This is a genomic window from Kitasatospora sp. NPDC127121, from assembly GCF_042677305.1.
GTDB lineage: Bacteria > Actinomycetota > Actinomycetes > Streptomycetales > Streptomycetaceae > Kitasatospora.
In genome coordinates this window covers 1-48,267 of record NZ_JBHXTQ010000069.1, presented here as the reverse complement: position 1 = coordinate 48,267, position 48,267 = coordinate 1, and the positions used below count along the sequence as shown (strand labels likewise).

The 48,267-nt window shown below is 73.8% G+C and carries 48 protein-coding genes and 2 pseudogenes; 27 read left to right on the top strand and 23 right to left on the bottom strand.

The window, feature by feature from the left end:
* Window positions 1-113: 113 nt before the first annotated feature.
* A pseudogene (locus ACFVHI_RS28160) lies at window positions 114-665 on the bottom strand (methyltransferase domain-containing protein); the annotation flags it as partial.
* Between the two features lie 114 nt (window positions 666-779).
* Window positions 780-980 (bottom strand): annotated as a pseudogene (locus tag ACFVHI_RS28155) (SAM-dependent methyltransferase); the annotation flags it as partial.
* A gap of 307 nt (window positions 981-1,287) precedes the next feature.
* Here ACFVHI_RS28155 and ACFVHI_RS28150 point away from each other — a divergent pair.
* Together ACFVHI_RS28150 and ACFVHI_RS28145 are read left to right on the top strand one after the other, a co-directional pair.
* On the top strand, window positions 1,288-2,070 hold the full coding sequence (locus ACFVHI_RS28150; RefSeq protein ID WP_380343969.1) for a methyltransferase domain-containing protein: 783 nt from the start codon (window positions 1,288-1,290) through the stop codon (window positions 2,068-2,070).
* Between the two features lie 53 nt (window positions 2,071-2,123).
* Entirely contained in the window at window positions 2,124-2,576 is a 453-nt protein-coding gene (locus ACFVHI_RS28145; RefSeq protein ID WP_380343966.1) for a hypothetical protein, read from the top strand.
* Window positions 2,577-2,662: 86 nt separating this feature from the next.
* Here ACFVHI_RS28145 and ACFVHI_RS28140 read toward each other — a convergent pair whose 3' ends face one another.
* Both ACFVHI_RS28140 and ACFVHI_RS28135 read right to left on the bottom strand, forming a co-directional pair.
* Window positions 2,663-3,781: a DUF6745 domain-containing protein gene (locus ACFVHI_RS28140; protein ID WP_244293559.1), complete on the bottom strand. Its 1,119-nt coding sequence runs from the start codon at window positions 3,779-3,781 to the stop codon at window positions 2,663-2,665.
* A gap of 199 nt (window positions 3,782-3,980) precedes the next feature.
* A complete protein-coding gene (locus ACFVHI_RS28135; RefSeq protein WP_063350717.1) occupies window positions 3,981-4,307 on the bottom strand; it encodes a hypothetical protein in 327 nt (108 codons plus the stop codon).
* 201 nt (window positions 4,308-4,508) lie between these two features.
* Here ACFVHI_RS28135 and ACFVHI_RS28130 point away from each other — a divergent pair, with 201 nt between their 5' ends.
* The 7 genes from ACFVHI_RS28130 (at window position 4,509) to ACFVHI_RS28100 (ending at window position 11,517) form a co-directional block, all read left to right on the top strand.
* Window positions 4,509-5,465: an STM4015 family protein gene (locus tag ACFVHI_RS28130; RefSeq protein ID WP_380343963.1), complete on the top strand. Its 957-nt coding sequence runs from the start codon at window positions 4,509-4,511 to the stop codon at window positions 5,463-5,465.
* Window positions 5,466-5,542: 77 nt separating this feature from the next.
* Window positions 5,543-6,484, top strand: coding sequence for an STM4015 family protein (locus ACFVHI_RS28125; protein WP_380343960.1), 942 nt, complete (start codon window positions 5,543-5,545; stop codon window positions 6,482-6,484).
* Between the two features lie 15 nt (window positions 6,485-6,499).
* On the top strand, window positions 6,500-7,639 hold the full coding sequence (locus ACFVHI_RS28120; protein ID WP_380343957.1) for an STM4014 family protein: 1,140 nt from the start codon (window positions 6,500-6,502) through the stop codon (window positions 7,637-7,639).
* Between the two features lie 47 nt (window positions 7,640-7,686).
* On the top strand, window positions 7,687-8,592 hold the full coding sequence (locus ACFVHI_RS28115; RefSeq protein WP_380343978.1) for an STM4013/SEN3800 family hydrolase: 906 nt from the start codon (window positions 7,687-7,689) through the stop codon (window positions 8,590-8,592).
* On the top strand, window positions 8,589-9,920 hold the full coding sequence (locus ACFVHI_RS28110; RefSeq protein ID WP_380343954.1) for an STM4012 family radical SAM protein: 1,332 nt from the start codon (window positions 8,589-8,591) through the stop codon (window positions 9,918-9,920). Before ACFVHI_RS28115 ends, ACFVHI_RS28110 begins: the two co-directional genes overlap by 4 nt.
* Window positions 9,917-10,906, top strand: coding sequence for an STM4011 family radical SAM protein (locus ACFVHI_RS28105; protein ID WP_380343951.1), 990 nt, complete (start codon window positions 9,917-9,919; stop codon window positions 10,904-10,906). Before ACFVHI_RS28110 ends, ACFVHI_RS28105 begins: the two co-directional genes overlap by 4 nt.
* 230 nt (window positions 10,907-11,136) lie before the next feature.
* Entirely contained in the window at window positions 11,137-11,517 is a 381-nt protein-coding gene (locus ACFVHI_RS28100; protein WP_063350712.1) for a VOC family protein, read from the top strand.
* A gap of 95 nt (window positions 11,518-11,612) precedes the next feature.
* Here ACFVHI_RS28100 and ACFVHI_RS28095 read toward each other — a convergent pair whose 3' ends face one another.
* Entirely contained in the window at window positions 11,613-13,232 is a 1,620-nt protein-coding gene (locus ACFVHI_RS28095) for a YDG/SRA domain-containing protein (RefSeq protein WP_380343947.1), read from the bottom strand.
* A 261-nt stretch (window positions 13,233-13,493) separates the two neighbouring features.
* On the opposite strand from ACFVHI_RS28095, the gene ACFVHI_RS28090 reads away from it, so the two are divergent.
* Entirely contained in the window at window positions 13,494-13,823 is a 330-nt protein-coding gene (locus ACFVHI_RS28090; protein ID WP_380343944.1) for a hypothetical protein, read from the top strand.
* A gap of 175 nt (window positions 13,824-13,998) precedes the next feature.
* Window positions 13,999-14,889, top strand: coding sequence for a YhjD/YihY/BrkB family envelope integrity protein (locus ACFVHI_RS28085; RefSeq protein WP_079136152.1), 891 nt, complete (start codon window positions 13,999-14,001; stop codon window positions 14,887-14,889).
* 60 nt (window positions 14,890-14,949) lie between these two features.
* Here the strand turns inward: ACFVHI_RS28085 and ACFVHI_RS28080 are convergent, their stop codons facing one another.
* On the bottom strand, window positions 14,950-15,657 hold the full coding sequence (locus ACFVHI_RS28080; protein WP_380343940.1) for a rhomboid-like protein: 708 nt from the start codon (window positions 15,655-15,657) through the stop codon (window positions 14,950-14,952).
* A 298-nt stretch (window positions 15,658-15,955) separates the two neighbouring features.
* Here ACFVHI_RS28080 and ACFVHI_RS28075 point away from each other — a divergent pair, with 298 nt between their 5' ends.
* From ACFVHI_RS28075 to ACFVHI_RS28055, 5 genes are all read left to right on the top strand, one after another.
* Window positions 15,956-16,126: a hypothetical protein gene (locus ACFVHI_RS28075; RefSeq protein ID WP_380343937.1), complete on the top strand. Its 171-nt coding sequence runs from the start codon at window positions 15,956-15,958 to the stop codon at window positions 16,124-16,126.
* Window positions 16,127-16,197: 71 nt separating this feature from the next.
* Entirely contained in the window at window positions 16,198-16,887 is a 690-nt protein-coding gene (locus ACFVHI_RS28070) for a rhomboid-like protein (protein ID WP_380343934.1), read from the top strand.
* A gap of 86 nt (window positions 16,888-16,973) precedes the next feature.
* Complete coding sequence (locus tag ACFVHI_RS28065) at window positions 16,974-17,504, top strand: hypothetical protein (RefSeq protein WP_380343931.1); 531 nt, start codon at window positions 16,974-16,976, stop codon at window positions 17,502-17,504.
* Window positions 17,505-17,741: 237 nt separating this feature from the next.
* Window positions 17,742-19,166, top strand: coding sequence for an argininosuccinate synthase (gene argG / locus ACFVHI_RS28060; protein ID WP_063350707.1), 1,425 nt, complete (start codon window positions 17,742-17,744; stop codon window positions 19,164-19,166).
* A gap of 320 nt (window positions 19,167-19,486) precedes the next feature.
* On the top strand, window positions 19,487-20,155 hold the full coding sequence (locus tag ACFVHI_RS28055) for a GAP family protein (RefSeq protein WP_380343928.1): 669 nt from the start codon (window positions 19,487-19,489) through the stop codon (window positions 20,153-20,155).
* Between the two features lie 77 nt (window positions 20,156-20,232).
* Here the strand turns inward: ACFVHI_RS28055 and ACFVHI_RS28050 are convergent, their stop codons facing one another.
* The 3 genes from ACFVHI_RS28050 to ACFVHI_RS28040 form a co-directional block, all read right to left on the bottom strand.
* Window positions 20,233-20,922, bottom strand: coding sequence for a hypothetical protein (locus tag ACFVHI_RS28050; protein ID WP_063350705.1), 690 nt, complete (start codon window positions 20,920-20,922; stop codon window positions 20,233-20,235).
* Window positions 20,919-21,491, bottom strand: coding sequence for an RNA polymerase sigma factor (locus ACFVHI_RS28045; protein WP_063350704.1), 573 nt, complete (start codon window positions 21,489-21,491; stop codon window positions 20,919-20,921). The genes ACFVHI_RS28050 and ACFVHI_RS28045 overlap by 4 nt, the downstream gene beginning before the upstream one ends.
* Window positions 21,492-21,747: 256 nt before the next feature.
* Window positions 21,748-22,221: a MarR family winged helix-turn-helix transcriptional regulator gene (locus tag ACFVHI_RS28040; RefSeq protein ID WP_380343923.1), complete on the bottom strand. Its 474-nt coding sequence runs from the start codon at window positions 22,219-22,221 to the stop codon at window positions 21,748-21,750.
* Between the two features lie 117 nt (window positions 22,222-22,338).
* Between ACFVHI_RS28040 and ACFVHI_RS28035 the strand changes: the two genes are divergently transcribed.
* Window positions 22,339-22,749: an organic hydroperoxide resistance protein gene (locus ACFVHI_RS28035; protein ID WP_063350702.1), complete on the top strand. Its 411-nt coding sequence runs from the start codon at window positions 22,339-22,341 to the stop codon at window positions 22,747-22,749.
* 128 nt (window positions 22,750-22,877) lie between these two features.
* Here the strand turns inward: ACFVHI_RS28035 and ACFVHI_RS28030 are convergent, their stop codons facing one another.
* The gene (locus ACFVHI_RS28030; RefSeq protein ID WP_063350701.1) at window positions 22,878-23,240 is read right to left on the bottom strand and encodes a hypothetical protein; all 363 of its coding nucleotides are present in this window, start codon (window positions 23,238-23,240) and stop codon (window positions 22,878-22,880) included.
* A 156-nt stretch (window positions 23,241-23,396) separates the two neighbouring features.
* Between ACFVHI_RS28030 and ACFVHI_RS28025 the strand changes: the two genes are divergently transcribed.
* Window positions 23,397-23,768 carry a hypothetical protein gene (locus ACFVHI_RS28025; RefSeq protein WP_380343920.1) on the top strand — a complete coding sequence of 124 codons (372 nt, stop codon included), beginning with the start codon at window positions 23,397-23,399 and terminating at the stop codon, window positions 23,766-23,768.
* Between the two features lie 10 nt (window positions 23,769-23,778).
* Here ACFVHI_RS28025 and ACFVHI_RS28020 read toward each other — a convergent pair whose 3' ends face one another.
* Both ACFVHI_RS28020 and ACFVHI_RS28015 read right to left on the bottom strand, forming a co-directional pair.
* On the bottom strand, window positions 23,779-24,429 hold the full coding sequence (locus ACFVHI_RS28020) for a hypothetical protein (RefSeq protein ID WP_063350699.1): 651 nt from the start codon (window positions 24,427-24,429) through the stop codon (window positions 23,779-23,781).
* Between the two features lie 142 nt (window positions 24,430-24,571).
* Window positions 24,572-25,201 (bottom strand): CBS domain-containing protein, encoded by a 630-nt coding sequence (locus tag ACFVHI_RS28015; RefSeq protein WP_244293556.1) that lies wholly within the window; start codon window positions 25,199-25,201, stop codon window positions 24,572-24,574.
* Window positions 25,202-25,610: 409 nt separating this feature from the next.
* On the opposite strand from ACFVHI_RS28015, the gene ACFVHI_RS28010 reads away from it, so the two are divergent.
* The gene (locus ACFVHI_RS28010) at window positions 25,611-27,461 is read left to right on the top strand and encodes a hypothetical protein (RefSeq protein ID WP_380343916.1); all 1,851 of its coding nucleotides are present in this window, start codon (window positions 25,611-25,613) and stop codon (window positions 27,459-27,461) included.
* Here ACFVHI_RS28010 and ACFVHI_RS28005 read toward each other — a convergent pair.
* Window positions 27,445-28,704, bottom strand: coding sequence for an FAD-dependent monooxygenase (locus ACFVHI_RS28005; protein WP_380343913.1), 1,260 nt, complete (start codon window positions 28,702-28,704; stop codon window positions 27,445-27,447). The two genes, ACFVHI_RS28010 and ACFVHI_RS28005, sit on opposite strands and share 17 nt — an antisense overlap.
* 136 nt (window positions 28,705-28,840) lie before the next feature.
* Here ACFVHI_RS28005 and ACFVHI_RS28000 point away from each other — a divergent pair, with 136 nt between their 5' ends.
* The 3 genes from ACFVHI_RS28000 (at window position 28,841) to ACFVHI_RS27990 (ending at window position 30,879) form a co-directional block, all read left to right on the top strand.
* Window positions 28,841-29,530: a TetR/AcrR family transcriptional regulator gene (locus tag ACFVHI_RS28000; RefSeq protein ID WP_380343975.1), complete on the top strand. Its 690-nt coding sequence runs from the start codon at window positions 28,841-28,843 to the stop codon at window positions 29,528-29,530.
* Between the two features lie 107 nt (window positions 29,531-29,637).
* Window positions 29,638-30,438 carry a HEAT repeat domain-containing protein gene (locus ACFVHI_RS27995; protein ID WP_208869135.1) on the top strand — a complete coding sequence of 267 codons (801 nt, stop codon included), beginning with the start codon at window positions 29,638-29,640 and terminating at the stop codon, window positions 30,436-30,438.
* A gap of 171 nt (window positions 30,439-30,609) precedes the next feature.
* Window positions 30,610-30,879 (top strand): GlsB/YeaQ/YmgE family stress response membrane protein, encoded by a 270-nt coding sequence (locus ACFVHI_RS27990; RefSeq protein ID WP_063350696.1) that lies wholly within the window; start codon window positions 30,610-30,612, stop codon window positions 30,877-30,879.
* A gap of 84 nt (window positions 30,880-30,963) precedes the next feature.
* On the opposite strand, the gene ACFVHI_RS27985 is transcribed toward ACFVHI_RS27990, so the two are convergent.
* On the bottom strand, window positions 30,964-32,865 hold the full coding sequence (locus tag ACFVHI_RS27985; RefSeq protein WP_380343972.1) for an amino acid transporter: 1,902 nt from the start codon (window positions 32,863-32,865) through the stop codon (window positions 30,964-30,966).
* Window positions 32,866-33,221: 356 nt separating this feature from the next.
* On the opposite strand from ACFVHI_RS27985, the gene ACFVHI_RS27980 reads away from it, so the two are divergent.
* From ACFVHI_RS27980 to ACFVHI_RS27970, 3 genes are all read left to right on the top strand, one after another.
* Entirely contained in the window at window positions 33,222-34,799 is a 1,578-nt protein-coding gene (locus ACFVHI_RS27980; RefSeq protein WP_380343909.1) for a N,N-dimethylformamidase beta subunit family domain-containing protein, read from the top strand.
* A gap of 270 nt (window positions 34,800-35,069) precedes the next feature.
* A complete protein-coding gene (locus ACFVHI_RS27975; RefSeq protein ID WP_063350695.1) occupies window positions 35,070-35,810 on the top strand; it encodes a polyprenol monophosphomannose synthase in 741 nt (246 codons plus the stop codon).
* Window positions 35,811-35,916: 106 nt separating this feature from the next.
* The gene (locus ACFVHI_RS27970; protein ID WP_063350694.1) at window positions 35,917-37,152 is read left to right on the top strand and encodes an aromatic acid exporter family protein; all 1,236 of its coding nucleotides are present in this window, start codon (window positions 35,917-35,919) and stop codon (window positions 37,150-37,152) included.
* Between the two features lie 39 nt (window positions 37,153-37,191).
* On the opposite strand, the gene ACFVHI_RS27965 is transcribed toward ACFVHI_RS27970, so the two are convergent.
* The 6 genes from ACFVHI_RS27965 to ACFVHI_RS27940 form a co-directional block, all read right to left on the bottom strand.
* Complete coding sequence (locus ACFVHI_RS27965) at window positions 37,192-37,641, bottom strand: SRPBCC family protein (RefSeq protein ID WP_063350693.1); 450 nt, start codon at window positions 37,639-37,641, stop codon at window positions 37,192-37,194.
* A gap of 4 nt (window positions 37,642-37,645) precedes the next feature.
* Window positions 37,646-38,119 carry a VOC family protein gene (locus ACFVHI_RS27960; protein WP_380343904.1) on the bottom strand — a complete coding sequence of 158 codons (474 nt, stop codon included), beginning with the start codon at window positions 38,117-38,119 and terminating at the stop codon, window positions 37,646-37,648.
* Window positions 38,120-38,216: 97 nt separating this feature from the next.
* Window positions 38,217-40,208, bottom strand: coding sequence for a phosphocholine-specific phospholipase C (locus ACFVHI_RS27955; protein ID WP_063350691.1), 1,992 nt, complete (start codon window positions 40,206-40,208; stop codon window positions 38,217-38,219).
* A 14-nt stretch (window positions 40,209-40,222) separates the two neighbouring features.
* Window positions 40,223-41,656 carry an endonuclease/exonuclease/phosphatase family protein gene (locus tag ACFVHI_RS27950; protein WP_380343901.1) on the bottom strand — a complete coding sequence of 478 codons (1,434 nt, stop codon included), beginning with the start codon at window positions 41,654-41,656 and terminating at the stop codon, window positions 40,223-40,225.
* Between the two features lie 349 nt (window positions 41,657-42,005).
* Entirely contained in the window at window positions 42,006-42,272 is a 267-nt protein-coding gene (locus ACFVHI_RS27945) for a metal-sensitive transcriptional regulator (protein ID WP_063350689.1), read from the bottom strand.
* A gap of 158 nt (window positions 42,273-42,430) precedes the next feature.
* Window positions 42,431-42,778, bottom strand: coding sequence for a PRC-barrel domain-containing protein (locus tag ACFVHI_RS27940; protein WP_063350688.1), 348 nt, complete (start codon window positions 42,776-42,778; stop codon window positions 42,431-42,433).
* 244 nt (window positions 42,779-43,022) lie between these two features.
* Here ACFVHI_RS27940 and ACFVHI_RS27935 point away from each other — a divergent pair, with 244 nt between their 5' ends.
* Entirely contained in the window at window positions 43,023-43,853 is an 831-nt protein-coding gene (locus ACFVHI_RS27935; protein WP_380343898.1) for an SAM-dependent methyltransferase, read from the top strand.
* A gap of 377 nt (window positions 43,854-44,230) precedes the next feature.
* Window positions 44,231-44,956 (top strand): DUF4097 family beta strand repeat-containing protein, encoded by a 726-nt coding sequence (locus ACFVHI_RS27930; RefSeq protein ID WP_063350686.1) that lies wholly within the window; start codon window positions 44,231-44,233, stop codon window positions 44,954-44,956.
* Between the two features lie 104 nt (window positions 44,957-45,060).
* Here the strand turns inward: ACFVHI_RS27930 and ACFVHI_RS27925 are convergent, their stop codons facing one another.
* From ACFVHI_RS27925 to ACFVHI_RS27915, 3 genes are all read right to left on the bottom strand, one after another.
* Complete coding sequence (locus tag ACFVHI_RS27925) at window positions 45,061-45,711, bottom strand: hypothetical protein (RefSeq protein WP_244293555.1); 651 nt, start codon at window positions 45,709-45,711, stop codon at window positions 45,061-45,063.
* 208 nt (window positions 45,712-45,919) lie between these two features.
* Entirely contained in the window at window positions 45,920-46,594 is a 675-nt protein-coding gene (locus ACFVHI_RS27920; RefSeq protein WP_363374720.1) for a response regulator transcription factor, read from the bottom strand.
* Complete coding sequence (locus tag ACFVHI_RS27915) at window positions 46,591-47,934, bottom strand: sensor histidine kinase (RefSeq protein WP_063350684.1); 1,344 nt, start codon at window positions 47,932-47,934, stop codon at window positions 46,591-46,593. The genes ACFVHI_RS27920 and ACFVHI_RS27915 overlap by 4 nt, the downstream gene beginning before the upstream one ends.
* Between the last annotated feature and the right edge of the window lie 333 nt (window positions 47,935-48,267).

The window sequence follows — 48,267 nt, the reverse complement described above, 5'->3', positions numbered from 1 at the left end:
GGCCGCGGGGTGGGGGGGGGCCCCGCGCGCGCCCGCGGCGGCGCGCCCCCCCCCCCCCCCCCCCCCCCCCCCCCCCCCCCCCCGGGGGGGCCCGCGGCCGGGCCCGAGCCGTCCTACGGCTTGCGCGCCTCGATCAGGAAGCGCGCGGAGTGGGCGACGAACGGCCCCTCCGTCCGGATCAGGGCGTCCAGTTCACGCAGCCGGTCCCGGTAGGCCGCCACGGTGAAGCCCGGGACCATCCAGATCACCTTGCGCAGGAAGTACACCACCGCGCCGATGTCGAGGAACTCCATCCGGAGCCGCTCGGAGCACAGGTCCACCACCTCCAGCCCGGCGTCGCGCGCGGCGGCGCTCTCGTCCTCCGGGCGGCGCGCCCGGCGTGCCTCGGGCTGCGGGCCGAGGAAGTACTCGACCAGTTCGAACCCGGACGCCGGCCCCACGTGCTGGGCGTAGTAGGCGCCGCCGGGCCGCAGCACCCGGGCGATCTCCGACCACCAGGCCTTCACCGGATGACGGCTGGTGACCAGGTCGAAGGCCCCGTCGCCGAACGGCAGCGGCGGCTCGTCCGGGTCCGCGACCACCACCACGCCCAGCGGGTGCAGCAGGCCGGTGGCGCGCGCGACGTTCGGCGGCCAGGACTCGGTGGCCGCCATGGTGGCCGGAAGCGCTCCACACTACACGGGGGCGGACGCCCCGGGGGCGGGCTGCCCTTCGGTGGGCTGTCCTTCGGCGGGCTGCCCTTCGGTGGGCTGTCCTACGACGGGCTTCGCAGCGGCGAGCCGGGCCGCGCCGGCCAGCGCCTCGCCGCCGCCCGTCTGGATGTCCAGGGCTGCCGAGGCCCGACCCAGCCGCTCGGCCAGCAGCCGCTGGTAGCCCCAGGACGGCCGTTCCTCGGTGGCGCGGCCGGCGAGCCAGGAGAAGTCCCAGCCGTCCACGGACACCGCCTCGGCCTCGGCGATCAGCTCTTCGAAGGTGCGCATACCGGCATCATCCCGGTGGCCCGCCCACCCGGCGAACTGTTTCACCCTCCGCTTCATCCCCTCGTGCCGCAGGGGCGGTTCCCCGGACCACGCGCAGACCGCCTGCCGTGATCAGCCCGGTCACCGGCTCCGAACCGCCGCCCCATCGTTCCCCGGCCTCGGAAAACCGCTGTCCGCCCCCGGTACGGCTGGGCGAGGATGACGGCGTGACGAACGAGCAGGCGAGGGCCCCGCCTACCACCTCGCCCATGTCAACGCCCGTCGTGCCCGCTCTTCACCCCTCTCGCCACCGTGGAGTCCCGACGCCATGACCTCCTCACCGCAGTCCCCCGTCGGCCGCTTCTACGACGAGTTCGCGGCCGGGTACCACCTCCTCTACCCCGACTGGGACGCCTCCGTCGCCCGCCAGGGCGCCAGCCTCGACGCCCTGATCCGCGCCGGCCTCGGCGATCGCCCGGTCGACGTCCTGGACTGCGCGTGCGGCATCGGCACCCAGGCCCTCGGCCTCGCCGCCCTCGGCCACCGCGTCACCGGCACCGACCTCAGCCCGGCCGCCGCCGCCCGGGCCGTCACCGAAGCCGCCCTACGGGGCCTCCGTCTCCCCACCGCGGCCGCCGACATGCGCGGGCTCCCCTTCGCCGACGCCCGGTTCGACGTCGTCGTCTGCGCCGACAACGCGCTCCCCCACCTACTCACCCCCGAGGAGGTCCGCACCGCCCTCACCGAGATGCGCCGCGTGCTGCGCCCCGGCGGCCTGCTCCTGCTCACCATCCGCCCCTACGACGACCTGCGCCGCTCCCGCCCGGCCTCCACCCCGCCCCAGACCACCGAACGCGACGGCCGACGGTCCGTCATCTTCCAGCTCTGGCACTGGCACGAGGACGGCGAGCGCTACGACCTGGAGCTCTTCCACCTCACCCCCGATGCCACCGGCCAATGGCAGACCGACATCCGTCGCTCCACCTACTGGGCCCTCACCCAGTCCCAGCTCACCGCCCTCGCCTCCGAGGCCGGCTTCACCACCTCCCACTGGCAACCGCCCGCCCGAACGGGCTTCTTCCAACCCGTGCTCATCGCCCACGCCCCCTGACCCTGGCCGACCCCGACGACTGCACAATCCACACCGGCCGGGACAATTCCGGGGTGCTATTGACATGGATCGCCGAAATAGCGGACGAACCACTGGTGCTGGAGCCGAGCGACCGGCGGGTCGAGTGGCGGACCAACACCTGGTACCTGAGTGCGGAGGATGGGGACAAGCAGTCCTTGTCCGTGACCGAGGTGGTCGCCGCCTTCGAACGAACCGCTCAGGCCATCCGGCACCGTATCCACGCGCTGGGCTTCGCCGGGGTGGCGACCTTCTACGTGTGGCACGACGAGCAGGTCGATCAACTCCGCTGCTCCACCGGATCGGTGGCCGTCGACGAACTGCCGTTCGGCGGCACCTACCTGCCCTCCGACGACCTCGTTCCGGTCGTCGAGGGCTTCCTGAGCGGCCGACAGCCAGCCGAGACCGACCCGTCGGACCAGACCGCGCCCAACGCCAGGCCCCCCTTCCCCGTCTGGGTCCGCAACGTCGGACCGACCTCACGCTGACCTGTCCCGCACCCCGCCGAGGGCAGCCCCGAGATCGGCTGGCCGAGATGCGCGGCTCAGCGGCCTGCGCCGGGGGTCCGGGCCGGTCAGGTCTCGCGCTGCGGGTGGTACTCGGACTCGGGTATGCCGAAGGTCCAGGCGACCCCGGCGCGGGCGGTGCGGGTGCTCGGCGGGACGCGCAGCCAGTAGGTGCGGAAGGTGCCGTCGGGCTCGGCGGTCGAGTTGACGACCTCGACCATGACCACCGGTTCGTCGTCGGGCAGGGTGATCCGCCAGAGCACCCCGGTCTCGTCGCGGTGGATGGGCTCAGCACCGGAGTCGGCCAGGTAGCGCTCGTAGCCGTAGTGCTCCAGCAGGACACGGCGCAGTTCGGCGTTCTCCTCGGTGCGGATCCGCTCGACGGTGACGTCGGCCAGCCCGGCCAGGAACTCGGCGGGCACGGGCATGCCGCGCCAGGCGTGCAGGGCGAAGCCGTCGGCGTACTCCAGGGCGGGGCCGTCCGCCCGGTCGAGCCGCCCGGCCTCGTCACGGTGCAGCGCGACGGGGCGCTCGCTGACCAGCGCGACGTCCTGGTACGGCCACCACCAGCCGGCCTCGCGGGCCACCCCGGCGAGCGGCGCGACGGCCTCGGCGCTGCCCCCGGCCGCGTCGGAGGCGGCCTCGAAGGCGGCGAACCAGGGAGCGTCGTGCTGGCCGCGCACGGCGTCGAGCAGGGCGAGCCGGACGGTGGTGCGCCGGGCGCGGGCGGCGGCGGCCGCGTCGTCCGAGGCCTCCTCCCGGTCGGCCTCGGGGGCGAGCCGGTCGAGGACCGCCGTGCGGATGCGGTCGGCGAGCGGGGTGGTGACCGGGCCGAGCTCGCCGCCGGTGAGTGCCCAGTGCGCCGCCCACCCGGCCGCGCCGACCTCCTCGACGGCCCGCCGCCGGGCCTGTTCCCAGGGCCCGGTGCGCACGGCCTCGCGTACGCTCACCGCGCCGGCGGCCCGCAGCTGCAGCGCCGCCTCGGCGGCGGCGAACGGCGAGCCGAACCAGCGGACGGCCGTGGGCTCGGGCAGCCCGGCCGCCCGGTAGGCGGCCCGGACCGCGTGCTCGGCCGCCGACCGGTCGGCCGGGCCGGTGGCCGCCGCAGCGGCCCGCCAGCGGGCCGTCACCTCGGCGGGCCCGGCCGTCACCGCGCCCGCCGGGCGGTCAGGGATCGTCGTCTCCATCGTCTGCTCCGTTCCCGGCCGGGCTCCCCGCCCGGCCGCCTGCTTCCGTTCCGTTCGGCACTGCGCGTTCCACGCTGCACGTTCCGCGTGGCACGCCGCGCCCGCCCACCCGTCTACCGGCTGCCTGCCATCGCCCGCCACCCCGCCACCCGCCCGTCGGCCGGTCCGTCAGCCGTCGGCCCGTTCGTCGGACCCTGCGTCAGTCCGCGACCACCCGCACTGCGCCCGGGGTGTACTCGCGCTGGCGCACCACCCGGTACCAGCTCTTCGGCAGCGGTATCGCCGCATGCTCCTCGTGCACCACCCGGCCGCCCTCGGGCAGGTGCAGCCAGCCCGCGCCGAACGGACCGGCCTCCCGGCGCAGTTCCCCGGGACCGACCACGGCGTGCGCGTGGCCGGTGACCTCCCCGAGGGCCAGCACCATCCGGCCCCGGCCGTCCCGGGGCTGGACGGCCAGCGCGGCCACCCGGGGCGGCACGGCCCCCTCCTCGACCGGCACGATCAGCACATCGCCCTGGCGGTACATCAGTCCTCCCTCGCCGTACGGCCGGACCCCGGCGACTGCCGGAATCCCGGGCTCCACCGCACTGTTCGCGGTCACGTTCCGGAGCCACGACCAGAACGTAGAGCAAGGGTCTGACAACGCGCCCGGCCGGCCACCCGGCCACCGGATTGTCGGACCCGGCTGGTAGACACGTGTTCGGCCCCGACCCCTGAGGAGCAGCGCATGACCGTCAACCACCACATCGAGCAGTTCCACGGTCTCCCGGTCTTCGACTTCGTCCAGGCCCTGGACGAGGCCGCCGACGCCGGCGACGCGGCAGCCGTGGCCCTGCCGGAGCCGGCGTCGGCAGCCTGGCGGATCGGCCTGCACTACGAGTCCGAGGAGGCCTTCACCGAGCGCTGGCGGCAGTTCCTCGACACGGTCGACACCGAGCGCGTGACGGCCGTGCTGATCGGCCCGTGGTTCTCCGACGAGCCGGAGCAACTCGACGCCGCCCTGGCCGCGATCGTCGAGGCGGCGGGCCGGCTGCCCGCGCTGCGGGGTCTCTTCGTCGGCGACGTCACCTACGAGGAGAGCGAGATCTCCTGGTTGGAGATGTGCGATGTCACCCCGCTGCTGACGGCCTACCCCGAACTGACCGAGCTGGTGGTGCGCGGCGGCAGCAACCTGGAGCTGACACCCGTGCGCCACGAGGCGCTGCGAGCGCTGCACTTCGAGGCCGGCGGCCTGCCGGCCCCGGTGGTGCGGGCGGTGGCCGGCTGCGACTTCCCCGCCCTGGAGCGGCTCGAACTCTGGCTCGGCGTCGACAACTACGGCGGCGACGCCACGCTGGACGACCTCGCCCCCTTCCTGGACGGCACACGCTTGCCCGCGGTGCGCCATCTGGGCCTGCAGAACAGTGAGTTCGAGGACGACATCGCGGCCGCCGTGGCGCACGCGCCCGTGGTGGCCCGGCTGGAGTCGCTCAGCCTCGCCATGGGCGTACTGACCGACCAGGGCGCCACCGCCCTGCTGGAGGGCCAGCCCCTCACCCACCTGCGCGCCCTCGACCTGCACCACCACTTCCTCACCGGGGAGGTGCAGCAGCGCCTCACCGAGGCCCTGCCGGGCGTCGAGATCGACCTCTCCGAGGCCGGAAAGCCCGACGACCGGTGGCGCTACGTCGCCGTGGCCGAGTAACCGTCACCGACCGCGCGCCCGACGCCGCCGCACCACCACACCGACCAGCCCACCACGCCCATCCGTCTGGAGCCGACATGACCGTCTCCCTCCACCCCGACCGCTTCCACGACCTGCCGATCCGCGACTTCGCCCCCGACGACGGCACCCGCACGCCGCCCGCCGCCGGCTCGGTCGCCTGGCGGCTCGCCCTGGACTACGACGCGAAGCACGACTTCGCGCAGCTCTGGCAGACCTTCCTCGACACCGTCGACCCTGGCGGAATCCGCGCCCTGGTGATCGGCCCCTGGTGGCACGGCGGCTACGTCCCCGTGGCCGCCACCGTCGCCGCCGTCGCCGCGGACGCGGAGCGCCTGCCCGCCCTGGAGGCGCTCTTCCTCGGGGACGTGACCTACGACGAGTGCGAGATCTCCTGGATGGAGATGGGCGACGTCACCCCGCTGCTGACGGCCTTCCCCGGGCTGACCGAGCTGACCGTCCGCGGTGGCACGGACCTGAGCCTCCAGCCGGTGCGGCACGACCGGCTGACCGCGCTGCGCTTCGAGGCCGGCGGCCTGCCGGCCCGGGTGGTGCGGGCGGTGGCGGGTTCCGAGCTGCCGGCGCTGGAGCGCCTGACGCTCTGGCTCGGCGTGGACGAGTACGGCGGTGACGCCACGATCGACGACCTCGGGCCCTTCCTGGACGGCGCCCGCCTCCCGAGCCTGCGCCACCTCGGGCTGGCCAACAGTGAGTTCCAGGACGAGATCGCCTCGGCCGTCGCGCACGCGCCCGTGGTGGCCCGGCTGGAGTCGCTCGACCTGTCCATGGGCGTGCTCTCCGACGAGGGCGCCGCCGCCCTGCTGGAGGGCCAGCCGCTCACCCACCTGCGCGCCCTCGACCTGCACCACCACTACCTCAGCGAGGAGCTGCAGCAGCGCCTCACCGAGTCCCTGCCCGGGGTCGCGCTCGACCTCTCCGAGGCCGAGGACCCCGACGAGGACGAGGACGACGGGGACCGCTACGTCGCGGTCGCCGAGTAGGCGGGTGACGGCACGATGACACCGCAGCTGACCGTCCTCGGCAATCCCGGGCACCGACGGGTGACGCTGTTCACCACCGCCGCCCGGGCCGCCGGGCTGCCCGAGCCCGCCGTCCTGCCCTGGCTGGACGTGCTGCGCGGCGACTACCGGCTGCCCGAGGACGGCCTGCTGCGGATCGAGTCGCCCGGTGAGGAGGCCCTGGTCGACGAACTGCTGCGCGGCCCGGCGCTCGGCCCGTCCTACGCGCCGACCCGGGTCGAGGGCACGGCCGCCTGGTACGCGGGGGTGACGGCCGCGCTGCGCGAGCTGGCCGGGCGCCCCGGCGTACGGCTGCTGGGCGATCCGGAGGAGATCGCCGTGATGTTCGACAAGCGGCGGGCACACACGCTCCTCGCCGCCGCCGGGGTGCCGGTACCCCGGGCGCTGGGCGGCGAGGTCACCGGCTGGGAGCAGTTGCGCGGGCGGCTGGCCGCGGCCGGCCTGCGCCGGGTCTTCGTCAAGCCCGCGCACGGCTCCTCCGCCTCCGGGGTGACGGCCCTGCAGTTCGGGCCGCGCGGGCAGGTCCTGGCCACCACGTCGGTCGAGCTGGCCGACGGGCTGCTGCACAACTCGCTGCGGGTCCGCCACTACCGCGGCGAGCGGGAGGTGGCCGAGATCATCGACCGGCTGGCACCGGACGGGCTGCACGTCGAGCAGTGGATCCCGAAAGCCGCGCAGTCCGGCCGCTCGGCGGACCTGCGCGTGGTGGTGGTCGCCGGCCGGGCCACCCACGCGGTGGTGCGCACGAGCGCGCAGCCGATGACCAACCTGCACCTCGGCGGCGCCCGGGGCAGCCTCGACCTGGCCCGGGAGGCCGCCGGGCCCGCATGGCCGGCCCTGCTGGAGACGGCCGAGCGCGCGGCGGCCTGCTTCCCCGGCTCGTTGATGGTCGGGGTCGACGTCCTGCCCACGGCCGGCTGGCGACGCGCGCTGGTCGGCGAGGTCAACGCCTTCGGCGACCTGCTCCCCAACCTCACCGGCCTGCCCGGCGGCCCCGCCGAGGACCTCGACACCTACGGCGCCCAGATCGCCGCCCTCACCGGGGCCACCGGCCGCACCACCGGAACGCCCCTCCCCACCCCGACGGACCACCAGATCACGGAACCCTCCCGATGAACCACCAGACCTCCCCCCGCACCCAGGCTCCCGCTCCGGCCCCCGACATGAACGCGGTCGTCGGCACGCACGACCTGCTGCTCGTCACACTCGACACGCTCCGCTTCGACGTCGCCGAGGAGCTGGCCGCCGCCGGCCGGATCCCGCACCTCGCCGCCTTCCTCCCCGGCGGCCGCTGGGAGCGCCGGCACGCGCCCGGCAGCTTCACCTACGCCTCCCACCAGGCGATCCTGGCCGGTTTCCTGCCCACCCCGGCCTCCCCCGACGGCCCCCACCCGCGCCTGTTCGCGGCCCGCTTCGCCGGTTCCGAGAGCACCGCCCCGCGCACCTGGGTGTTCGACGCACCGGATCTGCCGACCGCCCTCGCCGCCGCCGGGTACCGGACGGTCTGCATCGGCGGCGTGGGCTTCTTCAACAAGCAGGGCCCGCTCGGCTCGGTGCTGCCCGGCCTGTTCCAGGAGAGCCACTGGGAGCCCGGGATGGGCGTGCCGTCCCCGACGTCCTTCGAGGAGCAGGTCGCCCGGGCGGAGCGGGTCGCCGCCGAACAGCCCGCCGGGCAACCGCTGTTCCTGTTCCTGAACGTCTCGGCACTGCACCAGCCCAACTGGTTCCACCTGCCCGGCGCCACCCGTGAGCACGGCGACTCCCGGGCCAGCCACGCCGCCGCCCTGGAGTACGTGGACGCCCACATCGGCCGGCTCTTCGCGGCGATGAGCGCCCGCCGCCCCTGCTTCGCGATCGTCTGTTCCGACCACGGCACGGCGTACGGCGAGGACGGCTACACCGGTCACCGGATCGGCCACGAGGTGGTCTGGACCGTCCCGTACGCCCACTTCACCATCCCCGCAGCCGTCCCCCATGCCGCCCCCGCAGCCGCCTCAGCTTTCCCTGCCGCCGCTGCCGTCCCTGCCACCGTCACAGCCATCGCCGCCACCACCGAGGAGCGCGCATGACCACCACACCCCCGCGCCCCGACTCGCCCTACCAGTCCTACGTCTACGCCTACCCGCACAAGACCGCCTACCGCCCGCTGCCGGAGCGCCCGGGGCTGCGCGAGCTGTGGGCCGGCGAGGCACAGGACGCGCTCTCGCTCTACCTACACATCCCGTTCTGCGAGGTCCGCTGCGGCTTCTGCAACCTGTTCACCAGGATCGGCAGCCCCGAGGGCCTGACCACCGCGTACCTGGACGCCCTGGAGCGCCAGGCGGTGGCCGTCCGCACCGCGCTGGACGAGGGCGCGCGCTTCGCACTGGCCGCCTTCGGCGGCGGCACGCCCACCTATCTGACGGCCGGCGAGCTGGAACGGCTGTGCGACATCGCCGAGCAGCGGATGGGCACCGACCTGCGGGCGATACCGCTCTCGGTGGAGGCCTCCCCCGCCACCGCGACCGCCGACCGGCTGGAGGTCCTGGCCGCCCGGGGCACCACCCGGCTGAGCCTGGGCGTGCAGTCCTTCGTCGACGCCGAGGCCCGCTCCGCCGTGCGCCCGCAGAAGCGGGCCGAGGTGGAGTGCGCCCTCGACCGGATCCGTGCCGCCGGGTTCCCGGTGCTCAACATCGACCTCATCTACGGCATCGACGGCCAGTCCGAGGCCAGTTGGCTGCACTCGCTGGACGCCGCGCTCGCCTGGCAGCCCGAGGAGCTGTACCTCTACCCGCTCTACGTGCGCCCGCTCACCGGCCTGGCCCGGCGCGGCGAGCAGGAGAGCCACTCCGCCTGGGACACCCGCCGGCTCGCGCTCTACCGCACCGGCCGCGACCACCTGCTGGCCCACGGCTACCAGCAGGTGTCGATGCGGATGTTCCGCCGCGCCGCTTCCCCGCAGGCCGGGGCGAGCGAGTACGCCTGCCAGACGGACGGCATGGTCGGCCTGGGCTGCGGCGCCCGCTCCTACACCTCGCGGCTGCACTACTCCTTCGACTACGCGGTGAACGCCACCGAGGTGCGCGGAATCATCGACGGCTTCGTCGCCACCGAGGACTTCCACCACGCCGAGGTGGGGCACCGGATGCGCGGCTGGGAACCGCGCCGGCGGCACCTGGTGCAGTCGCTGCTCCAGGCCGAGGGCATGCCACTGGTCGACTACCGGGCCCGCTTCGGCAGCACACCGGCCGCCGACTTCCCGGCGGAGCTGGCCGAGTTCACCGCGCGCGGCTGGCTCGCCGATGACCAGGACCGCCTGGTCCTCAGCCCGGAGGGCCTGGCGCACTCGGACGCGGCCGGGCCGATGCTGTTCTCGCCCGAGGTCCGGTCCCTGATGACGGCGTACGAGGCGAAATGACCTTCCTCGGCCTGCCGTCCACCACCCCGCCCACACCGCGCACACCGACCGCGCCAACCACAGAGACCGGCGCGACCGCCGCGACCGCCGCGACCGCCGCGACCGCCGCGACTGACCGTGGGCGCGACCTCACCCTGCTCTACCGTGGCCCACTCGCCTCCTGCGACTACGACTGCCCCTACTGCCCGTTCGCCAAGCGCCGCGACACACCCGATCAACTGCGCGCCGACCGCTCGGCCTTGGAGCGGTTCACCGGCTGGGCGGCCGGACGGGCGGGCAGCGGTGACACCCTCGCCCTGCTGTTCACGCCCTGGGGCGAGGGCCTGGTGCGGTCGTGGTACCGACGGACGTTGGTCCAGCTGAGCAAGCTCCCCCACGTACGCCGGGTGGCGATCCAGACCAACCTCAGCTGTCGGACCGACTGGCTCGCCGAGGCCGATCCCGACACCCTCGCGCTCTGGGTGACGTACCACCCCGGCCAGGTCACCCGAGAGCGTTTCCTCGCCAAGTGCCGGGAGCTGGACGCCCTGGGCGTGCGCTACAGCGTCGGCGTGGTCGGCCAGCCCGAGCACCTGGCCGAGGCCCGCCGGCTGCGCGCCGAGCTCGCCGCAGGCGTCTACCTGTGGGTCAACGCCGCCGAGGGCCGCACCTATACCGACGCCGAGGCCGCAGACTGGGAGGCCGTCGACCCGCACTTCGGCTACAGCCGGCACGCCCACCCCAGCGCCGACCGCCCCTGCCGCACCGGCGAGTCCGTGCTCTCCGTGGACGGCGACGGTACCGTCCGCCGCTGCCACTTCGTCCGGGACGTTCTCGGCAACCTGTACGACGGCTCCTACCGCACCCAACTGCGGGCGCGCGGCTGCCCGTTGCCGGTCTGCGACTGCCACATCGGCTACGTCCACCTGGAGACCCTGCCGCTGTACGAGCTGTTCGGCGCCGGCGTGCTGGAGCGGGTGCCGCACGCCTGGCCGCAGCGCGGCTGAGGCCGGGCGGCGGGACGCGACAACCCGATTGCCGGACGGGGCCGCCACCCGTGAAGGCACACGAACGACCGTGCCGGACCCTCCGCGCCCCGCTCGTCCCGCTCGACCGCACCTCTCCGAGCGCGGCGACACCCGGCAATCTCCCGCACACGCCCCGCCGCCGCCCACCGCCCCCGTGGGCGCCCGCCCGCCAACGTCCCTAGCCTGGAAGCAGGAGGAGGCGAAGCACCATGCTTGGAGACGCACCACTGCAGGCCGTCATCCCCGCCGCCGACCTCGCCCGCGCGAGGAGTTTCTACACCGACACCCTCGGCCTCAAGCTCGCCGAGGAGACCGACGAGGAACTGGTCTGCGACTGCGGCGGCACCCAGTTCACGATCTACCACACCCCCAGCGGCGGACAGGCCGCCCACACCCTTGCCAGCTTCAAGGTCGCCGACCTCGACGGCGCGATGTCCGCCCTGCGTGAGCGCGGCATCACGTTCGAGGAGTACGACTTCCCCGGGCTGAAGACCGTCAACGGCATCGCCGAACGCGACAACCTGCGCGCCGCCTGGTTCAAGGACAGCGAGGGCAACATCCTCTGCCTGGCCCAGTCCGTCAGCCAGTAGCACGATCCCCCCGGCCCCGCCCTCGGCTCAACCCGCTGCCCCGCCCGTTCACCACGAGCAGACGGGGTAGCGGCCCAGACGACCGGACGGGAGGCTCAGCGCATGCCCTCGTGCCGGGGAACCCCGTGCCGCAGCCGATGCTCCGCGAGGCGCTTCCGGTCGACGACGTGATCCGGTGTCTCCCGCAGCCAGCCCAGCACGGAGCTGTCGTCGCGGCTCACCACCGTGAGGTCGTCATTGACGATCAGCATGCCGAAGTCGAACAGCACGTGGTGGTTGGCACACAGGCAGAGAACGTTGTCGACGGTGTCCGATCCGTTGTGCGGGCTCCCCAGGGGCGTGATGTGTGCGGCCTCGGCGTAGGCGCCGCCCGGGACCGCCATGCGGACGCCGCACACCTGACAGGTGTAGTCGTGCGCACGTTTCACGTGGGTGGCGATCGCGGTGTTCCGGACGACGCGCTCGACCGATGTCGCGGATCGGACGGGCCCCGCCTCCCGACCGTCCTCATCCGTCGGAGCCGTCACCCGATCCGCCACCCGATCGGTCACCGGAGCCGCTACCGGAGCCGTCACCCGATCCGATACCCGGTCCGACACCCGGGCGACTGCCGCGGCCTGTTCGGCCGGGGAAAGGGCTACCAGGCGGAACCGCCACACGAGGAAGCCGCCGGAGGAGGTCTCGGACCAGAGGTCCTCGACCCGGAAGAGCCCGTCGTAGCGGTAGAAGGAGCGGGTCGCGGTGGTGACTCCCCGGACCACGCGAACCGGGGCCCCGGTCGCCGCGCTCGTCGCCAGGGCCGCGTTGCCGCGCGTCAGCTGCTGGTTCCGGGCCGGCTGCCCCGCCTGCGGGCTCCGCCCGCCCTCCCCGGTGTAGAGGATCACATCGCCGAGATCCTCGTCGTCCTGGTACCCACCGGAGACCACGATCGATTCCGCGCCGAGTTCTCGCAGACCGCAGATACCGGCCTGGAGCGGCCGGTGCACGCCGGCGAGCGAGAGCGTCCGCCGGTTGTCGAACTCCTGGCCCAGTCGTACGCCCGGCACCGGCCCGATGCCGTCGGGGAGCGGGCCGAACTCGACGGGCGCCTGCCCTTCCGGGAGGGCCGTGGCCAGTTCCCTGACCCTCGCCCGCTCCTCCTGCCGCGCCGTCTGGGCGCGGAAGAGCACTTCCCCGATAAAGGTGTCCCGGGTGGCCGCCAGCCAGGCGCTGTCATCGGCGCGCAGCGCGGACAGCCCGTCGAAGAGTTCGCGAAGCCGCGACTCCGTCGGAATGGTCCGTCCGTCCAGGTAGGAGTCGAGGGTTCGCGCGCTCAGGTCGCAGTGGCGCGCGACCCGTTCGGTCGACGGGTCGCCGACCTTGTTCCACAGTCCGCGCAGCGCGCGGGTGAAGTCCTCCTCCTCGGGTGTGCGGCCCGCTGTCGCCGTGCCCTGCCGCCGGGCCGCCTCCACGAGGCCTTCCTCGGCGGCACGTCGCCGGTCGTGCCACTGCCGCCGTTCGAGCTCGCTGCCGCTGCCCCACGCCTCGACCATGGCGTCCAGGTTCTTGGCGCTCGGCAGGCGGGATCCATTCAGGGCGGCGTAGACCGCCGTCCGCGAGGCGCCTAGCGCGACGACCGTCTCGACCGTGCCCCGGGACCGTTCCTTGAATTCGCGGAGCTCGCGGGCGAAGGAGACCAGCGGGCCCGTTCCACTCAGCGGGAGCCTGCGCGCCATATCCCCACCGTGATATTCCTCACAGTTCCTCTCCCATTTCCTGTGATGCGGGTCACATCGTCGACGTCGGTACGCCTCTGACCTGGACCAACATCAACTTTCTCAAGTCCCGCGATGTTTTCTGCGGTTTTTCGGCCTTCCGCAGCTCTGTCATCGTATCCACTGTCGGTACGAGCCGTACGCCCCACAACGGAGCGACGGCTCCCTGCGTCAACAGGAAGCCGTCATCACTCGTAGCCCCATCAACACCCGGAGAACTACATGCACGAGGGTACGGGGATTCCCGCGTCGGGCGGAAGCGCCCAGGCCACGGGCACCGCACCGCCCGCACCGGGCCCCCGCTGGCTCGCTCCGGCCGGAGTCGCCGCGACCGGCGCCGGCCCGGTCGCGGCCGGGTTCCAGAGCAACAACACCATCGCGATCATCTCGGCGGCCCCGAGCCTCGTCGTGGTGCTGCTGTTCTTCTTCGGGGTCGTCTGCCCGGCGGTCTGGTCGCGCAAGGCCCAGCGCAAGAAGGCGGCCCTCAACGTGCTCAACACCCTCATCGGGCGGAACCCCACGAGCCTCACGAACCCGCCGCCCCGACGGTAGACCCACGACCACACCGCACCCGCTACCCGGCCCCGATCCCCGCGCCGGGCCCCGACCCCCACCCCAGACGCCCGACGCCGCCCACCCGCCCGCGGACGGACACCTCCGGTGGCGGGGCGGGCCGGGCTGGCCTTGACTGGGGCGGATCGTTGCCCCGCTGCGGGAGGACCGAGAGATGAGGTCGGTGAGGGAGGCCGCCAGCCGTTGGGGGGAGCGGCTGGCCCGGGGGCGCGGGCGGTGGGAACGAGCGCGGGCCGAGGCCGAGCGGCGCTTCCCCGTGATCACCGAGCTGACGGCCCGGCTGCTCTCCCCCGGACTGCTGGACGCCGCCACCCGGATGGCCTCCCAGATCTTCCTGACCTCCGTACCGCTGCTGTTCGCAGTGGCCGCGTTCGCCCCGGCCGATGTGCGGGACCAGCTGGTGGCCTCGCTCCGCGCGCTGTTCGGCGTCTCCGGCGCCTCGGATCAGGAGCTGCGCCAGGCGCTGTACGGCAACGGGGACCTGCGGGGCACCACCGGAATCATCGGCGTGCTGATGGCACTGCTGTCGGGGACCAGTTGCAGCCGCGCGGTGGCCCGGGTCTGCGAGCACGCCTGGCGGCTGCCGAAGGCCGGGACCCGGGCGGCGGCCTGGCGGTGGCTGCTGTGGATCGTGGCCTGGCTGACGGTGCTGGTCTTCCAGGGCTCGCTGCGGGACGGCTTCGGCGTCGGCTTCTGGCTGGGCCTGCCGCTCACCTTCGCAACGTCCTTCGTGGTCTGGTGGTGGACCACCCACCTGTTGTTGAGCGCCCGGGTCGGCTGGCTGCCGCTGCTGCCCGGCGCGCTGCTGACGGCCGCCGCGGCCACCGCGATGTCGCTGACCGCCCCGGTCTACATGCCGGGCGCGCTGAACCGCAGTCTGGCCCAGTACGGTTCGCTGGGGCTGGTGCTGATACTGCTGTCCTGGCTGATCGCGCTCTGCGCCGCCGTCACCTTCTCCGTCACTGCGGGGGCGGTGCTGGCCCAGGAGCCCCCGCTGAACGTCTACCTGGGCGCGCCCGCCCCGGGCCCCCCGCGCACCCGCTGATCCATCGGCGCCGCCACCACCACGGCGCAGCCGCCACCATCACCACCACCCCCGCCACCATCACCGCAGCCGCAGCCGCCCTCGGACGAGCCGGCCCGTGGCGACCGGGTCCCAGGAGCCTGGGCGGTCCCGGGTCAGCGGGTAGCAGGCCAGCCCGATCAGCACGGCGCTGAAGTGGCCGATGCTGGTGTAGTCCCGGCTCTGCGCGACACCCAGGCCGTAGAAGACCAGCACACCGGCCACGTACAGGTACCGCCAGGGCCGCACGATCAGATAGGTGAGCACCGCGACCACCCCGGCGAGCGCGTAGCTGACGCCGTAGTCGAGGGTGTAGACGGCCCTCGGCGGGGCGATGCCGCGGTGGATCGCCCACCCGAGCAGGCCCTCGCTGAGGTAGGTCGCGCCGACGTGCGCGATCATCGCCACCGAGATCCAGCGCAGGGTGCCGAGCCAGCGTTCGGCGGGCACGTGGAAGATGTTGTAGAGCAGGAAGTAGCTCAGCCACCCGCCGCCCGCGATCCACAGCGCGCTGGTGATCAGCACGCGCACCGGTGAGACCTGGAGGTGGTGCAGGTTGGTCGAGCGCCGTTCCAGGATCCGGTCGGCGGTCGCGGTGTCGACGTGGCGGATCACCTGCGTGGTGGCGAGCAGGATCGCCAGCCACACGTAGGTGCCCGGGGCCCGGCGGACGTAGGTCCAGGCCGCGTGCGCGAGGCGTGCCCACCAGGGGCGCCGGTGTCCGGGCGCGTTGGTGGTGCCACCGGTCATCGGCGCCTCCTCGACGGTCCCCTTCACCCTCACCCGGGGCGCCTCCGGGCGCGTCGACGCGGTGCGCCCTTCGGGTGACCGGGTCTCGCGGACGGTCTCCCGCGTCCCCCACGCCCTGGGCCTAGGGGCTCTCTTTCGGATCACGCCGGGCGCGCGACGCCGGAGCACGCACCTCGCCGCGTTGTCGTCGGTCGCCGATACTCCGCATGGACTCCCTCCTCCGCCTTGCGATGCACGCACTCCGACGCCGCGCGCTGATCCGACGTGATCCGAAAGAGAGCCCCTAGCGCTGGCCGCCGTGGTGGTCCGCGCGCTGAACGCCGACCCGGCCGGGCGCCCGGCGGACGGCGCGGCGCTGCTGGAGCTGCTGGAGCTGCTGACGGCCGCTCCGGTCCCGGGCAGCCCGGCGCCGAACGCGAGTTCGGTCGGCGAGGAGATCACCCGGGGCTGGCGTACGCTGGCGCTCTGACCGCCCGGAACGGGCCGCCGGGGGCCGCCGGGCGGCACCACCGGGACCGCACAGCGAGGGCGACGGGCACGATGAGCGAGCGCGGCACGACGACCGCACCTGCAGGTATCGACGCCGGCCCCGGCGCGCGGCACCCGGCGCTGCACGTGGCGGACCGGCTGCGGCTGACCACGGTGTACGTGCTGCTGCTGACCGCGACGGCCTGCTGGCTGGCCGGCCAGAGCCACGGCGCCCGGGCCCGGTTCGTCCGGCACAACAGCAGCAACGTCCACCACATGGAGGTCGGCAAGTGGTGGACGATGTTCACCAGCGGGCTGGTGGTCGACGGGGTGCCCGCCTGGGCGGGCATCGCGGCGGTGGCCGTGGTGCTGGGCCTGGCCGAGTGGCGCTGGGGCCCGGCCCGGGCCGGCGCGGTCTTCGTCTTCGGGCACCTGGGCGCCACCCTGCTCACCGAGGGCGCCATGTGGGTGATGCTCACCGCCCGGATCCCGGGGGCGCTGTCCCGCGCGCGTGACGTCGGGATCAGCTACGGGCTGGTCGGCACCGCCGGCTGCCTGCTGGCCCTGGGCCCGGCTCCGCTGCGCCGGTTCGGGCTGCCCGCGCTCGGGCTGGGGCTGGCCGTGACCTGGGCGCTGGACCAGCAACTGGCCGACGCCGGGCACCTGGTGGCGCTCGGCCTCGGCGCGCTGGCCGCCCGGACGCCCTGGCTGCGCGGCCGGGCGCGGGCCCGGGCCCGGGTGCCGGTCTCCGCCACGCGCTGACGGCCCTCCGCCGTTCCTCCGGCGTTCCTCCCGACGTTCCTCCCCGGGGTCTTGCGATCACCCCCACCCCGAGTAATGCTGATTACATGATTACAACCTCGCCCGAAGAGCTCCGGGGGTGGTTCACCGGCCGCCTCCCCGCCGACCTGTTCACCGATCTCGTCGAGATCACCGCGGACCGCGAAGAGATCACCGTCGTCGGCCGCATCACCGAACCCGTCCTCGACCAAGCAGCATCGGACGCCGAGCGCGAAGCGGCGTTCGAGGGCCGGATCGCCGAGTTCCGCGACCGGACCAGGGACGCCCGGATCGCCGTCGCCCGGGAGGCCGAGCGCCGTTACGGCCGCAAGGTCTCCTGGGGCGCCGAGTGCGGCGACCTGAGGGGCATGTTCACCACCGTCTCCGCCCCCGTCATGACCCGGCTGCGCCAGCCCGAACGGCAGGTGCTCGACACCCTGGTGGAGGCGGGCGTCGCCCGCAGCCGCAGCGAGGCGCTCGCCTGGTGTGTCCGCCTGGTGCAGCGCCACTCCGACACCTGGCTCACCGAACTGCGCGAGTCGCTGGAGAACGTCCGCCGCCTGCGCGCCCAGGGGCCGGACGCCGACAGCGCCTCCTGACCCCCGCCCCGACATTCGACCTCCCAACGCGCCTGGGAGAAAGCCGGGTTGAGGTACGGCGACCACCGATCGGACACGGCCGGGGGCGGCAACAGGAGCGGCCGCCCCTCGCCGAGCCGATCGTATGCTCTTGCGGTACTCTGCAAACCTATGCCAGAGTGCGGGCATCGGATACGCCGAATCCCCTCACACGTCGCTAAGTCAGGAGCCCGCGCCTCGCGGGTCAAGGGTGCATGCATGTCGAAGGTCTTGAGCAAGCTGCCGGTCGGTGAACGGATCGGCATCGCATTCTCCGGTGGATTGGACACCTCCGTCGCCGTCGCGTGGATGCGCGAGCACGGCGCCGTCCCCTACGCCTACACGGCCGACATCGGCCAGTACGACGAGCCGAACCTCGCCGACGTCCCGGCCCGCGGCCGCGCCTACGGCGCCGAGCAGGCCCGGCTGGTCGACTGCCGGGCGGCGCTGGTCGAGGAGGGCCTGGCCGCCCTCGCCTGCGGCGCCTTCCACATCCGCTCCGCCGGGCAGACGTACTTCAACACCACCCCGCTCGGCCGCGCCGTGACCGGCACCCTGCTGGTCCGCGCGATGCGCGAGGACGAGGTCTCCATCTGGGGCGACGGCTCCACCTACAAGGGCAACGACATCGAGCGGTTCTACCGCTACGGTCTGCTCGCCAACCCCAGCCTGCGGATCTACAAGCCGTGGCTGGACCAGCGGTTCGTCACCGAGCTCGGCGGCCGCAAGGAGATGTCCGCCTGGCTCTCCGAGCGCGACCTGCCGTACCGCGACTCCGCCGAGAAGGCCTACTCCACCGACGCCAACATCTGGGGCGCCACCCACGAGGCCAAGCGGCTGGAGTACCTGGACACCTCGATGGAGATCGTCAGCCCGATCATGGGCGTGGCCTTCTGGGACCCGGCGGTCGAGATCCAGACCGAGGACGTGACGATCGAGTTCGAGTTCGGCCGTCCGGTCCGCATCAACGGCCGGGCGTTCGCCGACGCCGTCGAGCTGGTGCACGAGGCCAACCGGATCGGCGGGCGCCACGGCCTGGGCATGTCGGACCAGATCGAGAACCGCATCATCGAGGCCAAGAGCCGCGGCATCTACGAGGCCCCCGGCATGGCGCTGCTGCACACCGCCTACGAGCGGCTGCTCAACGCGATCCACAACGAGGACACCGTCGCCACCTACCACACCCAGGGCCGCCGGCTCGGGCGGCTGCTGTACGAGGGCCGCTGGTTCGACCCGCAGTCGCTGATGCTCCGCGACAGCCTGCAGCGCTGGGTCGGCCAGCCGGTCACCGGCAGCGTCACGCTGCGACTGCGCCGCGGCCAGGACTACTCGGTGCTCGACACCCAGGGCCCGAACCTCAGCTACCACCCCGAGAAGCTGTCCATGGAGCGCAGCGTCGACGCCGCGTTCGTCCCGGACGACCGCATCGGCCAGCTGACCATGCGCAACCTCGACATCGCCGACTCGCGCAGCAAGCTGGAGCAGTACGCGGTGCACGGCCAGCTGGCGCCGTGGAGCGGCCTGATCGGCGAGCTGGCGCCCGGCGGGGCGGCGCCGATCGCCGCCGCCGGCCCCGACGCCGAGGCGCTGGCGGCCAAGTCCACCGCGCTCGACAGCGCCGCGATCGAGTCGGGCAACGACTGATCCGCTGCCGTGACCACGTCCGAGGGCCGCCGCACCACACCGGTGCGGCGGCCCTCGGCGGTTCCGGTCGAACGACGGCCGTTCCGCGCCTGAGCCCCCCGGGCCTCACCCGCACAGCGGCCCCGGCCGTGCACGGCGGCCCCGGGCGTAGCTGAATGGGGCAGACGTGTGCCCGGCGGAGCAGGCCTGGGGCAGCGGCTTCACCGGACGCCCCGGGGCAGCGGCTTCACGGGACGAGCCCGAACCGCGGCTGCGCCGGACGGGCGCTGACGGCGGCGGCGCCGGGCGAGCCCGGGCGACGGCGAGGAGGCGGGAGCGGGATGGGCGAGGCGGTCGGTTCGATGCTGGCGTCGGCGGTGGGCCTCGCGATCAGCCCGCCGGCGCTGGTCGCGGTGGTCCTGATGCTGGCCGCACCGCGCGGGCGGACCATCGCGCTCGCCTTCGCGGCCGGCTGGGCGGTCGGCCTGGCGGCGGTGGTGGCGGTCGTGGTGGCGGCGGGCAGCGCACTGGGTTCGGGTGGCGGCCGACCGGCCTGGCTGTACTGGCTGGAGCTCGCGCTGGGCGTCCTGTTCGTCCTGATGACCGGGAAGCAGTGGCGCGACCGGCCCCGCGCGGGGCACGTCACCGCGCCGCCGAGGTGGATGCGGGAGGTGGGCCGCTTCAGCGCGGGCCGGTCGGCCGGTCTCGCGGTCGTCCTGGTCACGACCGGCCCGAAGAACCTGGCACTGGCCGTCGGCGGCGCGGCCTCGATCGCCGCCAGTACGGCCGGGGTCGAGGGCACGGTGGTGGCCGCCGCGCTGATGGTGCTGATCGGTTCGCTGTGCACGCTGCTTCCGCTCGCGGTCCACCTGCTCCGCGGGGACCGCTCGGCGCGGACCCTCGGGGAGTGGAAGGCCTGGCTGGCCACCCACAGCACGGCGATCACGACCACCGTGCTGGCCGTGATCGGGGCCGAGTACGTCGGCGACGCCATCACGGGGCTCGCGTGAGCCCGCGGGCGGCGGCCGCCCCGCTGCCACCACCACCGCCCTCCACCCACCAGCGCCCCACCGCCCCACCGCCCGGCTCACCGGATGCGCACCACCCCTCTCCCCCGCACCGACCGCAGGCCCAGCCGTCCGCCGTCCGCCCCCGGGCGCACCGCCAGCACGTCCCTGAGCGTCAGCAGGATCTCGCCGTCGTAGCGCTCGGCCAGTTCCCGCGCCAGTTGCGCGGCGCCGCCCGGCCCGGCGTCCGGGGCCAGGGCGGGCAGGTGACCGGGGGCGCTGAGGTCCTCGGCCTGGGCGGCCCAGCGGGCCGCGTCCCGGGTCTCGCCCTCGGCCGCGTAGTGGACGGCCAGGCAGTGCACGGCCAGCTGGTCGCCGTACTGCGTCGCGATCCGCCACCAGAAGACGCCGTCGGCGGTGCGGCCCATCCCGTAGAGCAGGCAGCCGAGGGTGCGGAAGGCCGTCTTCTCGGCGAGTTCGAGGTCCAGAGCCAGTTCGGCCGGGTCCACCGCGCCCGCCACGGTGGCGCACAGGTGCCGCAGGTCGCGGCGGAGCTCGGTCCGGCCGCCGGCCCACGGGGGCTCGCCGAAGGCGTGCGGCGGCCGGGCGTTCGCGGGCGGGCGGGCCGGGCGTTCGCGGGCAGGTGGCGCGGGCCGGCGGGCGGCGGCGAGCCGCTCGGCCAGCCGACGGGTGAAGGCGGCCGGGTCGTGGTCGCGGAACTCGCGTTCCAGCAAGGCGGCGTCCGCCCGCAGCAGTTCGGTGACCTTCACGGCGCCTGCCCGTCGTCCGGCTGCTCCAGCAGGTACTCCAGGTGGCGCCGCCCGAGGCTGTAGTAGGTGCGGGCGGTGGTGTGCGCGATGCCGAGGCTGCGGCCGATGTCCGGGTAGGACAGGCCCGCCTGGCGCAGCCGGACGACGTCGGCCTGGACCGGGGCGGCGCGTGCGAGTTCCTCCATCGCCCAGTCCAGCGCGTCGAGTTCGGCGAGCTGGTCCAGTTCGTCCTGGCTGGTGTCTGGCCGACGCTGCGCGATGACGCGCAGCCGTTTGCGTTCGGCACGGCGGCGCTCGCGCAGGAGGTCCACCACCGCATCCTTGACGATCTTGAAGGCGAAGGCCTGCGGGTCGGCGCTGGCCAGGGCGCGGCGCCAGTTCTTGTAGAGCGTGGCGCCCGCGTTCTGGACGGCGTCCTGCGCGTCCTCGCGATGTCGCAGGCGCTGCTGGGCGTACCGGAGGTAGCCCGGGTGCTCGCGGGTGAAGAAGGCCTCGAAGTCGGCCGGCAGCGCGCCGAGCGGGTCCGCCCGCAGGTCCCGCTTCTCGCCCGGCCCGGGGGTGTTCAGCACACGCGCCCCCCTTTCGTGGGTCAGCTGGCCGGCCCACCGGGTGGCACGCCGACGGCCCCTGGGGGCTCGTGGTGTAACCGTCCGGGCGGCCCGGGTTGTTGACCGGATCGGGCGGACAATTGGCGACCGTTTCCGTTCACTTTCGAAAACCGGCGCTGACCTGCCGGTTCGGCCCCGACAGGAGCCCGGGACCCAGACGCACGTGACCCACGTCACAGGCTGCGGACCGCCCGACTTGACAGGGCGGATGCCGCGACTACGGCGCCGGCTCCACCACCGCCGAGTCCAGCGCGGCGGTCACCCGCTCCAGCAGTACGCGCAGCGCGGCCAGGTCCTCGACCGGCAGCCCGGTCGCGCCGAACAGCCGGCGCGGCACCCGGCCGGCCCGCTCGCGCAGGGCGGAGCCCTCGGCGGTGAGGCTGACGGTGACCGACCGCTCGTCCTCCGGACTGCGCTCGCGCCGCACCAGTCCGGCCGCCTCCAGCCGCTTGAGCAGCGGGGAGAGCGTGCCGGAGTCGAGCCGCAGGCGCTCGCCGATCCGCTTGACGGGCAGGTCGCCATCCTCCCAGAGCACGAGCAGGACGAGGTACTGGGGGTAGGTGAGTCCGAGGTCGCGGAGCAGCACCCGGTAGACGCCACCGAAGGCGCGGGAGGCCGCGTTCAGCGAGAAGCAGATCTGCTGGTCGAGGCGGAGCAGTTCCTCGTCCGCCATGCCGGGGAGCGTGGTCATGGCTCCATGGTACCGATCACCCTCACGCCATTCAGTTGTGCGCAATTGAATTGCGTGCTCTACTTATCTCCAGAGGGCGGCCCAGGCGGCCGCCGGAACACACGAAGGGAACCGACCATGGACGCGCTCTACACCGCAGCCGCCACCGCCAACGGCCGGGAGGGCCGCGCCGTCAGCTCCGACGGGCAGCTGGACCTCGCGCTCGCGATGCCGCCCGCGCTCGGCGGCAGCGGCCAGGGCACCAACCCCGAGCAGCTGTTCGCGGCCGGCTACGCGGCCTGCTTCGCCAGCGCCCTCGGCCTGGTCGGCCGCCAGGCCCGGGTCGACACCAGCGAGGTCTCGGTCACCGCCGAGGTGTCGATCGGCAAGGACGGCGCCGGCTTCGGCCTGGCCGTCGTGCTGCGCGTCGAACTGCCCGAGGCACTCGCGGACGGGACCGGCGAGCAGCTGGTCAAGCAGGCGCACGAGGTCTGCCCGTACTCGCGCGCCACCCGCGGCAACATCCCGGTCGAGCTGGTCGTCGAATAGGCCCAGCAGGCCACGCACGCCGAGTAGACCGCGCAGGCCGAACGGGCTGCGCAAACGCCGGCCAGGCCGCCACCGCAGACGGGCCCGCCACACGCACCACCGTGTGGCGGGCCCGCGTGCGCCCCGGCTCAGCCGTCACCCGGCCCGTTCACCGAGCGCAGCGTGTCGAGCCTGTGCCGGTACTCCTCGGTGTCGATCTCGCCACGCGCGAACCGCTCCGCGAGCAGTTGCTCGGGCGTCGGCCCGGCCGCCGCGCCGTGCGGTGCGCCCCACCCCGGCCCCGCCGCACCCGAAGCCGCCGAACCCGAACCCGGCCCCGCCGCACCCGGACCCGCCGGGCCGTACGGCAGCGGTCGACGCGACCGCGACACGTACCGGAACAGGGCGATGGCGGCGAGCACCAGCACCAGCAGGACCAGCAGCGTCAAGACCGCCATCACACCGATGCCCCAGCCACCCAGGACGTGGCCGTGTCCGTGCCAGTACCTCATGGGGACCTCCTCCTCCGGCCCCGCAGCCGGGGCCCGCCGAGGTGACCAGCGCCTCACCACCATCGTGCGCCCGCACCGGGCCGAAGCGCCCTGAAGAAAGCCTGAGAAAACGTTCCGGCGCTCAGCGCCCGGCCCACCGGGGTAGCGTTGCCGCCCATGAACCACCACCCACCGGCCGACGACCGCTCGCCCGAGCAGCTCGTCGCGGCCGGGGTGCTGCGGCGCCACGGGGACCACCGCCCCCATCCCGCGCTCGGCCACTCCCCGATCAGCTACGTCTCCACCGCGCTCTGGGCCGAACTCACCGCGCTCGCCATCGCACCGCCCGCGGCCGAAGCGACCGCCACCGCCCTGCTGCACGCCATCGCCGCGCGCGCCGTGGACGCGGCCCTGGCCCCCGGCAACGAACGCGCCCCGCGCGACGACCTGTACGTGGCCCACCCCGCGCACATCGGCGCGCACCGCCGGACGGTCTGGTTCCAGCGCTCCGGCCCGCGCGGCCCGGTCACCGCCACCTTCGCCCCGTGAGGCGGGACGCTCAGCGCTCGACCTGAAGGCTGTGGCAGACCCAGCTGAGCCGGTCCGGCCCCTGCAGCGGCGGCCGGTCGTGGTACGTGCCGTCCGCGACCGACAGGTTGACGATCAGGTACGCCTGCCAGCCGGGACCGACCCCGTGCAGGTCCGCGTAGACCAGCTCGTCCTCGACGTACCAGTCCACCGAGTTCGCGCCGAGCACGACCCGCAGGTCGAAGGTCGACCCGGGCGCGATCCCCGAGCCGGCGCCGTGCCAGTACCGGTACCCGCCCCGGACGTGGTTGGAGAACTCCAACAGGTCCGGATGGTCGGGGTGGTACTCGAAGAGGTCGACCTCGTTGCCGCCGTCCCGCCAGGTCCAGACGGCCGGCCAGGCACCCAGCCCGACGGGCAGCGTGATGCGTGCCGACAGCTGGTCGCCGGTGCGGGCCTGGAAGCCGTCCGGACTGCCCTCGGTGGTGAGCAGGTTGCACGTCCAGAGCCCGCCGACGAGCCGCCGGGTGGCGCTGAACACGCCGCCCGGGCAGTAGCCGCGGCCGAGGTAGTCGAGCTTGTGGTCGCTCCGGTTGGTCGGCCCCATCCGGGGGTAGGCACTGGTGCGCCCGGCAGTCCACTGTCTGGTCGAAGTGAAGTCCGCGTCGAATACGACCGCCACGGCCGCCTCCCCTGTGCTCCGCCGCCCCGGCAGTTCGACCCGCCGGGCACACAGGGTGAGTTACCCGATACGCTCCGCAGTATGCGAAGCGAACCGCCCGGGCCGGGGCGGCGCACAGCGGTCGGATCGCAGGATCGACGGATCAGCCCACCGGAGCGGCCGCCCCGCCCGCACCGAGCCGGTCGGTGACCGAGACCACGCCGTCCACCGAGCGGCACAGGTTGAGCACGATCGGGACCAGGTACGGCTCGGGCACCGTACCGCTGAGCACCACCCGGCCCTGATCGACCTCGACGCCGATCTCCGCCGGGCTCACCCCGTCGATCCGGCCGAGCACCTCCTCGACGATCTCCCGCCGGATCACCACGTCCTCGCGCAGGAACACCCGCAGCAGGTCCCCGCGGCTGACCATGCCGGTCACCCGTCCGTCCTCGTCCAGCACCGGCAGCCGCTTCAGCCCATGCCGGCTCATCAGCCGGGCCGCCGCGACCACGCTGGTCCCGGGCGTCGTGCAGACCGGCTGCCCGGTCATCAGGTCGGCCGCGGTCACGGCACCGCCCGGGCCGGCCGGCGCCGCCTCGGGGGCGGGCAGCAGCGCGCCCGGATCCTCCTGCGCGGCCAGCGTGCGCAGCAGGTCGGCCTCGGAGACGATCCCGAGCGGCCGCCCCTCCGCGTCCACCACCGGCACCCCGGTGATGTCGTACTCGGTCAGCAGCGCGACGATCTCCCGGAAGCCGGTCTCGGGCGCGACCCGGACCACGGGGCTGGTCATCACTGATTCGACGGTGGCATGCCGCACGCCGGTTCACCTCGTCCACGACACTCTTGCGGCCGGGCGCGGATCGTCCCGGCCGGTACCGGCAGCATCGCGCCCGGCGGCACGGGCCGCCAGGGGCCAAGGGGCTGAACGGGCGGGACCTTGGGCCCGCCCGCCGAACGCGGATCCGACACCGTGCCGAACCGACACCCCCGACCCGGCGGGGCGTCGACCCGGCGCCTCGCCGAAACCACCGACCCGCCGACCCGGCAACGCACCGACCCAGCAACGCACTGACCCAGCAACGCACTGACCTGGCGACCCGGCGACCCGGACGGCGCAACCATCACATGATCGACTCGTTGGACCGTCCACCACGACAGCACGCACGGCATCCGGGGAGGGCCCGTTGGCAGGACGGACGATGGGCGCGGCATCGCCGGCGCAGGGCGCCGCGGCGCGCCCGGTGGCCCAGGCCGAGGCCGCGTTGGTGCGCCACTACCGCAGGCTGGCCCGGCTGGCGTACCTCGCGCTGCCCGCCGACCGGGACCGGCACAGCCGGGTGCTGGCCGCGCACGCGACCGTCCAGCGCGCCCTGCCCTCCCACTGGACCCGCCCGGCCGGTCCGTCGGCGGCGGACGAGGACCCGGTGTACGCCGCACTGCGCCTGCGGGTGCTGCGCGCAGCGCTGCGGCCGCACCCCGCGCGGCGGCTGCCCGCTCCCCGGATCTGGGGACTGCGGCTGTTCACCCCGCACGGCGGCGAGGAGGACGCGGCGCTGGACCACGCGCTCGCGGCGCTCGACGCCCCCGCCCGCGCGGCCTTCGCCCTGCGCGCGGTGGAGGGGCTGACGCCGGAGCAGGCGGCCGGGGTGCTGCGACAGGCCGGGGTCGAGCGCCCCGAGGAGGCCGTCGCGGCGGCGGCCGGTGTGACCGTCGGGGCGGACCCGGAGCCGCCCGCCTTCGACCCGTGCGCGGTGCGGGTCCAGCCCACCGACCTGCTGCGCCGCCGCCGGACGTGGAGCGCCGTGCTGCTGGTCGGCCTGCTCGGGCTCAGCACGACGGCGGCCGTGGTGGCCGACTCCGGCCCGGCCGCGCCTGCGGCCCGCCCCGCACCCGCCCCGTCCGGCACCGCGGCCGACCCGGCACGCCTGACCCGGGTCGAGCCGGACCGGTGGCAGCACACCGCGCGGGTCGACTTCACCGCCTGGCCCGCCCGCGGCGACCGCCGCGACGACGGCGCGCTGCTCGGCCGCGCCCTGGCCGCCTGGGAGCGGCCGGGCCCGCAGACCCGCGCCGAGCCGGGCGTGGACGCCACGCCGCCCGTCGCCCCGCCGGCGCTGCTGTTCGCCGGGACGGTCGACGGCGCCGCCGTGGTGGTGCTGTTCGACGGCCGGCGGCTCGCCCGCTACACCGACGGGCGCGACGGCGGCCTGGACCTCGCCCGGGCCGACGACTCGGACGTGACCACGGCGGGCGCGGTGGTGCTGCGCCGCCAGGGCACCGCCGTGCGCTATCTGCTGGCCCCCTGGGTGGACGCCGCCGAGACCCGCCGGATCGACCAACCCGACTCCCCCGCACGGCCGTTGGACCACCCCGACGGGGTCACGGCGGCGGTCCCGGGCGGTGGGCTCGCGGACTGCCACGGCGCCACGGTGCTCCAGCTGCACTCCTCCCCCGCCATCGCCGAGAAGCACGCCTTCCTGCTGACCGACCTCGGCGGGCTCGTCCCCGCGCACCTCACCTACTCCCCGCCACCGGACCGTACCCAGCCGGCCCGCGAGCCGCGCGAGGCCACCGGCCAGGACGCGCTGCTGGCCTGGGCCCGCGCGGGCTGCGCCGTCCCGGACGGCACGCCGGGCGTCAAGCAGCTCAACCTGTGGGCCTTCGCGGTGCAGCCGCTGCCGCAGAACGCGGGCTCGGCGTCCTGGGTCTGCCTGCGCGCCGACCGCTGGACCGGCGAGGGCAGCGCCGCCACCGCCGTCCTGCTGCCGACCGCCCGCGGCCCGCAGCGCACCGGCGGCGGCCCGGGGCGGGCGTGCAGCCGGTTCGAGCAGGACGTCGTCGGCTGGGCCTGGTGGCGCTCCCCGCAGGGGGCGGAGTTCCTGCTCGCGGCGGGCAGCCGGCGGGTCACCCGGCTCGCCGTCAAGGGCCCGGACTGGTCCGCCGACCGGCCCGCCCCGGACCACACGCTGGCCGTCGAGCGCCCGGCCCGGGCGGCCGTCCAGGTGGAGGCGGCCCTGGACGGCGGCGCCCGGATCAGCCCGCCGCACTGAACCGGCCGGCCGACTCGCGCGCGCACTTCGGCAGATCGCTCTCCAGCGGCTCGCAGTCCGGCAGCCCGCCCTTCGGCAGCTCGTAGTCCGGCAGCTCGACGCTGGAGACCTGCTTCCCGAGCTCCAGCATCCGGTTCAGCACCCAGCGCCGGTTCAGCAGCCCGTTGCGCACGCGCAGGCCGGTGGCGGTGCGCGGCGCCAGGAAGGGGCCGGTGCGGCCCCCGCCCTTCTGGCAGCCCTGGGCGTAGCCGCGCAGCAGTTGCTCGTACCGGGCGAAGGCGGTGCGGTGGTCGCCGCGGGCGCGGGCCAGTTCGCCGGCCAGGACGTACGCGGCCACCACGGCGGTGCCGGTGCCCATGCCGCCGATGGTGGCGCCGCAGGCCGCGTCGCCGAGCAGGGCGATCCGGCCGCTGGACCAGGTGGGGACGTCGGCGCGGCTGATCGAGTCGAAGTAGAGCTCGGGGGCGTGCCGCAGGCTCTCCAGCAGGCGCGGCACCTCCCAGCCCAGGCCCGCGAAGGCGTCCCGCACCAGGGCCTTCTGCTGCTCCTGGTCGTGGCGGTCGTAGCGCAGTTCGGGCGAGGCGAAGAGGCAGAAGGCGCCCGCGCGGGTCGGGTCGCGGTGGTCGGCGCCGATCGAGGCGAGCCGGCCGGGGACGTTGAGGCCGACCGAACCGGGCGGCAGGCCGAGGTCGTTGGGGAACTGCCAGGTGGCCGCGTAGTAGCCGAGGTGGCGGACGTAGCGCTGCTCGGGGCCGAAGGCGAGCCGGCGGACGTTGGAGTGCAGCCCGTCGGCGCCGATCACCAGGTCGAACTCGCGCGGCGCGCCGTGCCGGAATGTGGCCCGCACGCCGCTCGGGGTCTCCTCCAGGGCGGTGATGGAGTCGCCGAAGACGTAATCGGCGCGGGCGCGGCTGTGCCGGTACAGCAGCTGGGCGAGTTCGCCGCGCGGGATCTCCAGTTCGCCGCCCGCGAACTCGGCGGGCAGGTGCAGGAGTCGGCGGCCGTCGGCGCCGAGGAAGGTCATCGGGCTGCCGCCGGTGTCGAGCGCGCGCAGTTCGTCGAGGACGCCCATCCGCTCCAGCACCGTCAGGTGGGTGCGGCCGCGGAAGTCGACGTTCTGGCCGCCGCCGCGCAGCGCCGGGGCGAGTTCGACGACGGTGACCTCGAAGCCGTACCGGCTGAGCCAGTGGGCCAGGGCGGGGCCGGCGATGCTCGCGCCCGAGATCAGGACCTTGGTGCTCATGGGAAACCACTCCGTCCGAGAGGATCGAGAAACTGTGTCTGGTGGATACTGTTTGCTGCTGTGTACGGTAGACGCAGTTAGGTCGGACGAGCAACCCCCAGAACGGGAGCGGAATGTGAGCGAGGCGGCGAACGACATGGTGCGGCTGCTCTGGGGCCCCCCGGCCAAGCCCACCCGCGGGCCGAAACCGGCCCTCAGCCTGGAGCGGATCGCGGCGGCGGGCGTCGAGATCGCGGACGCCGAAGGCCTGGGTGCGGTCTCGATGCAGAAGGTCGCCGGGCTGCTCGACTTCACCAAGATGTCGCTCTACCGCTACGTGCCCGGCAAGGCCGAACTCGTCGCCCTGATGGTCGAGGCCGCCGTCGGCGAGCCCCCGCAGGACCGGCACGCCCACGACTGGAGGAGCCAACTCACGGCCTGGGCGCACCACTTGACCGAGTCGTTCGGCCGCCACCCGTGGCTGCTCGACGCCACCGTCGGCCCCCGGGTGATGGGCCCGAAGGAACTCACCTGGCTGGAACGGGTGGTGACCGCCCTCGACGGCCACGGACTGACCGGCCCCGAGCGGATGGACGCCGCCGTCCTGCTCGCCGGACACGTCCGCAGCATCGCCCAGCAGTCCCGCGCCGCCGGGCCCGACGGCTCCCCCGAAGCCGAACTCCTCACCGCCCTCGGCACGCTGGTGCACCAGCACGCCGACCGCTACCCCGCCCTGGCCGCCGCCATGACCGGCGAGGACGGGCGCGACCAGGCCCTGGACTTCGGCCTGGACCGCATTCTGGACGGCCTCGCCGCACTGATCACCCGCCGCACGGGCACCGCCTGACGCCTCCTGCCTGCCTCCTGCTCTGCCTCCCGCCCCGCCCCGCGCCGCCCCGCCTCCCGAGGAAATCCGATGGGCCCGCGGTCGGCCAGCCGCTAGCATCCCGGGCCATGGCGATGTTCGTGCACCTGACCGCCGCGGCGAACGCGCCGCGGATCCGCCGCGCCGGGATCCGGGCCGACAGCCGGGGGCAGGGCGGGGTGCGCGGGCTGTACTGCTTCCCGGTACTGCCCTCGTACCCGCTGACCCACCAGTGGCTGCGCGAACTGGCCCGGTTCGGCACCGGGGGCTCGCTGGTCGCGGTGCACCTCCGGCTGGACGACACGCAGCAGGTGCTGGCCGGGCACTACCGGGACCGCGCGAGGGACGCCCAGCAGCGGGTACCCGCCGCCGAGGCGGTGCGGCGGATCGCCGAACTGGCGGACCCGCGCGGCTGGGAGGTGTTCGTGCCGCGTGCGGTGGGCGCCCGCGAGGTCCACCGGATCCGCGGCGTGCCGCAGGTCTCCGGCTGGCGCTACCAGCCGAACGCCCACGGCACCCGGCCTTGTCCCTGCATGGGCTGCCAGCCCGTCGGCGGGTACGGCAGCCGTCGACTGCGCGAGCGCCACCAGCACCCGTTGGACGCCCCGCCGCCGCCCGTGCCCGTCCTGCTCGCCCGGATCGAGGCCGCCGGCGAGCCGGGCGACCCCGCCGAACTGCTCGCCGCCCTGCAGAGCTTCGGGCGCCGCCGCCGCGGCCCACTGGACCGCCTCGCCCGGCTGGCCGCCCACCCGGACCCGGCCGTGCGCGAGGAACTGGTGTGGGCCGTCGCCGGCTGGTCCACCCCGGGTGTCGCCGCCCTGCTCGACGGCCTCGCGAACGACCCGCACCCGGACGTCCGCGAGGCCGTCGAGGCGGCACTGGAGCGCTGAGAGCCGGCCGCCAGGAGTCCTCGGTGAAGCTCAGGACCGAGCAGGTGCAGCCGGAGCCGTAGAAGCTCCCGACGTGCCCGTTCGGCCGATCCGGGCGATCATGGGACGAACCGCGTCTCGGCGATTCGGCGCACCGGGGTCAGTCCGGCGGCGCCCGGAAGGTGGACTGCGATGTTCCAGCTCCTGTGGATTCTGATCATCGGCTTCGTGCTGGGCGTACTGGCCAAGCTGATCCTGCGCGGGCCGCAGTCGATCCCCTGGTGGCTGACGATGCTGCTCGGCGCCGCCGGGGCCTGGCTCGGCAACGCCGTCTCCGGATGGATCGGCGTCCGCCACACCTCGGGCATCGACTGGATCCGGCACCTTCTCCAACTCGGCTTCGCCGTCGCCCTGGTGGCCTTCGTCGCCCCGGCCTGGAGCAAGTCCCACCCGAGTCGCTGACCAGAACGACCCGGACTGCCGCTGACCTGGACTGCCACTGAGCAGGAGGCGCAGACGGCCGACCCGTTCGGCGGGGAGGTGCCGTCAGCCGACGTGGACGGCCGGGCGGCGGCTGCGGTCCGGTTCGGCCTCGCGCAGGACTTCGCGGGTGACGGGGGCGATCTCGCCCTGCCCGAACAGGAAGAACCTGAGGAACTGGGCGAAGGGGTTGCCCTCGGTCCACTCGAAGTAGATGTGCGGCTGCTGCCCGGTGAGGTCCCGGACCCGCAGCAGCAGGGCGGCCAGCGCGTTCGGCACGCTGGAGCTCTGCAGCGTCAGCACCCGGTAGCGGTCGTGCAGCACCTCGCCGCGCACGGTCAGCTCGGCCTCGAAGTCGGACGGGTCGAGCACCGTGACCTCGACGAACACCAGGTCGTCCTCGACCGGGATGTCGTTGTCGGCGCGGATCTGGCGGATCTTGTCGCGGTACTCGGCGAGGTCCCGGCTGTTCGGCTCGTTGGCGATCAGCCGCAGCGGGCGGTGCATGTAGTCCCGGACGAAGCGTTCCGCGACGGCGTCGAGCACCACGTCGGTGACGCGCAGTTCGAAGGCCCGCTTGAGCCGGGAGAGGAAGGAGACCAGCATGATGCCGGCGATGAAGCAGCCGCCGATCTTGACGCCGTCCGGCCGCTCGGCGATGTTCACGGCCGTGGTGTAGAGGAAGACCCCGGCGATCACGGCGAAGCCGACCGTCCTGCGGCGCTGCCCGGACTTGTGGGCGGCGATGGTGACGGCGATGGCGGCCGAACTGATCAGCACCAGCACGCCGGTCGCGTACGCGCCGCCCTGGGCGTCCACGTTGGCGTCGAACAGCCAGGTGACCAGGAAGGCGATCAGGGTGAGGACGATCACGGTGGGGCGCACCGCGCGGGCCCAGTGCGGGGCCATGCCGTAGCGGGGCAGGTAGCGCGGCATCAGGTTGAGCAGTCCGGCCATCGCGGAGGCGCCGGCGAACCAGAGGATGGCGATCGTGGACAGGTCGTAGACGCTGCCGAAGGTGTTGCCGAGGTTCTGGTGGGCGAGGTAGGCGAGCGCCCGCCCGTTGGCCTGGCCGCCGGCCTTGAAGGCGTCCGCCGGGATCAGCAGGGTGGTGATGAGGCTGGTGGTGATCAGGAAGCAGCTCATGATCGCGGCCGCGGTGGTGAGCAGCTTGCGGGCGCCGCGGATCCGGCCGGTGGGCTTCTCCTCGGTGTCGTCCGGGTCGCCCTCGATGTGCGGCATCACGGCGACGCCGGTCTCGAAGCCGGACAGGCCGAGCGCGAGCTTCGGGAAGACGATCAGGGCGACGCCGATCATCGCGATCACGTTGCCGTGCTCGGCGGTGAGCGCGTCCGTCCAGTCGCCGACGACGTGCGGGGCCTTCAGCACGTGCCAGAGTCCGTTGGTCACCACCACGACGTTCAGCGCGAGGTAGACCGCGACCAGGACGACGGCGATGCCGATCGCCTCGCTGAAGCCCTTGAGGAAGACCCCGCCGAGCAGGGCCACCATGATGAGGGTGATCGTCACCTGCTTGCCGGTCAGCACGCTGTGCAGATGCGGGTTCTCCACCAGGTGTGCGGTCGCGTCGGCGGCCGACAGGGTGATGGTGATCATGAAGTCGGTGGCCGCGAAGCCGAGCAGCGTGAGCACGAAGAGCTTGCCCTGCCAGAACGACAGCAGCCGCTCCAGCATCGCGATCGAGCCCTGGCCGTGCGGGCTCTCCTGGGCGACCCGCCGGTAGACGGGCAGGGCGCCGAGCAGGGTGACGATCACCAGCACGATGGTCGCCAGCGGCGAGAGCAGGCCGGCGGCGAGGGCGGCGATGCCGGGCTGGTAGCCGAGCGTGGAGAAGTAGTCCAGGCCGGTCAGGCACATCACCCGCCACCAGCGCTGGCCCTTGACGTGCGGCGCCTCGGCGTGCGGGCCGGGGTGCTGCTTGGCCATGTCCGACAGGCCTTCCAGCATCCACTCCCGGAACCTCGCGCCGCGGGTCGCGGGCGTCACCCCCGGATCGGCCGAATCCGACGACACCACGTGCACCCCTGTCCACGAGTCGGCCGGCCGCGCTCGGCTCCGGCCCCCAAAGGCCGCCGGACGGCGGGCCTGGTCAGGCTAGGGGACCGGATCGGTGCCGCCGGGGAGCAGCGCGTCCGGACACGCCAACGGTGCCCCGGACGGCCCTCAGCGGTGGCGGGCGGCGCCCCGCCGTGCTGGTCGTCCCGGCGCGGCGGGCCGCACCTGCTGCCCGGAACGGGCGAGGATGTCCGCGCGATCGACCGATGTGTGCAGGTTTGCCGAGGACGGACACCAGGGAGGCAGCGGTGGCGGAACCGAGTCGGCGGGGGATTCTGGGCCTGGGCCTGCTGGCGGCGGCCACCGCCTCCTGCGGCACCCGCCACCCGGACCCCGCCCCGCACTCCTCGTCCGACGGCCCTGCCCCGCGCCCCTCCGCCGACGACCCCGCCCCGACCGCTGACGCCCAGCACGTGGACGTCCCGCCGGAGCAGTCCCTTCCCGGCGCGCCCGACTGGGAGATCACCAACCCCGGCCCCGCCGACGCCATCGAGGGCTTCGCCGACCGGGTCAGCGTGCTGCCCGGTGAGCAGTTCGGCCTGCACGTCTCCACCCCGGCCGCCGCCTTCACCGTCTCCGCCTACCGCACCGGCTGGTACGACGGCGCCCGCGCCCGCCTGGTCTGGCGCCGCGAGCACGTCCCGGGCGGCCGGCAGCCCGCCCCGCGCGTGGACCCCGCGACCAGGACCGTGCTGACCGGCTGGCAGCGCACCCTCGCCGTGGACACCACCGACTGGCCCGAGGGCGCCTACCTGCTGCGCCTGGACGCCGAGGACGGCTCCGGCCAGCGCTACGTCCCGCTCACCGTCCGCTCCGCCGCCACCGCCGGGCGGACGGTGGTGATGAGCGCCCCCGCCACCTGGCAGGCGTACAACGGGTGGGGCGGGTACAGCCTCTACAACGGCCCCACCGGCGGTCTGGCCACCCGCTCGCTGCGGGTGGTCTTCGACCGGCCCTACGACTACGACCACGGCGCCGGGCTGTTCCTGGTGTACGAGGCGCCACTGGTCGCGCTCGCCGAACGGCTCGGGCTGCCGCTCGCCTACACCACCGGGATCGACGTGGCCCGCGAGCCCGGGCTGCTGCACGGCGCGAGCGCCGTCCTCTCGCTCGGCCACGACGAGTACTGGTCCCCCGAGCAGCGCGCCCAGGTGGTCGCGGCCCGGGACGCCGGCACCAACCTGGCGGTCCTGGGCGCCAATTGCTGCTTCCGCCGGGTCCGCTTCGAGCCCTCGGAGCTGGGCCCGGACCGGACGGTGGTCTGCTACAAGGACGCGTGGGCGCAGGACCCGGGGCACCAGGCCGGCGCCCCGGCGACCACCGACTTCCGGGCCGGCCCGGGCGCCGACCCGGAGAGCTCGATGCTCGGCGTGATCTACGACGGCTACCCGGTGGACGCCCCGTACGTGGTCGGCTCGCCGGAGCACTGGGCGTTCGAGGGCACCGGCGTGGCCGCCGGGGCGTCGTTCCCGCACCTGGTCGGCGTCGAGTACGACCGGGTGGACACCGCCTTCCCCACCCCGCGTCCGATCGAGGTGATCGCGCACTCCCCCGTGGTCTGCGAGGGCCGCCGCTCGCACTCCGACACCGCGTACTACACCGTGCCGGGCGGCGCCGGGGTGTTCGCCTCCGGGACGATGCGCTGGGTGGAGGCCCTGGACGCGCACGGGCCCGGGGGCGGCAGCGCCGACCACGGGATCGACGCCCGGGCCGGGGACCTGGTCCGCCGGGTCACCGAGAACGTCCTGCGCACCTTCGCCGCCGGCCCGGCCGGCCTGGCCCACCCGGCCCGGGACAACCTCGCGACCGTCTACGGCGGGGCGTAGCCCGCCGGGAGCTGCGAGGGACCGTCTGCGAGGGGCCGTCGAAGAAATTTCCCGGAACGACGGATCGGGGCGGTGACGCGGCGCCCCGGGCACGCATCGCGGTCGAACGGATTTCCGGGCCGTGGCCGGCCGTGCCCAGCCCGTCACCCGGGGCGAGGAACCGTCCGCCGCACCGATACACTCGCACGGTCTCATCCACCGCAGGTCGTCAAGGACAACCGTCCGGCGTGGCACGGGTGCCGGCCGGAAAGGGCACGAGGGAAACAGAACATGGTCGAGGCCTCCCCGAAGGTCGTTGTCGTCGTCCCCACGTACAACGAACGGGAGAACCTTCCGGTCCTCGCGGGTCTTCTCGCGGACCTCCCGGTACCGGGCCTGCACCTGCTGGTGGTCGACGACAACTCGCCGGACGGCACCGGCGAGATCGCCGACAAGCTCGCCGCGGAGTCCGGCGGCACCGTGGGCGTGCTGCACCGCACCGAGAAGGACGGCCTCGGCCGCGCCTACCTGGCCGGCATGGCCCGGGCCCTGGACGAGGACGCCGACGTCGTGGTCCAGATGGACGCCGACCTCTCGCACCCGGCCTCGGCGATACCCGCGATGGTCCAGGCCCTGCTGGCCGACGACACCGCCGTGGTGCTCGGCTCCCGCTACGTGCCCGGCGGTTCGACCGCCGCGGAGTGGCCCTGGCACCGCAAGGCCCTGTCGGCCTGGGCCAACCTCTACGTCAACACCATCCTCGGCCTGGGCGTCCGGGACGCCACCGCCGGTTTCAAGGCCTGGCGGGCGAGCACCCTGCGGGCGATCGACCTGCCGACCGTGCAGAGCAGCGGGTACTCGTTCCAGGTCGAGATGAACTACCGGGTCGTCCAGCGCGGCCTGACGATCCGCGAGGTGCCGATCCGCTTCGAGGAGCGGATCGAGGGCGCGTCGAAGATGAGCATCGGGGTGCAGGTCGAGTCGGCGCTGGCGCCCTGGAAGCTGCGGCTGAACCGTCAGGACCCGCGGTAGGCCGTGGCTCGCCGGATGTTCTGTCCCGTGACCCGGGCCCGGGCATACGGGTGCCGGTCGGGCGGCTCGGCGGTGTGAAGGGCTGCCACAGGGAAAGAAGGGCGACATGGCCCTTCTCCCGGAGTCCCTCACGGCCCTGATCCGCCGCGGTGCCCGAGAACCCTTCGTCGTCCAGACCGTACGGGCCACCGTGGCCGCCACCCTCGCCTTCGCGGTGGCCACCCGGCTCAGCAACGAGCCGGCCCCGCTGACGGCCCCGCTCACCGCGCTGCTGGTGGTGCAGGTCACCGTCTACTCGACGCTCAAGACCAGCATCCGCCGGGTCAACTCGGTGGTGGTCGGCGTGCTGATCGCGACCGGTTTCAGCGCCGTGGTGGGGCTCTCCTGGTGGAGCCTCGGGCTGATCATCCTGGCCTCGCTGGTCGTCGGCCGGTTCGTCCGGGTCGAGGAGTTCGTCCAGGAGGTCGCGATCAGCGCCATGCTGATCCTCGGCGTCAGCGGGCTCGCCTCGCAGGCCTGGGACCGGGTGCTGGAGACGCTGATCGGCGCCGCCGTCGGCCTGCTGTTCAACCTGCTGTTCGCCCCGCCGGTCTGGGTGGACACCGCCGGGGAGTCGATCGAGGACCTCGCCCGGCGGGCCCGGCAGCTGCTGCTGGACATCGCCGAGCAGCTGGGCCGTCCGACCCCGGTCGCCCGGGCCGCCGAGCAGCTGCACGAGGCCCGCCGGCTCGACCACGCCATCGCCGACGTGGACGTGGCACTGCGCCAGGCGGAGGACAGCCTGCGGCTCAATCCGCGGATCAACGACGGGCTGCTGTCCCGGCTGGTGCTGCGCACCGGGCTGGACACCCTGGAGATCTGCGTGGTGGTGATCCGGGTGCTGGCCCGCTCGCTGACCGACCTGGCCAAGCGGCGCGCGCCCGGCGAGCGGCTGTTCCCGCCGGACGTCGCGGTGGGCCTGGAGGAACTGCTGGCGCACGTCGGCGGGGCCATGGTCAGCTTCGCGGTGCTGGTCACCACCCAGGTGAGCCGCAGCGCCGAGGAGGCGGAGCGGCGGCTGACCGCCGAGCTGGCCGCGGCCTGGACCTGCCGGGAGAACGTCGCCCAGGTGCTGCTGCAGAAGGTGCGGGAGCACCCGGAGGCGTGGCAGTTGCACGGTTCGATACTGGCCGAGGTGGACCGGATCCTGGACGAACTGGACCTGGAGCACCGCAGCCGGCGGCTGATGGAGGAGCTGGACCGGGCCTCGGTGGCGAGCCGGGAGCGGTTCTCGCGGTTCGCCGGGCTGCGCCGGTTCGTCCGGGGCGAGCGGGCGCGCCCGGCGGTGCGGGCCGGGCGCTGACCCTGCGTCGGACTCCGGGGGGTCGGGGGCTCAGGGGGCTCAGGGCATCGACCAGGGTTCCTGCGGGAGCGGGTGGCCGGTCTCCAGGTAGGTCTTCAGGTTGGACAGCACCGCCGACCAGCCCTGCTCGACGTCCGCCCGCTCGGCCTCGTCGGCCAGCTGGTCGTGGGTGACGGTGAGCCGGGTGAGGTCGTGCCAGCCCCGGAGCTCGAAGGTGACCCGGGAGGGACCGCCCGGGCGTCGTTCCCCGGGCCCCGCCCAGGTGGTGACCAGCCGGTGCGGGCGGTCGACGGCCTCGACGACGCCGATCACGTCGGCCGTCCCGGAGCCGTCGGCCCGCTGGTGCTCCCAGGCCGCGCCGGGCAGCCAGGTGGAGACGTTGCGGTGGCCCCAGTAGAGGCCGGACTCGTCGGCGTTGGTGAGGGCGTGCCAGACCCGCTCGGGGGTGGCGCGCAGGTAGAGGGTGCTGCGGAAGGCGGGCGCGGCCATCGCGTCACCCCCTGGCCGCGTCGAGCAGCGGCTGGACCTCGATCTTCTGCATCCGCATCATCGTCGCCATCACCCGGCCTGCCTTGGCCCGGTCCTCGTCGGCGATCAGGTCGAGCAGGACGCGCGGGGTGATCTGCCAGGAGAGGCCGAAGCGGTCCTTGAGCCAGCCGCACGGGCCCGCCTGGCCGCCGTCGGCGGTGAGCTCGGCCCAGAGCTCGTCGACCTCCTGCTGATCCTCGCATTCCACCTGCAGCGACATGGCCTCGGTGAAGTGGAACTCGGGGCCGCCGTTGAGGGCCGCGTACTCCCGCCCGGCGAGTTCGAAGGCGACGGTCATGACCGAGCCGGCTCCGCCGGGGCCGGTCTCGGGGTAGCGGGTGACCTGCGTGATGCGGGAGTTGGGGAAGAGGGAGGTGTAGAAGGTGGCGGCCGCTTCGGCCTGGTCGTCGAACCAGAGGAAGGTGGTGATCTTCTGCATGCGCCCGACGGTAGCCCCGGGCCCCGCCCGGACGGCCGAGCCACGGCCGGGGGTCACCGGTTCGGCGCCCCCGGCCCGCGGCCCGCCCGCTACCGGGTCAGTGCACCCAGCCCGCGTAGCGCTGCACGAAGCGCAGGCCGGTGTGGGCGGTGACGACGACGTCGTAGCGGCCCTGCTTGTCCAGCGGCCAGGACAGGTTCACCTGCTGCCCGGGCTTGACCCGGACGGTCTGCGCGGTGCCGGCGAAGTCGTTGGGGGCGGCGGTGAAGGAGACGTCGGTCATGCCGTCGTTGGCCACCTGCAAGGTGAGCCGCACGCTGCCGTGCAGGTCGGCGGTGACGATCGGCACGCCGATGTCGTTCTGGCCGTCCTGCCCGTCCCGGACCACGGTGCCGGCGAAGCGGCGGACGAAGCCGTCCGGGCCGTGGACGGTGAAGTCGTAGCGGCCGTTGGTGGTGGCGGCGTCCCAGACGTACCGGGCGGTGGCGCCGGGGGCGACGGTGTACGGGGTGCCCGCGAAGGGCAGCGCGATGTTCGGGTAGACGGTGTACGGGAAGGCCACCGAACCGTCGTTGCTCATCGTGCAGGTGACCTTGCCGGTCTTGCGGTCCACCTCCACGTCGGCCCACGGCTGGTAGGGCAGCGGGCGGTGCGGGCGCTCGCCGCGCTCCTGGACGGGCATCGACTGGGCTCCGACCGCCGGGAGGGCGACGCCGGGCAGCTTGGTGCCCGCGTCGGCCCTGGCCATCAGGGCGGTGGTGTCGGGCAGCGCCGGGACGGACGGGTTCGGCGCGGCGAAGTCGAAGCAGCTGGTGAGGTCGCCGCAGACGGACCGGCGCCAGGCCGAGATGTTCGGCTCGGCGACGCCCGTGACCAGCTCCATGAAGCGCAGCACGGAAGTGTGGTCGAAGACCTGGGAGTTGACCCAACCGCCGCGCGACCAGGGCGAGACGACCCACAGCGGGACACGGTTGCCGAGGCCGATGGCGCGGCCCTGGGTGAACTCCTCGGGAGTGCCGGGCTCGGGGGTGGGCGGGACCATGTGGTCGAAGTAGCCGTCGTTCTCGTCGTACATGACCAGGAAGACGGTGTGCTCCCACACCGCCGGGTTGGACATCAGCGACTGGAGGGCCTGGTTGACCCAGTGCGCCCCGTACGCCGGGCCGGCCTCCGGGTGCTCGGAGAAGAGATAGGGGGCGACCAGCCAGGAGATGGTCGGCAGGGTGCCGTCCTTGCAGTGGCGGTCGAAGGCGGCCGGGTCGAACTTGGTCATCGCGTTGATGTAACGCGGGTCGGTGGGCGGGAAGTTGTGGAACTGCTTGAAGTAGGAGAGGGCGTTGTCGTCGTAGTCGCCGGTGCGGTCGTCCTTGCTGGGGTTGTGGTAAACCCGCCAGCTGACGCCGGCCTGCTCCAGGCGCTCGGCGTAGGTGGTCCAGTCGGCGACGGGGTTGTCGGTGACCGGGGTGTTGTCGATCCAGGGCCCGGTGGTGCCGTCGCGGCCGGGGCCGGAGGTGCCCGTCCAGAGGTAGAGCCGGTTGGGGTCGGTCGGGCCGGCGAGGGAGGTGAAGTAGGCGTCGCAGAGGGTGAACGCGTCGGCCAGGGCGTACTGGTAGGGGATGTCGTCCCGGGTGAAGTAGCCCATGGTGCGCTCGCCCTTGGCGGCGATCCACTTGTTCATCGCACCGTTGTTGATCGCCTGGTGGCCGGTCGCCCAGTCGTGGGGCAGGCCGCCGGCGTTCTGCGCGTTGTACTTCGAGGTGTCCATCCGGTACGGCAGCATGGCTCCGCCGTCGCTGCGGCGGCTGTCCGGCTGGCGGAACACGTCGGCGCCGTCCGGGAATTGGAGCGCCTGCTTGTCGCCGAAGCCGCGGACGCCGCTGAGCGTGCCGAAGTAGTGGTCGAAGCTGCGGTTCTCCTGCATCAGCACGACGACGTGCTTGACGTCCTTGATGGTGCCCGTCAGCCGCTCGGAGGCGGCAGGGGCGGCGGCGGGGGCGGCCTCGGCGGGGGCGGCACCCAATCCGGTCAGGGCGGTGGCGCCGACGGCCGCGGTGGCGCCGACGAAGGTGCGGCGGGAGAGCTCGGACATCACGAACTGGCCTCTCAGAGCTGGAAAGTGGCGACGGCGGCGGCGGTGTCGGAGGGCCACTCGTTGGCGGCGGTGTTCGGCTCGGGCTGCGGCCAGTCGGCGACCAGGGTGTGTGCCTCGACCAGCTTCAGCGGGCCGGCGTACTGGACGTAGTCGATGCGGTCCTGCGGCTCGGGCTTGGCGCCGCGCTGCTTGCGGGTGGGCGACCAGGTCGCGCCCGGGAACTTGACCGGGTCGCGGTGCTCCTCGCGGAAGGTGTCGGTCAGCCCCGCGCCCTGAAGGGCCACGCCGACGGGCCAGTTGAGCACCCCGACGCCGCCGTGCGCGGCGGCGGTGGCGGCCGTCCAGTCCAGGTGGGACGGCGAGGAGAGGGCGCCGGCGAGCACCACCGGAGTGTGCCGGGCGATGTCCGCGCGCACCGCTGCGGCCAGGGCCTTGGCCTGCTTCACGCGGAGCGAGGCGGTCTCGGCCGCCTCCGTCTGGGCGGCCGTCCGACCGTCCTGGAGCGCGTACGGGCCGTAGCCGGCCTCGTCGAGGTGCGCGGCCCAGAACCGGACGGCCCGGCCACCGGGGAGCTGCACGGTGGCCCCGGCGGCGGGCAGGTCGGCGGTCGGCGGGGTGACGTCGGCGAGCGGGTAGCGGCTCAGGATGCCGACGCTGCCGGGGCTCTGGTAGGCGTACCAGCCGAGCGCGTCGGCCAGGGTCTTCGCCCGCTCACCAGCGGTCTCCTGGAGGGCGAGCACGTCCAGGCCCTGGGTGAGGACGACGCGCAGCTGCTTCTCCAGGGCGTCGGTGTACCCGGCGCCGGCGTCGTGCAGGTTCCAGCTGGCGGCCTTGAGGCGCGGCGGCGCGGCGGGGTCGACCACGGGGATGAGGACGGTGACGGTGTCGACGGCACCCGCGCTGTCCTTGACGCCGACGACGGCCACCTCGGGGCTCTTGCCCGCCGCGGGCGCGGTGCCGGTGAGCGTGCCGGCGGCGGTGACGTTCAGCCAGGACGGCCCGCTGACCTTGCGGAAGGCGGCGCTCCCCGCCGGGTTGCCGGCCGGGCGGGACCAGAGGCCGCCGAGCTTGACGGAGACCGCCGCGCCGGGGGCGACGGGTGCGGTGGTGAGGGCGTCCACGGCGCTGTGCGGGCGGACGACGGCCGGCTTGGCGCGGAAGCTGAACGGGGCCGTCTGGGCGAGGACGCCGTAGCCGTCCTTGGCGAGCAGGTAGGCGGTGTACGGGCCGCCGGTCAGCGCGGAGGTGTCGAGCTGGAGGTCGCCGGAGGTGCCCGGGACGTACTTCCAGACGAGGGAGCTGCCGTTGCCGGGCTGGCGGCCGCCGTCGTACACGCCGACCCAGTTCTTGGCGTCGGGGGCGTCGGTCGTCCAGTGGAAGGTGAGCCGGTCGCCTTCGGTGGGGTTGGCGGAGGAGGTGAGGGTCAGGGCGCTGCCTGCGGCCACGGTTGTCCTGTCCGCCGCCCGGGGCCCGGTCCGCCGGGGGTCGGCGCCGGGTCCGCGCGCGGCTGGTCACGGAGGCTGGGGAGGGAGGGCCCGGCAGTTGGCTGTACAACTGCGGGCGGCCCTCATTCATCCGAAAGTCAGCGACCGGGACGTGAACGGCGCGTGACGGCCCATCGGGCGGTTCGGGAACTCCGTGGCGGGCGGCGGGAATCCTCGGCGGAAACACCGGAAGCGCTGGGAGGGCCGGAAGCGCCGGGAGGGCCGCGACGGGATCCGTCGCGACCCTCCTGCACTGCTGCGCTGCTGCGCCTCTGTGCCTCTTGGCTTCTGCGCTCCTCGGCTTCCTGACTTATGCCAGGGCGAGGAACAGCTTCTCCAGCTCGGCCTCGCTCATCGGCGGGGTGTCCTCGTCGGAGACGGCCATGCACTGGCGCATGCCGCTGGCCACGATCTTGAACCCGGCCCGGTCCAGGGCGCGCGAGACCGCCGCGAGCTGGGTGACCACGTCCTTGCAGTCACGGCCCGCCTCGATCATCGCGATCACCCCGGCCAACTGGCCCTGGGCACGGCGCAGCCGGTTCAGGACCGCGCCGACCGACTCCTCGTCCACCTGCATGTCCGGGCCGCCTTTCGCATCGACTGTCGACTGACAACTGTACCCGGCGGGGTATCCATTCCCGGGCGGGGCGATGCGGGCGAGGGGCGCTGGGGCCTTCGGCGGTTCAGCGGCGGTGCTCAGCGGCTTTGGTCAGCGGCTTTGGTCAGCGGCTGTGCTCAGCGGCGGGCGAGGCGGCGCTCGCCGCCGGCGCCGGTCTCGTACGGGAGCCCGTAGTGCGCGAACACGGCCGGTTCCTCCTCGGCGGGCAGGACGTCGTCGGTGCCGATCGACGGCGCCTGCTTGACCTGGTTCTTCGGGAACGCCACCCGGACGTAGTCCGGCCCGACCACCGCCCCGTCGAGCGGGACGAACACCAGGCGGCGCTTGGTCACCAGGCCGACCGTGACGGTGGCGAAGAACGGCTGGTCGGTGGCCGTCTCCACGTAGACGGACTCCAGCGAGCCGATGCGGTGGCTCTTCTCGTCGACCACGACGTGGCCGCGCCATTCGCGGATGTCTGCCATAGCGATCACCACGGCGTCGGACCTCCCGTTCCCCGGCCTTTCCGCTTCCGTCGTCCGGCGACGGTTCGCCGCCGGGACCTCCCATCCTGCGCCGGGACGACCGGGGGCGCGCGATGGGCGACGAAAACGGACATACAGGGGTGACCCGACCAACCGCCACCAGGGCCGTGACCTGGGCTTTAGGCTGTCCGCCGAGGGAGTTGCAAGCAGATCATCCGATCGTCAACAGACGGAGGCAACGGCCGTGGGACACGACGACCTGTGGGAGTCCGGCGAGGCCGGAACCCCGGCCGACCTACGGCCCGACATCCCGCACCCGGCCCGGATGTACGACTACTACCTCGGCGGGAAGGACAACTTCCCCGCCGACCGGGCCGCCGCCGAGAAGGCGCTCGCCGCCAATCCGGAGTTCCGCTCCACCGCGCGGGCCAACCGGGGCTTCCTCACCCGCGCGGTGCGCTGCGTCGCCGACCTCGGCATCGACCAGTTCCTCGACATCGGCACCGGCATCCCCACCGCCGGCAACACCCATGAGATCGCCCAGGCCGCCAATCCCGGGGCGCAGGTCGCCTACGTCGACAACGACCCGATCGTGCTCAGCCACGCCCGCGCCCTGATGTCCGGCACGGGCCCGGGGCGGACCGCCGTCCTCCAGGCCGACCTGCGCGAGCCGTCCGCCGTACTCGCCGCCGTCGAGGCCGCGGGGCTCCTCGACCTCTCCCGACCGGTCGGCCTCGTCCTGGCCGCCGTCCTGCACTTCCTGCGCGACGAGGACAAGCCGTACCAGGCGGTCGACACGCTGATGGACGCGCTCCCCTCCGGCAGCCACCTCGTCCTCTCGCACGGCACTGCCGACTTCATCCCCGCCGAGGTCCGCGACCGCGTCACCGGCATCTACGACAAGGCCACCGCCCCCCTCGTCGGCCGCACCCGCGACGAGGTCCGCACCTTCTTCGACGGCCTCGACCTCCTCGACCCCGGCATCACCACCGTCCCCCTCTGGCGCCCCGACACCGCCCCCGCCCCCGGCGCCGACCGCGTCAGCATCTACGGCGCGGTGGGTCGCAAGCCCTGACGGCGCCCCGGGGCAAATATACCGACCGGTCTACAGATTCCCTCCCGCCCGGGAGAGCGCCGGGCTCGCTTCCGCACAGGAAGTCGGCGGGTCCGACTTCCTGTGCGGAAAACGGCTCCGCGACCGCCCCCGGAAAATATGTAGGCCGGTCTACAGATTTCTCTCCGGGGCGACGGCAGGGGCACGGGTGGGCCCAGGTGGGCACGGGTGAGGGTGGGGGGAGCGGCGCCGGGGGGCTGGCTGGAGTCGCTTTAGGGGGGTTAATACCACCGACCGGGGCCACCACGTGCGGTTACTGTCGTCGGGACGGCTCCGGACGGGGGCGGTCATCAGGGGCTATCGCGCAACAAGCAGCGCAGGACACATGGGGGACGAACATGGGCAGGTACCACCGTTTCGCGGGGGCTCTCGTGGTCGCCGGGGTCTCCGCCGGGGTGCTCAGCGCCTGCAACCCGATCGGGACCAACTTCACCGACGACGCCACCGTCACGGACAAGATCACCGGCATCCGGCTGGACAGCGACGCCGGGGAGGTGACCGTGCGCGGCAAGGCCGGCGCCACCCAGGCCGCCGTCCACCGCAACATCACGTACCGGAGCGGCAAGCCGGGCGCGAGCACCCGGGTGGACGGCGGCGTGCTGGTGCTCGGCGGCTGCGGACGCAACTGCTCGGTGGACTACACCGTCGAGCTGCCGCCGGGGCTGCCGATCACCGGGGGGACGTCGGCGGGCGGGATCAAGCTCACCCAGGTCGGCGACGTCTCGGTGCACACCAGCTCCGGCGACATCACGCTCGACGACGTGGCCGGGCCGGTCGACGTGCGCACCGACAACGGCGAGATCAAGGGCACTTCGCTCAAGGGTGACCGGGTCAGCGCCAAGACCGACAACGGCGGGATCAAGCTCACCCCCGGCAAGGCCCAGAACATCACGGCGAAGACCTCCAACGGCGAGATCAACGTGACCGTGCCGACCGCCTCGTACCACGTCACCGCCTCGACCGACCTGGGCGAGAAGCACATCGGCGTCCAGAACGACCCGAACGGCCAGTACAAGCTGGACCTCGGGACGAACATCGGCGAGATCACCGTCAAGACGGGCTGACCGACCCGGTCGACGGGGCCGCCAACGGGACGCCGTGACGGCCGAGTTCGGCCCCCAGTGCGGTCGCCCGGCCCCGCCGGTGGGCCTGGCGGGGCCGGGGCCGGTCAGAGACCGACCTGGACCTCGGCGCGGTGCCGGATGTACTCGTCGGGGTGCGCCCTCGCGATGGCCACCGCAGCCTCCACCAGGGCGTGCAGCCGCGACGGGTAGGCACGCGGCACGAGGGGCAGCCCGGGGAGGATGCAGCGCCGCACGTCCAGGTCCTCGTTGGCGACGAACTCCCGTAGCGCGGCCTCGTACCAGGCGTCCCGCACGGTCGACCCCTCGTCGGCGGCGGCCGTGCCGCGGCCGTCCCCGACCGACAGGGACGTCCAGTACCAGGCCCGGGCGGCGCCGGCGCGCTCGGTGTCGGTGCCGGTGTGCAGGTAGCCGAGCAGGGTCAGCCGGACCCGGCGCTGGCCGAAAGCGAGCAGGGCCGGCTCGACGAAGCGCCGGTTGAAGCTCGGGTTGGGGTCGTAGATCGCCGCTTCCAGCAGTGCCTCGAAGTACTCCTCGGGCAGGTCGGTACGCCCGGAAAGCGCCTTGTGGACCTCCCACCGGGCCGCGCTCGGGAAGTCCGCCCCGTGCGCGGCCTCAGCCCCGAGCAGGCGGAGCAAACGCGTCAACCGCAGGTCGAACTCCTGCGATCCGTCCGCCGTGCGCCCGGGCAACGGCTGGAGAATCCGCACCTCGCCTGCCGTGTCCTTCGTTTCCACGAACACCCTCCTCATCCTGAGTCATCGGCAGACTACTCGCTGATACACCAGTTCGGAGGTCGTTTTCGGGCAGGCTGGAATTCAGATCACCGACATATGGCCGGAGTTTGACGGTCGCTCAGCCCTGCTACCGGCGCAAACCAGGCGAGTTGGACGGACGGGACGACGCGCGGGCCGACGGATGAGCCGACGGGCGGGCCTTCGCCGGTCAGGCCGGACGGCCCGGCGGGACCAGGCCGGACTGGTAGGCGATCGCGACGAGTTGGGCCCGGTCCCGGGCGTCCAGCTTGGCCATCGCCCGGTGGACGTGGGTGCGGACGGTGAACGGGCTGACGAACATCCGCTCGGCGATCTCCTCGTTGGTGAGCCCGGTGGCGGCCATCGACATCACCTCGCGCTCGCGCGCGGTGAGCACGGACAGCCGCTCGGAGGTGCCGCCGGCCGCCGGATCGGGCTGGGCGAGGAGCTGGTCGATGACGGCCCGGGTGGCGGCGGGCGAGAGCAGGGCGTCCCCGGCGGCGACGGTGCGGACGGCCGCGAGCAGCTCCGCCGGGTCCGCCCCCTTGCCGAGGAAGCCGCCGGCGCCGGCCCGCAGTGCCTGGGCCACGTACTCGTCGATCTCGAAGGTGGTGAGGATCAGCACCCGGGTGCCGGCCAGCTCCTCGTCGCCGCAGATGGCGGCCGTCGCACCGAGGCCGTCGGCGCCGGGCATGCGGATGTCCATCAGGACGATGTCGGGGCGGGTGGCGCGGGCGAGTTCGACGGCCTGGTGGCCGTCGGCGGCCTCGCCGACCACCTCCATGTCGTCCTCGGCGTCGATCAGCACCCGGAACGCACCGCGCAGCAGCGCCTGGTCGTCCGCGAGCAGTACCCGGATGGTCATGCGTGGTCCTTGTCTACTCGAACGGCACGGTCTTCCCGGCCGGCACGGTCTACTCGAACGGCGCGGTCTTCCCGGCCCGCACGGTCCGCCCGTACGGCGCTGTCACCGCGACCGGCACAGCCACCGCGACCGGCGCTGTCGTCCCGGGCGCCGGTGCGCAGCGGAAGTTCGGCGGTGACCAGGAAGCCGCCGTCGGGTCGGCTGTCGGCGGTGAGGCGGCCGCCGACCGCGCCGGCCCGTTCGCGCATGCCGATCAGTCCGAAGCCGCCCTCGCCGGGGGCCGGGTGGGGCAGCAGGGCCTGCCGGGGGCGGGCGCTGGTCGGCGGGCGGCCGTTGGCGACGCTGACGGCGACCCGGCTGCCGCTGTAGGCGAGGGTGATCTCGGCGCCGGCGCCCTGGGCGTGCTTGGCGACGTTGGTCAGGGACTCCTGGACGATCCGGTAGGCGGTGAGGTCCACGCCGGGCGAGAGCGCGCGGGCCTCGCCCTCGACGGTGAGCCGCACCGGCAGGCCGGTGCGTTCGAAGGCGTTGATCAGCTCGGGGAGCCGGTCGAGGCCGGGGGCCGGTTCGAGCGGGGCGGGCTCCTCGGCGCGGCGCAGCAGGCCGACGGTGGCGCGCAGTTCCTGGAGCGCGGAGCCGGTGGCGTCGGTGATGTGGCTGAGCACCTCGCGGGCCTGGGTGGGGTGGCGGTCCATGAGGTAGACGGCGATGCCGGCCTGGGCGTTGGCGAGGGCGATGTGGTGGGCGACGACGTCGTGCAGATCGCGGGCGATCCGGATCCGCTCGTCGGCGACCCGGCGGCGGGCCTCCTCCTCGCGGGTGCGTTCGGCGCGTTCGGCGCGTTCCTCGATGGCGGCGAGGTGGGCGCGGCGGTTGCGGATGGAGTCGCCGAGGGCGCCGGGCAGCAGGGCCCAGGCGAGGACGCCGAGCCGTTGGCCGATCGGGCCGCCGCCGTCGCCGATCAGCGAGGTGCCGGTGAGCAGGACGGCGGAGGCGATCGAGGCGCGCAGGGCGGTGGCGCGGTCGGTGCGGACGGCGAGGAAGTAGAGGGCGAGCAGCAGCGGGGTGGCCAGCCCGGGGGTGAGGCGGGGGGTGGTGAGGATGAGGGCCATCGTGCAGATCAGCGTGATGACGACCACGGTCCGCGGGTGCCGTCGGTGGGCGAACACGGTGACGGCGGAGGCCAGCGCGATGGTGGCGCTGAGCGGCCTGAAGGAGATGACGTGGCCGGTCTGGTCGACGGTGACGCCGAGGCCGGTCATCGCGATCAGCACGGCGCCGCCGACGGCGTCGAGCAGCCGGGGATGGTCGCGGCGCAGCCGCTGCCAGGTGTCGCTCATCGTGGTGCTCTCCGGGTCGGGGGTGCCCTGGCGGCACCCTCGCCGGGTTCTGCCAGTTCGTGCCGAACCGCGCCCTGCCGGGCGGGGTGGGCCGGGTCGGGGGCCGCCGTGTGCGTGGCGGACCCCGACAGCAACGGTAACGGTAGGGATCGAACCATTGTCCGGGCCGGGGCCCGCCCCGTGGATCGGGACGGGCCCCGGCTGGTCCGCAGGGGGGTCGACGGGGGCTTGAAGACACGCCCTAGTACTGCAACGGTGCTTACCGTGACGGTTGTCGGGTTAGCTCGTTGAGCTGTTCATGGATGGGGACATATCCGAGGTCGATGCTCGTCG

What these genes read in the sequence shown, in the direction of transcription:
- ACFVHI_RS28035 (WP_063350702.1), top strand. Translation starts at nt 22,339, where the DNA reads ATGGACGCGCTCTACACCGCAGCCGCCACCGCCAACGGCCGGGAGGGC.
- ACFVHI_RS28090 (WP_380343944.1), top strand. Translation starts at nt 13,494, where the DNA reads ATGCACGAGGGTACGGGGATTCCCGCGTCGGGCGGAAGCGCCCAGGCC.
- ACFVHI_RS27960 (WP_380343904.1), bottom strand. Translation starts at nt 38,119, where the DNA reads ATGCAGAAGATCACCACCTTCCTCTGGTTCGACGACCAGGCCGAAGCG.
- ACFVHI_RS28040 (WP_380343923.1), bottom strand. Translation starts at nt 22,221, where the DNA reads ATGACCACGCTCCCCGGCATGGCGGACGAGGAACTGCTCCGCCTCGAC.
- ACFVHI_RS27965 (WP_063350693.1), bottom strand. Translation starts at nt 37,641, where the DNA reads ATGGCCGCGCCCGCCTTCCGCAGCACCCTCTACCTGCGCGCCACCCCC.
- ACFVHI_RS28110 (WP_380343954.1), top strand. Translation starts at nt 8,589, where the DNA reads ATGACCACCACACCCCCGCGCCCCGACTCGCCCTACCAGTCCTACGTC.
- ACFVHI_RS28010 (WP_380343916.1), top strand. Translation starts at nt 25,611, where the DNA reads ATGGGCGCGGCATCGCCGGCGCAGGGCGCCGCGGCGCGCCCGGTGGCC.
- ACFVHI_RS27985 (WP_380343972.1), bottom strand. Translation starts at nt 32,865, where the DNA reads ATGCTGGAAGGCCTGTCGGACATGGCCAAGCAGCACCCCGGCCCGCAC.
- ACFVHI_RS28135 (WP_063350717.1), bottom strand. Translation starts at nt 4,307, where the DNA reads ATGTACCGCCAGGGCGATGTGCTGATCGTGCCGGTCGAGGAGGGGGCC.
- argG (WP_063350707.1), top strand. Translation starts at nt 17,742, where the DNA reads ATGTCGAAGGTCTTGAGCAAGCTGCCGGTCGGTGAACGGATCGGCATC.
- ACFVHI_RS28000 (WP_380343975.1), top strand. Translation starts at nt 28,841, where the DNA reads ATGGTGCGGCTGCTCTGGGGCCCCCCGGCCAAGCCCACCCGCGGGCCG.
- ACFVHI_RS28030 (WP_063350701.1), bottom strand. Translation starts at nt 23,240, where the DNA reads ATGAGGTACTGGCACGGACACGGCCACGTCCTGGGTGGCTGGGGCATC.
- ACFVHI_RS28105 (WP_380343951.1), top strand. Translation starts at nt 9,917, where the DNA reads ATGACCTTCCTCGGCCTGCCGTCCACCACCCCGCCCACACCGCGCACA.
- ACFVHI_RS28055 (WP_380343928.1), top strand. Translation starts at nt 19,487, where the DNA reads ATGGGCGAGGCGGTCGGTTCGATGCTGGCGTCGGCGGTGGGCCTCGCG.
- ACFVHI_RS28115 (WP_380343978.1), top strand. Translation starts at nt 7,687, where the DNA reads ATGAACGCGGTCGTCGGCACGCACGACCTGCTGCTCGTCACACTCGAC.
- ACFVHI_RS28005 (WP_380343913.1), bottom strand. Translation starts at nt 28,704, where the DNA reads ATGAGCACCAAGGTCCTGATCTCGGGCGCGAGCATCGCCGGCCCCGCC.
- ACFVHI_RS28140 (WP_244293559.1), bottom strand. Translation starts at nt 3,781, where the DNA reads ATGGAGACGACGATCCCTGACCGCCCGGCGGGCGCGGTGACGGCCGGG.
- ACFVHI_RS28070 (WP_380343934.1), top strand. Translation starts at nt 16,198, where the DNA reads ATGAGCGAGCGCGGCACGACGACCGCACCTGCAGGTATCGACGCCGGC.
- ACFVHI_RS27955 (WP_063350691.1), bottom strand. Translation starts at nt 40,208, where the DNA reads ATGTCCGAGCTCTCCCGCCGCACCTTCGTCGGCGCCACCGCGGCCGTC.
- ACFVHI_RS28150 (WP_380343969.1), top strand. Translation starts at nt 1,288, where the DNA reads ATGACCTCCTCACCGCAGTCCCCCGTCGGCCGCTTCTACGACGAGTTC.
- ACFVHI_RS27990 (WP_063350696.1), top strand. Translation starts at nt 30,610, where the DNA reads ATGTTCCAGCTCCTGTGGATTCTGATCATCGGCTTCGTGCTGGGCGTA.
- ACFVHI_RS28130 (WP_380343963.1), top strand. Translation starts at nt 4,509, where the DNA reads ATGACCGTCAACCACCACATCGAGCAGTTCCACGGTCTCCCGGTCTTC.
- ACFVHI_RS28120 (WP_380343957.1), top strand. Translation starts at nt 6,500, where the DNA reads ATGACACCGCAGCTGACCGTCCTCGGCAATCCCGGGCACCGACGGGTG.
- ACFVHI_RS27945 (WP_063350689.1), bottom strand. Translation starts at nt 42,272, where the DNA reads ATGCAGGTGGACGAGGAGTCGGTCGGCGCGGTCCTGAACCGGCTGCGC.
- ACFVHI_RS27995 (WP_208869135.1), top strand. Translation starts at nt 29,638, where the DNA reads ATGGCGATGTTCGTGCACCTGACCGCCGCGGCGAACGCGCCGCGGATC.
- ACFVHI_RS27970 (WP_063350694.1), top strand. Translation starts at nt 35,917, where the DNA reads ATGGCCCTTCTCCCGGAGTCCCTCACGGCCCTGATCCGCCGCGGTGCC.
- ACFVHI_RS28085 (WP_079136152.1), top strand. Translation starts at nt 13,999, where the DNA reads ATGAGGTCGGTGAGGGAGGCCGCCAGCCGTTGGGGGGAGCGGCTGGCC.
- ACFVHI_RS28095 (WP_380343947.1), bottom strand. Translation starts at nt 13,232, where the DNA reads ATGGCGCGCAGGCTCCCGCTGAGTGGAACGGGCCCGCTGGTCTCCTTC.
- ACFVHI_RS28080 (WP_380343940.1), bottom strand. Translation starts at nt 15,657, where the DNA reads ATGACCGGTGGCACCACCAACGCGCCCGGACACCGGCGCCCCTGGTGG.
- ACFVHI_RS28100 (WP_063350712.1), top strand. Translation starts at nt 11,137, where the DNA reads ATGCTTGGAGACGCACCACTGCAGGCCGTCATCCCCGCCGCCGACCTC.
- ACFVHI_RS27930 (WP_063350686.1), top strand. Translation starts at nt 44,231, where the DNA reads ATGGGCAGGTACCACCGTTTCGCGGGGGCTCTCGTGGTCGCCGGGGTC.
- ACFVHI_RS28015 (WP_244293556.1), bottom strand. Translation starts at nt 25,201, where the DNA reads ATGACCAGCCCCGTGGTCCGGGTCGCGCCCGAGACCGGCTTCCGGGAG.
- ACFVHI_RS27975 (WP_063350695.1), top strand. Translation starts at nt 35,070, where the DNA reads ATGGTCGAGGCCTCCCCGAAGGTCGTTGTCGTCGTCCCCACGTACAAC.
- ACFVHI_RS28125 (WP_380343960.1), top strand. Translation starts at nt 5,543, where the DNA reads ATGACCGTCTCCCTCCACCCCGACCGCTTCCACGACCTGCCGATCCGC.
- ACFVHI_RS27915 (WP_063350684.1), bottom strand. Translation starts at nt 47,934, where the DNA reads ATGAGCGACACCTGGCAGCGGCTGCGCCGCGACCATCCCCGGCTGCTC.
- ACFVHI_RS27940 (WP_063350688.1), bottom strand. Translation starts at nt 42,778, where the DNA reads ATGGCAGACATCCGCGAATGGCGCGGCCACGTCGTGGTCGACGAGAAG.
- ACFVHI_RS28025 (WP_380343920.1), top strand. Translation starts at nt 23,397, where the DNA reads ATGAACCACCACCCACCGGCCGACGACCGCTCGCCCGAGCAGCTCGTC.
- ACFVHI_RS28065 (WP_380343931.1), top strand. Translation starts at nt 16,974, where the DNA reads ATGATTACAACCTCGCCCGAAGAGCTCCGGGGGTGGTTCACCGGCCGC.
- ACFVHI_RS27920 (WP_363374720.1), bottom strand. Translation starts at nt 46,594, where the DNA reads ATGACCATCCGGGTACTGCTCGCGGACGACCAGGCGCTGCTGCGCGGT.